Raw genomic sequence first — 56,984 nt, forward strand, 5'->3', positions numbered from 1 at the left:
TCTTCTGCACCTTCAGCTTGTCCGCGACATAGTCCACCGACACAGTATCGCCAGCGGCAAGCGCATCGCTGATCAGCAGGTCCGCAATGGCATCTTGCACCTTGCGCTGCACCAGCCGGCGCAGCGGGCGGGCGCCGAACTCGGGATCGTAGCCTTCGCCAGCCAGCCACTGCACGGCAGCGTCGCTCACCTCCAGCTTCAGCTCTTGGTCTGCCAGCCGCGCCTCGGTCTCGGCGATGACCAGCTTGACGATCTGGCCGATTTCCGATGGCGAGAGCTTGGAGAACAGCAGCACCTCGTCCAGGCGGTTCAGGAACTCCGGACGCATGAACTCGCGCACCTTGCCCATGACCTTGGCGCGGATCTCGCCGGCTTCGCTGGCCGCATTCGCGGAAGTGAAGCCGAAGTTCCCGGCCTTGTTGGCCAGGTACTCGCCGCCGAGGTTGCTGGTCATGAGGATCAGCGTGTTGGAGAAATCGACGGTGCGGCCGGCCGAATCGGTCAACCGGCCGTCATCGAGCACCTGCAGCAGCACATTGAACACGTCCGGGTGGGCCTTCTCGATTTCATCGAGCAGGACGACCGAGTACGGGTTGCGGCGGATCTTCTCGGTGAGCTGGCCGGGCTCGTCGTGGCCAACGTAGCCCGGAGGCGCACCGATCAGGCGTGCCACGGTGTGCTTCTCCCCGTATTCGCTCATGTCGATGCGCACCAGCGAATCAGCCGAGCCGAACAGGTTTGCGGCCAGGGCCTTGGCCAGCTCGGTCTTGCCGACACCGGTTGGACCCAGGAACAGGAACGAGCCGATCGGGCGGCCAGCCGGGGACATTCCGGTGCGGTTTCGGCGAACGGCGCGAGCCACCGCGGCGACGGCATCGTGCTGGCCGATGACCGAAGCATGCAGCGAATCTTCCAGCGATGCCAGCCGCGCCTTGTCGTCGCCCGAGATGCGCGAGGTCGGAATGCCGGTGGAGCGGGAGATCACTTGCGAAATCTGCATTTCGTCCACCACGCGGGTCACTTCGGCATCGCCGGATTCCTCGGCGGCCTTGATCCGCGCGGTCATTTCCGCGATGTGGTCGCGCCATGCGCCAGCTTCCTCGAAACGCTCCTCGCCGATGGCGCGCGACTTCTCGCGTTCGGCATCCACCAATTCGGCGCGCAAGGACTGAACGTCCTCGGCATCTCCCGCGGCGATGGAGCGGCGGGCGCCGGCGATGTCGATCAGGTCGATGGCCTTGTCCGGAAGCTGCCGGTCGCTCAGGTAGCGGGCAGAGAGCGTCACTGCGGCCTTGAGCGCTTCGGGGGTGTACTGCACCTGGTGGTGCTCCTCGTAGGATTCGCGCAGCCCTTCCAAGATGGCCAACGCGGTTTCCTCCGAGGGCTCGGCGACAGTGACCTTGCCGAAGCGCCGTGCCAGCGCGCTGTCCCTCTCCACCTTGCGGAACTCATCCAGCGTGGTGGCGCCGATCATGTGCAGCTCGCCACGCGCCAAGCGCGGCTTGAGGATATTCGCGGCATCCATGTTTCCGGACTCGCCGGAACCAGCACCGACCAGCAGGTGCATCTCATCGATGAAGAGCAGCACCTGGCCTTCGGCAGCGGCTACCTCGTCAAGCAGGCCGGTCAGCCGCTGTTCGAAATCGCCGCGGTAGCGGGTGCCGGCGAGCATGCCCGGAAGGTCCACCGAGATCAAGGCCGCATTGCGCAGCTGCGCTGGAACCTCGTCGTCGATGATGGCTCGGGCCAGGCCTTCGGCAATGGCGGTCTTGCCCACGCCGGCCTCGCCGATCAGCACTGGGTTGTTCTTGGTGCGGCGGGCCAGGATCTCAACCACCTGGTCCAGTTCCTCTTTGCGGCCGATCACCGGATCGATCTGGCCGTCTGCTGCCAGCAAGGTCAGATCGGTTCCGTAGCGTTCGAGCATGGACACGTCGGACTCGGCATCGTTCTGGTTCTGGGCATCATTGCTGCCCCGCTGGGCCTGCTCCATGGCAGCTTGCTGCAGCGACTGTCCGGTGACGCCATGCTGGGCCAAGAGCTGGCTGACAGGTGATTCCGGATTGAAGACGAAGGCCAGGAAAAGGTGATCCGGGTCGATGTAGGTCGAGCCGTAGTTGCGGGCAACCTGATAGGCGTCAAAGAGGCTGCGCTGGGCTGCCGACGAGAGGCGGGACGGCTTCTCGTCCCGCTCCTGTGCCTTGGGCATGCGTGCGATGGCGTCGGCACTCAAAGCCTCGATGTCGATTCCCATGGCGGTAAGGTGCTCGCCAACTGGTTCGGTGCGCAGCAGAGCCATCAGCAGATGCAGCGAATCGATCTCGTCATGACCGTGCTCTTGGGAAATCGCCGCCGCGGTGGCTACCGCTTCGTGGGTACGGGCAGAAAGCAGACGCGTGATGTCGATGGGCCGCGCAGCTTGAGCTCGCGACGACAGGAACCGAGAGAGGAATTCCTCAAACGAGCCATCTGATGGTGCGCCGAAGAATGCTGGCAAGTGAGCCTCCTAATAGAAACTTGAGCGGTCTATGCTCATGTTCAACGTATATGGCGCGCAAATATTCCCGAACCAAGCGGGAGAGGTGTCAAAGAGGTTGAATTCACACAAATGGCAGGCAGTCAGCGGCTAGTCCTTCGGGATTTCGATGAGTCCCATGCGGGCGGCGGCAACCAACGCCTGGACCCTGTCGCGAACATCCAGCTTAACGAAAATCTTGGCCATGTGGGTTTTAACCGTTGTCTCGGAAATAGCCAGAGTTCTTGAAATCTCGGTGTTGTTTAGCCCCCGGGCCAGCAGCTTTAGAATTTCGAATTCCCGATTGGTGATTCCCAGATCATAGGCAAGATCTTGAATGTCTTGGGAATTGTCGCGGTAAGCCTCGCGAACGGCAGAAACGAGATCGGAAGAAACCGACGGGGAAATGGCTGCCGTTCCTTGATGAACGGCATGAACCGCGCGGATAATTTCATCCGGCTCAGAATCCTTGACCAAGTATCCACTGGCCCCAGCGCTCAGAACAGGAACCAGATATTCATCGGAGGAAAAGGCGGTAATAGCAAGCACTGATGGGCTGTCTTCGACGGATTTGATAGCTTTAGTAGCACTAACTCCATCCATAATTGGCATCTGCAAATCCATGAGCACAACGTCTACTTGATGGTCCTTGCAATACTCGACGGCGGCCCGCCCATTCTCAACAGAATTAACCGTTACAATTCCGCTATCTGTTGCTAGGATTGTGCCCAACGCATGCCGAATTAGAGGTTCATCATCGACGATTAGGACCTTTATTTGTTCCATCTGATTCCTTTGATTCGATGCCGAGGGCCTCAAGATGGCCTGTTCACCTGAAAGTATATAAGTTGACCTGATGTGGAGTTTGTTATGAAGGGTTTGAAAATGCTGGCCGTAGCAGCATTAGTACTGGCACCATTGACTGCCGTGGCAGCTCCAGCATCTGCCGCGACCTCGCCAAACGTCAGCAGCGGCAGCGTTGCGACTCCTGCTGGTTTTGGTTCCGCCTTTTCCGAGTGGTTCTGCAACCGCTACGGCATCGGTTGCCCATAACGCGTTGCATTTGACTTGATCATCTGAGCCGGGAATTATTCGGCATATGAATGGACGACTCAAAGACACCCTGACCAAGCTCTTCGCTGGTCGGGGTGTCATTGTTTGGATGGGAATTGCGGTTCTGATCGCAGTTTCCAGTAGCGAGTTCGTGACTCTGCTGGAAGACGGATTTAGCGGTTCGTCAGATGTATCGGTTCGAGGCGCCTTGCTCGGTCTGGGGCTTTGCGTAATTCTTGCACTTGGTCTTCGATGGGTTGCGGTCTCTGTCGGGTTGTTTGTGGCCGTTGCCTATTTCTTCCTCACCGACAGCGGCATGTTTTTCTGGACCTTCGTTTCCTTCATGATTTTCTCGGCCCTGGCTGCGACGGCCAAATCAATGAGTGTTAGGGCTTTGTATCTGACTTTGTCCGCGGCCTGGATGGTGCAGTTCGGTATCCAAGCAGGGGATGATGCGGTCTTGCTCGTTGGGCTCGCCCCGTTGACGGCGATGGCGTTTTTCCTGACCCGAAGCATATACATGCTGCGCGAGAAGAACGCTGTTGCGCTTCGGCAAATGCAAACTGTCGAAGAGCAGACTCGTCTTGCTGTCGACCGGGAGAGAAAGAACATCGCCCGGGACCTGCACGATATTGTCGCCCATGACATAACGGTTGTGGCCATGCAGTCGAAGGCCGCGAAATTCGCCAACGATGGGCAGAAGGCTCTTGAAGCGCTCGATATCATCGCCAAGCTGAGTACGGAAACCTTGCATGACTTGCGCCTGATGCTCAATGTCCTGAGGGCCGACGGAACCATGGCTGATCCTTTGTCCCGCAGCAATGACAAGCCGGCCGCTACAACTGTGTATGCGCTTCAGGGCGCCGAACTTTTTGTCCAGAGGCTAAAGGATGCAAATTTCAAGGTGAGCTCCACCACGGATGAGAAAATTTCCGAATTGCCCCGTTCTGCCCAGACTGCGATTTACCGCGTCATGCAAGAAGGTACAACGAATGTGATTAAGCACGGCGCTATAGGCGGGAAGTGCACTTTCAACCTCACGGTCGCCGGAGCTGAAGCTGTTCTGGAAATTACTAATCAGATTGAGAATTCAGGCAAAAAGTCGACTGGGCTGCCGGAGGGCGGGACTGGGCTGATTGGCATGGGTGACAGGATGCGGACATTCGGTGGAAAGTTTGCAACCAGTTCCGAAAACGGCGTTTGGGCGCTGCGCGCAAGTATCCCATTCTGACTCCTGCCCTCCTACTAAAGTATGATTTCGGAATTTTGCAGGACGCGATAAGTTAGACATGTATCGGTGAAGACCGATCACCGAGAAGGTACTCGGTGGTGTTTTGCGAGTGGCATCACTGAGGATCCAAGGGTGATTAAAAGGTACGTTGCATTGCGTAAACGGACTGATCTTTCATCGGCGCTGTGCCCCCATCGCACGCCGCTGTCTGTCAGTGATGCAACGTACCTTTTATAACTTAACTCCAGCCCACAGTTCTGTGCGCTGACTCACATCTTGGCTTGGAATTGGCTTGAACGACGTGGCGTTGTGCCTAGGGAGAGAACTTCCCGTCTTGAAAGCGAGTCCGCATGAGCGTCCAGGCAGAAACCAACCTTTATGAATCAATGGCAATCGGCCAGGCAGCCGCAGATCAGCTGTTCTTCGAAGCCCGCAGCGCCAATTCGTTCAGCGATGAACCGGTGACCGACGACGTGCTGGACGCAATCTATGAGGCCATGAAAATGGGGCCGACGATGATGAACAACCAACCGTTGCGCATCACCTGGATCAAGAGCCCAGAAGCGCGTCAGGCAGTAGCGAGCACCATGCCCGGAAGCAATGCCGCGAAGGCGCTTTCGGCACCTGCCTTGGCTGTTCTATCGTTCGATACCGAGTGGCACGAGGAATTCGCGAATTTCTTCCCCCATGCTCCGGAACGCAAGGAGATGTTCCAGGACGTTGGAGTCCGCACCGCAGTGGGTAGCAATAATGCGTGGCTGCAGGCTGGCTACTTCATCATGGCTGTCCGCGCAGTTGGTCTGGCAGCTGGCCCGATGGGTGGCTTTGACAGCAACGCGGTAGATGCCGCGATTAACGCAGACAACAACCACAAGTCCTTCCTGGTCGTCAATGTTGGCAAGCCGGGCGAGAACCCATGGTTTGATCGCCTGCCACGGCACGATGCCGAGTTGGCGACGCGCAGCATCTGATCGATGATTCAACGACGAAGGTGCGGGAACTTGATCGTTCCCGCGCCTTCGTCGTTTTTGGAGCCCTAAGCCTGAGGATCTGCTGCTTCTTCGGCGCCCTTCAAGACGTGATCCGAAACCTTGGCCAGAGCGCGTTCCAGCGAAGAACGCAAGACAACGGGAACCGTGATCTCGTCGTTGATCTCCACAAGGCCTTCGCGTTCGAAAACCCGCAGCAGCGACTCGACCTGGGGGACTACCTCTTCGAGACTGGCAATCAGGTGATGCTGCTCGGCGGGCAGGTCTTCTTTGGTTGGAACCTGCAACGCAAACTCGGCACGCGGCGGGGTTGATGACGCGGCATTGCTCAGCACGCCGGCTACCATCTCGGCGATCTGCACCTTGCCCGGCTCCTCCAAGGTGTTGATCAGGATATGCGAATAGAGAACCTCGGCAATCAACTCCTTGACCAGGCGTGCGCCTTGCCCGCTGGATGCCAGCAGCGCATCGCTGAGCGACTCCGTGGGGGTCGCGTTTGGTGCCTCGTAGCGCAGCATGGCCGTGCCGATCAAGGCATCCCAATATGCCGACAGGCGTGGAATTTCGGCCAGCGACGAAACAACCGTGCCGTCTTCCGGCTCCCACTGGGAATCCTCTGGAATGCCGGCTGACTCATCTACCTTGACGAATAAGCCTAGTGCGCCGGCTGCATCCTGCAGCGTCTCGCCGGTGAGCACTCCAGCAGGGGTCGTTGGCTTGCCTTCGCCGACCCAGTCGATCAATTCGCGAGCCGCGAAAACGAAAGGCATCGCTTCGAGGCTGCCGTTGGCCTCGTCATCTTCGAGGTACGGGGCTACGATCGGAGAATCCCCGGCCATGCGGGAAAGGAATTCGAAGGTCTGCTTGAAATCATCCACGCTTCCGCCGAAATTAGCCGTCGTGCCCAGGAAGGTCAGATAATGCTTGAGGATCGCGGCGCTGGCTTCCGAAACTTCCTTGCCCAGCGACGTCAGGTGGCCGAGCTGCTCGCCCAGAATCGTTGGATCAAGAGTTTTGACGTCAACGCTCTTGCGCAGCTGGGCGTGAACGGTCAGCAGGGTGGTCAGGCCTTCCAATGCTGCACGGGTCTCGCTGGCTGATTGGCCCTCTTCATGGAAGTGGCGGAAGAGCGAGGACTTGAATGGCTGAAGGGCTTGGCGCACTTCCGACTCGAAAGGCACGTTGCTGGCGCCGGTACGCCGGGCTGGGTGGCCCTGGGCAGGCTTCTTCTTTGCTGGTTTACGTGAGGCCATAAGTGTGGTGCGGTTCCTTAGAAATGGCTGATCGGCAGGGTTGGTCATTCGCTTGCCTCCAGTCTACGCAGGACGTGATTCGACAGAAGTTCCAGATGGGCATTGGTGACGCGGTCAATGGGGAAAGTTGTTATTCGCGGCCAAGACTTTGTTGGAAGTTCGGTATAGGCCGCAATTTTCCGCAAAAAGAGCGAACTTGGCGCCACTGTGGTGACGCTCACCGTGGAATCGTCAGCACGCGTTGATTTTCCCTGGGGATCGCGCGACAGTGAACACATGCGGGCTCGTGTGGAGAGCCCGCCGAAATGCTAGGAGAGTGGATCGTGGCTGGAGGAAACGTGCCAGATCATGTAGTTGTTGTGGGCGCCGGCTTTGTTGGACTGTCGACCGCGTGGTATCTGCAGGAAGCGGGCATTAAAGTCACCGTTGTGGACCGTGGCGGCGTCGCATCCGGATCCTCTTGGGGCAATGCCGGCTGGCTGACCCCGGCCCTGACCCTGCCTATCGCCGAGCCGTCGATTTTCAAGAACGGCCTGAAGATGATGCTTGACCCTGCATCGCCGCTCTACATCCCGTTGAAAGCCGACGCCAAACTGCTGCGCTTCCTCATCGGCTTCGCATGGCACTCGACCCCGAAGAAGTGGGAAGAAGCCATGCGGGTCTTCTCGGAAATCGGCGCAACCGGTCTGGATGCCTTTGACGAAATCGCGCAGTCGACCACAGCAGGACCTGGCGTGCAGGAGCTGACCAAGCCTGCTGAACCATTCTTGACCGGTTTCACCTCGCTCAGCGACCGTGATGCGCTGCTGCACGAATTCGAAATGATCGAGAAGACCGGCGGCGATGTCGAGTACGAATTGCTCACCGGCGATGAGCTGCGCGGCATTGAACCGACCCTGTCCAATAAAGTCGCTGCCGGTGTGGCCATCAAGAACCAGCGCTACATCAACCCGCCGAAGTTCATGGATTCGCTGGCCGAGTCCGTGATTGCCCGCGGAGGCGACATCATTGGCGCGTTCAATGTCACTGATGTGCGCGACAACGGCGGCTCGGTCACCGTCATCGGTTCCGAAGGCCGTGCAATCACCGCGGATCACGTGGTGCTGGCAACCGGCGCGTGGATGACCGACATGGCCAGCAAGTTCGGCGTGAACGTCGTGGTCCAGGCGGGCCGCGGCTACTCGTTCACCGTTGAGCCAGAGGACATGCCAACGCATCCGATCTACTTCCCGGCCCAGCGCGTTGCCTGCACCCCGCTGGGCGATCGCTTCCGCATCGCCGGAACCATGGAGTTCCGCGACGCCAACCACAAGCTGGAGCCGAAGCGCATCGAGGCCATCGTTGCCGCGGCGACCCCGGTCTACAAGGGCATCAACTGGGAGAACCGCAAGGAGGAATGGGTGGGCGGACGCCCATGCACCGCCGACGGCCTGCCGTTGATCGGCCAGACCGCATCTTCGCGGGTTTCGGTCGGTGGCGGCCACGGCATGTGGGGCGTTGCCCTCGGCCCGCTGACTGGCAAGATCCTGGCCGCCCAGATTGCCGGCCAGCAGGTTCCCGGCATTGCCCGGCACTTCAACCCATTGCGCAAGGGTTTCTAGGCGTTTCGGTCCACACCCGGAACGAAATAAGGGAACCGGCTTGCGGTGCATCGTTCAGATGCGCCGCAAGCCGGTTTGCTTTTATTGCTGTCCTTATTGCCCTTTACGGATGTCGGACTGACGTCCCGGCAAGGATCGCGCGGTAGCCCTCTGCATATCCCGGATACTGCAGTTCAAGCCCGCTGGCGAGCAGCCTGGCATTATCGAGCCTGCGGTCGGCGGCCCTTCGAACCGGGGCCTGTCCCGCCTTTTCCGGCTCCGGAAGACCAAGTTCCTTGGCCAAGAACTGGTAGACCTCGCCCAACTGGGCGGGGGCACTGTCGCTGGCCAGATAGAGCCCGGCAGCATGCTCGCCCAGCCCCGCGACGTGGACAATCGCCGCTGCCAGATCATCGCGGTGGATGCGGTTGGTCCAGTGGGACTGCGTCGGAAGTTGGGCGGTGTCGGCGCGGACCTGGTCGATCAGCCGCGTGCGGCCCGGACCGTAGATCCCGGAGGCCCGCAGGATGGTGACCGGCAGGCCGCTTCCGGCGAGCGCTTCCTCGGTTTGCGCAAGAACCTTCGCGGTGGGGGTGGCTGGTGCCAGGGGTGCTGATTCGTCGACGAGTTCTCCGTTGCCGCCGCCCATGACCGCGGTGGAGGAGATATAGATCAGCCGGCGAAGAGCGGGGCATTGGGTTTCCAGCCGGGAAACCAGTTCCTGGGCGACCTGCAGATAGCTGCGCGTGTAGCCCTCGGCATCGCGGGTTGCCGGTACGGGGGTGAGCACGGCGATCTCGGTGCCGGGATCAATGCTTGGCCACTGGGACGCATCGAGCAGATCTACGCTGTGTCCGTCGAATCCGGCGGGCAGCTTGCTGCTGTTGCGTCGCCAAGCGGTGATGCGATGGCCCGCCTGCTGGAAGCGCAGTCCGGCCTCTGTGGCGACATCTCCGCAACTGACAAGTAAAACTTTCACGAGACTCCTTGGGTGAGAGATGTCCTTGGAGGCGGATCCTCCTACCCATAGGATAGAACCTCCAGATCCATGCGGCATGTGCGAAGGGGCGGGGTGCAGGTGCGGTCGTCAGTGCGTTGCGTCCTGTTCTGCGTGATTGCGCTGCTATCCATGCTTGGTGAGGGGATGGCGCTCTTTGCCTTGACCCTTGAATCCGCGGACCAGCTGGGGTCATGGGGCGTGACAGCATTATTTTTGATTGGCCTGGTTCCGCCGATCCTTGCTGCTCCGGCCATTGGGCGTTGGGTTGACGGTGCTGCCCTGTTCCGGGTGTGGATCCTGAACCTCTGCGTGCATATCGGGATTTTTGCGGTGATGGCTATTTTCGCCAATATTCTCCTGAGCCTTGCCTTGATGTCGGTGGCCAGTGTTTGCGCGGTGATCAACGGTGCGGTTGTCTTCAAGATCATTCCGCGCATCCGCGGTGGCTTCAGCCTTGCCCGTGCCAGCAGCTTCCTTGTCGTGGCTACCTCCCTGGCCGGGATTATTGCGCCGGCAATCGCTTCGATCGCCTTCGCGAGGGCAGGGATCGGTGCGGTGCTGTGGTGTGCGACGGCGGGATTCCTGGGATTGGCAATGGCGGCCGTGGTCCTGTCGCGCTCGCTGGCAGCCAGAGGGCATGAGGTTCAGGCAGGTTCTGAGCCCGCTCCCAATGCCAGGATTACTGGTGGCGGTGCCGCGCTGGTACGCCATCCGCGACTGCGGATCCTGCTGCTGCCAGTAGCGGCGATCGTCCTGTTTACCGCAGCAGAAGGGGTTGCGGGGGTGTTCTACCTGCGCGAGATCACCGATAGCGACACGGGATATGCGGTGTTGCTCGGTGCATGGTCCGTCGGCGCGGTGCTCGGTTCCCTGTTGGGAGGCAATCGGTGCTTCGGTGCCAGAAGTTCCCTGCCGATTTTGCTCGGTGGCGGGCTGGTGGGTGCAGCGATCCTCATCGAAGGGCTCTGGGCCAACGCGGTCGGCTTGGCGATGGTGTTCCTGGCCGGCGGTCTGGGCAACGGACTGCACAACACCGGTGTGCGCACTGCCATCTACGAGCATGTGCCGGAAAGCCGCCATGGCGCTGCCTGGGCCCAGCTGCGGATGCTCATCAACATCATGGTTGCCCTGGGCTACCTGATCGGCACCCCGGGACTGCTCGTGGGCCCCGCCCGCACGATCATCGTGATCTCTGGTGCCGCGACGTTGCTGGTGATCGTCCTGTCCGTGGTGCTCCTGGGTGGCTCGGCGCAGGCCGGCGTTCATGGGCAGCGCGCGGTGGCCGAGTCCGAGGGGTAAGCGCTCGCCGGAAGCGTGAAGCTGATTAACGCGCTACAATTCTAGTATTCGAATATTTGTACTAGAAAGTGGTGGGGTGTGGCTGAAGAGCAGGAGCTGATGCCTCCGGGAGCATCCCAAGGGCCGGTGCAAGCGGTTTCGGCGATGGGGTTCCCTTCGCCAGCGCGCGATTACTTCGACGGCGGACTGGACCTGAACCGGTTGCTGGTCCGCGACCGGGTCTCCACCTTCATCATGCGCGTTTCGGGCCACGCGATGCAGTCAGCCGGGATCTTCGACGGCGATGAGGTGATTGTGGACCGTTCGCTTGCTGTGCGCCACGGTTCGGTAGTCATCGTCAACCTGAACGGGCAGATGCTGGTGCGCCGTTGGCAGATCGACGGCCAGCAGGTCGGTTTGCTCAGCGATGAATCGCCCCTGCCGGTCATCCTGGCCGAAGGCGATGAAGTCAGCGTCTTCGGCGTCATCACCAGGTGCTTGCATCATGTCCGCTGATCACGTCTCCCTGGTGGACGTCAATAATTTCTACGTCTCCTGCGAGCGGGCCTTCGACTACTCGCTGCGCAATCGCCCGGTAGTGGTGCTGTCGAACAACGACGGCTGCGTGGTGGCGCGCTCGCAGGAAGCCAAGGACCTGGGCATTCCCACCGGCGAGCCGTTCTTCAAGGTCCAGCGCTACATGGACTCTCACAACCTCGCGGTGCGGTCGAGCAACTATGAGCTGTACGGGGACATGTCCGCCCGGGTCATGGAACTGCTCGGGCGCTTCGGGACCTGGCATGAGGTGTATTCCATCGATGAATCGTTCGTCGGGCTGGAAGGCAACCTGGAGCAGGTGCGCAGCACCGCCGCCCAGATCCGTGCCGCCATCGACAAGACGATTGGCGTGCCGGTCTGCGTGGGCGTATCTTCCACCAAGACCCTGGCGAAGCTGGCCAACCACATCGCCAAGCACAATCCGGGACTTGGCGGCGTTTGCGTCCAGCAGCTCATGGACCCCGAGGTTTTGGGCAGCATCATGAACCGGGTCCCGGTGACCGACGTCTGGGGCGTAGGCCGCAAAACCGGTGCCAAGCTTGCGGCCATGGGCATTGAAACCATCGCTGACCTCCAAGCGGCTGACCCATTGGCGATCCGCAAGAAATTTTCGGTTGTCCTGCAGCGCACGGTATTCGAGCTCAATGGGCAACGCTGCATCGGTCCGGTGGAAGAACGCGCGGACCGCGGCCAAGTCATGTTCACACGCTCCTTCTCCACGCCGGTGCGCACCTATGAGGCGATGGAGGAAGTCATGTCCATCTATGCGCAGAAGGCCGCCAGCCGATTGGCGAGCGAAGGCCGCTACGCTTCACTGCTCACCGTCACCGCAGGCACCAGCCGCTTCGCGCGCGGAGAGGCGTCATTCCCCAGTGCCCAGGTGCGCCTGCCACGGCCGACCCGGGATCCGATCCTGCTCAGCAAGCTGGCCATCGCCGCGATGCGGGATCTGATGCAACCGGGAATGGACTACGTCCGCGGGGGAGTGATCCTCTCCGGGCTCAGCGACACCCCCGGCGAGCAGCAACTGGATCTCTTTGGCCAGAATGTGGACCCAGCTGCGCAGGAGCAAGAAAATGTCTCCTCGGTAGTCCAGGACATTTCGCTTCGATTCGGCGCCAAGTCCATCGGCCTGGGCCATGCCGGTCTGGCCAGGAGCCCCGAATGGTCAATGAAACGCGAGCATATTTCCCAGCGCTACACCACCGACTGGGACGAGTTGCTGGTGGTGCGCGCCTGAAGCCTGCCCACGACAAATGTTGATGGTTCTCCGGGAACTTCGCAGTTTCCGGTGGGAAGATGAATTCATGATGACCCGTGCCAAGCAGATCATGTCAGCCGGAATCCTGATGACAGCAATGCTCGCCAGCTGCAGTGCGCCGAATGCCGGAGAACCAGCTCCAAGCACGTCCGCACCCAGCGCCAGCAGCCCGAGCGGCACGAGTGCTCCCGCGCAATCGTCCACACCAAGCCCGTCCCGATCTGCTGGCGTTGATGAGAGTTCAACCGCTAGCCAGAGCAAGGAGCTTTCGCTGCGCCAGCAAGCCGAAGAATTGGTTGACGAGTTGAGCGCCAGCGAACAGGCAGCGAGCCTGGTGATGGCGGGTGTTCCGGCAACCGGCGCATCCGCCGCGGAAATTTCCGCGATGAAGAAGCAGGGGATTTCCAATGTCTTCCTGCGCGGGCGTTCCCAGCTGGCGGTCAAGCAGACTGCTGCCCAGGTCCAAAAAATTACCCAGGACCTGGACTCCAATATTCCCGGGCAGCTGCCGGTCTGGGTGGCCACCGATCAGGAGGGAGGCTTTGTCCGGGTGCTCCAGGGTGACGGTTTTGCCGAACTGCCCACGGCGTTGAAGCAGGGCCAGTGGTCCACCTCAAAGCTGGAAAGCGAAGTGGGCACTGCCGGAAAGCAGCTGGCTGAAGCTGGCATCAACGTGAATCTGGCTCCGGTGGCTGACGTTGTTCCATCCAGCATCGGCACCAGCAACGCACCCATCGGCTACTTCGGCCGCGAGTACGCCCATGACGCCGCCGGTGTTTCCAAAGCCGTCGCAACGGTCAATGAAGCGCTGCACGCTCAAGGAGTGCAACCGGTGGTCAAGCACTTCCCAGGATTAGGCAGGGTTGCAGAGAACACCGATACCAATACCGGGGTGACCGATACGAAGATCGATGCCGGCTCCAGCGATCTGCAGCCTTTTGAGCAGGCTATCGAGCAGGGCAAGTCCTGGGTCATGGTGTCCAATGCCCGCTATGCCCGTCTCGATGCGAAGAATGATGCTCCGTTCTCCTCGAAGATCATCAGGGAGTTGCTGCGTGAGCAGATGGGGTACGAGGGAATCGTGATTTCCGATGATCTCTGCGAAGCCAAGCAGGTCGGCCACGTGCCGGTGGGCGAGCGTGCCGTGAAATTCATTGCCGCTGGCGGAACGGTTCCGTTATGCGTGAATTCGGCTCCGGCCATCACCATGGCGAAGGCGCTGGCTGCCGAGGCGAAATCCGACAGCAAATTCGCGGGCAAGGTCAGGGAAGCGGCGGTGCTGGTCCTGGAAGAGAAGCTGCGCGGCCAGTAGGCCGCAGGGCTGGATCTTAAAAGTGATAGGCCCGGGGCTCTTCCTTACTCGCTAGGAAGCGCCCCGGGCCTGGTTTTGGGAGACGTTAGGCCTACTTCTTGCCCTTCGTCTTTCCGCCAGTCACGTCCAGTACCTGGGCGCGGTCGCCGCTGCCGTTGTGCAGGTGCAGCAGCAGCGCCTTCGATGCCTTGGAGCTGTCAGCGACAGTTACCGGGATGCTGGTTCCGGACAGATCGGTGAACAGGGTGCCTTCTGCACCGAAATCAACCTGTGGCGTCGCCACGTTGAAATCGATCCAGTCAGTCTGGTCAACCGGGATCATCGCACCGTTCTCATCGGTGTTGTACCAGGAGTAGCCCAGAACACGGTAGGAGATCTCTGCCGAATCCTCGTCGAGTCCCAGTGCCGACAGGGAGACCGGGAAGATCGCCGCGTTGGTGTCGAAGGTGTTGGTATCGACATCGCCCAGCACGCCGTTCAGCGGCTGCAGATCAACCTGTTCGCCGGTGGCGAGGTTGAAGGTTGCCACCAGGTCCAGATCAACTTCATCGAATGCCGCATTGAAGGACACGAAGTCGGCTTCGCCGTCGCCATTGGTGTCGATCTCGACATCCAGCTCGGTGCCGCCGGCCAGGTGGGCCCAGTTTTCCCAGGTGGAGATGCCGATATTCAGCAGTCCGTCAGCGATGCCGGTGCGGCCTGCGGTGCTCGAAGCGCCAACGTGCTGCAGGTCCATCGAGCGGGCAGCTGGGATGCTGTCCAGCGAGTCATCGCCGCGTTCGCTCGAAGCGCCGAGTTCGAAAGCGCCAAGCAGCGAGGTGACCGAGGTAGCGCCCTCGCCGGCGGTGATGTCCTTGCCCTTCAGGCTCAGGCTGGTGGTATCCGCGCCCTTCTTCAGCTTCTTGAGCTTGCCTTCCATGTCAGCAGCCAGCTTTGGTGCTGCCTGGACTGGAATGCGCAGGGTTGGAGCATCGCTGGCAGTCAGCTCGACACGGCCGGTTGCATCGGCAACCCAAGCACGGGCCAAACCGGACTGGCTGGTATCCATGGTCGGATCGATGGTCTTGGCCCACTGCTTCGGGTCAACCTTCAGGGTGACATTCAGCTTCGCGCTGCCGCCGGCTGGCACGGTGACGCTATTGCGATCCAGGGTGAAGGTTGCACCCGGGATCTCGGTAGCTGCCACGTAGTTGGCATCGTAGGTCTGTGCCTTGCCGCTGGTGTTCTCGATGGTGATTTCCCGCTTCGCGGTGAACGGCTTCTTGCCGTCCAGTTCCATGACGCCGAAGACCACGCTGGTCAGGTCCGCTGCTTCGGAATCGTAGGCGAAGGCAGGAGTCTGCAGTGCCGCATCGGCCATGACGCGACCGGAACCGACACGGTTAGGACCGTAGGCGTCGCCGTCGGCGTCCTTGATGTCGGTGGCCGCGGTGTTCATGATGATGCTCTTGGCTTCGTACGGGGTGTAGTCGGTGCCTTCCAGCACCAGTGCGGCGATGCCGGCGACCAGCGGGGTCGCCATAGAGGTACCGGTCATCACGGCAGTGCCGGTACCGGTGCCGACGCCAACCGAGCCGATCTGGGTGCCTGGGGCAGCCACATCCGGCTTGACCACGCCGTTGGAACCGTGGACGCCGCGGGAGGAGGAGGAATTCAGCGTGTCGCCAACGCCGGACTCGCTGGAGGAACCGCCAACGAATTCAGGGGACAGGGTCACCTTCAGCGTGCCCGCTTCAGCTGCTGGGCGCAGCCGATTCGACTCGTCCAAGGTGAACTGCGCACCCGGGATGGTCGCGTTGCCGGCGATGCCCGCATCGAACAGGTTGCTTTCTGCATCCAAGAGGACGCCGGTGGCACCGGCGGCTTCAGCGTTGTTGAAGCGGACGCCGGAACCGCAAGGGAACTCGCCGCCTTCGCTCCACTGCAGCCAAACCCACTTGCCTTCCAGCGAACCCTCTTCGAACGCCTCGCAACCGAATGCGTTATCGGCCGGAGCCATCACAGCTTCTCCGGACAGGGCAGCCGGATCAGCATTGGTGTAGTTGAAGTTTGCCGAGTACTGGCCCGAGGCCGAGCCGGCAACATCTTCTGGAGCGTCCACCTGGATCTTGTCCAGGGTGACGTGCGAGCCGACGGAGTTGGCGACGGTCAGCGAGGAACGGGAGTTGCCCGGGGAGCCGCCCACGTCGGTGACATCGCCGGCGTTGCCGGAAGCGACAACCGAGAGGATGCCGGCTGCGCTCAGGGCGTCGACAATGTCGTTTTCAGGGTCATTGGCCGGGGAATGATCCGACCCGAGGGACATGTTGACCACGTCGGCGCGGTCGGAGAAGTCGCCGTCGCCATTCGGGTCGAGTACGTAGTCCAGCGCCTGCCCGACGACGGCGGAGGAGCCGCCGCAACCGAAGACGCGGATGCCGATGAGCTGTGCGTCAGGAGCCGAGCCAGGGCCGACCTTCATCTCTGCCAGTGCGTCGGCGTCCAGCGAGGAGTAGTCCCCGGTGAAGGTCGAGCCATCGGCGTTGACGCCGTAGCCTGCGGTGGTGCCGGCAACGTGGGAGCCGTGCCCGGCGGCCTGGCAGTCAAGCGGGTTCGGGTCGGGATGGGGGATTGGCTGGTAGGTGGGGTCGTCGGAGTTGGCGTTGTAGTCGTCGCCTACCAGGTCCCAACCGCCAATGAACTTGTCGGGGTCGATCAGGCCGGAGTCTGCGCTGGGCAGCTCTTCAGAGGCCTGGGCTTCCTTGTAGGCCTCCAGGGTGCCCGGGCCGCCGAAGCTGGCGTGGGTGTAGTCCACGCCGGTGTCCAGCACGGCCACCTTGACGCCTTCGCCGGTCTTGTCCAGGGCCTTCCAGGATTCCAGGGCTCCGGTGTCAACTACCGAGCTGCGGTTTGAAGGCTTCTTGGGAACGATGGAGCTGATCTTGGCAACGTCGCTGCGCTCGGCCAGCTTGCGCAGGTCTGCGGCATCGCCGGTCAGGGCGACACCCTGCAGTGCGTTATGCGTGGTGTAGATGACCTTCGAATTGGACTCGGCGGCCAGCTTCTTGCCCTTGGCCTTGACCTCCTTGTCCATCTTCTTGACCTTGGCGGCATCCTTCTTCTTGCCGGACTTCTTCACCGTCTCGAAAGCGCCATCGCCCTGGAGCTGAACGTAAACCGACACCTCGCCAGTAGCTTTGGCAAGCGGTCCGGAGACTTTCAAATTGGAGAGCGCTGATGAATTGGTGATTGGCAGGGAAGCGGCGTTTTCGCCGTCGCCTGGTTGGGGGATTCCTGCTGCGCTTGCCGGTCCTGAGAGGGTAACGGCCAATGCAAGTGCAGTGGCTGATCCCAAAATCAGGCGCGGCACTCTCTGCGTGCGGCGAGTGACCATGATTCTCCTAGCTGGGCTGGATAGCGGTACTGCTCCCGTCATGGGCGGGCGACATTAAAGCAGTGCGAGCCTTGATGATCGTCCGGGGTAAACGTCCGCTAGTGCGTATACCCCTAGCTGGAATCTTAGGTGACCCAGCTCATATATCAAGGGGTTATTGAATAGTGACCTTTGGTCGGATATCGGGCTGGCTTGGGAATTTCATAATGAAATCCGCGAACCACTGCGACAAACCCGCCCAGCGAGGCCTGATGAGCGCGCTAATCCTTGAGAAAATTTTAGACGCTTTGTTACTCATCAGTTCACTACCTGCTGGGCGGGTTGAGCCGGAATCGGCTTGGCTCCTCCTGCCTTCTAGAGGCGGTTCAGGAAGCTATGCACGCGTTCGTCGAGCAGCTGGATTCGCTCGGCAACGACGACCATCGGATCCGGATAGATCGGATTCTTCGGAGGCGGAATCCGAACGTTGCGGGAGCACTCGAAGTTCAGGCAGATCAAGGTCCCCAAGGTGTTGCCGTCGCGCCCGGCCTGGCCTGCGCGCTTGGTCGTCCACATGCCTACTGTGCAGGGGATATTCACATCGCGGCACATCTCGCACATAGTGGCGTTATTCGGCTTGCGGCCACCGTCGGTGGGGCGCAGCAGGATGCCGCGGGTCCTTCCCGTTCCATCGGTGTGGAGCAGGTAGCCGCGCTGCATCATTTTCGGGTCGCGCCAGCCCAGGTAATCGAGCGAATCCCAATCGAGGGAGTCGAAGTTTTCGGGCAGGGTCAATTTCTTCGCTTCTTGGCGGCTGGCGTTGATGAAGGAAGAGCGGATGGTTTTTTCGGTCAATGGCTGCATGGGAAATCCTCAAATGGTCCGCGGGCACTTTACCGGCGTGCGGAGTCTCTAATCGTCAAAGGTTTTGAGGTCTGCGAGGCATCGAGAAATTGGGGCGCTAGAACAACGCCCAAGGCAGGTGCCCTAAGCGGAAAATGCGTTGACAACCCCGTTCGATGCGCAGACGAACGGGCAGAGCGTCAAAGTGGCTTGCATAGCCGACCGCCCCTTCCTGTGGTTCTCCACGCATTGATTCCGAGCACTTCCGAAATAACGATAGCAAGTGCGGTTGGCTTAGGCCAATGACTGCGATCACGCTTAAAGCAATTTGCTGGCCACCGCCGTGAACGGCAGTGGCCAGCAACAAGTCCAGCGCCTGGGGCCTAGCGGCGGCCGCCCTGCCACAGTGCGTCAAACGGGGTCTTGGCGGACACGCGGTTGCGGATGCCTTCGGTGACAAACGCCTTGGCGGTGCGGGCAGCCTCCAGCGGGGTCGCGCCCTTGGCCAGCTCGGCGGTGACGGCTGCGGCCAGCGAGCAGCCCGCGCCGGAGACCGCGACTTCGCCGATCTTCTTCTCGCGCAATACCTCAAGGGTGCTGCCGTCGTAGAACACGTCCACGGCGTCTTCGCCGGCGATGCGGACCCCGCCCTTGGCCAGGACCGCTGCACCGGAGACCTCGTGGATCTTCTTGGCGGCTTCGACCAGGTCATCTTCGGTGGTGATCTTGATGCCCGAGAGCTGCTCGGCCTCGAAGTGGTTCGGGGTGACAAACGTAGCCAGCGGCAGCAGGGTGGACTTGAGTGCTTCGTCGGTGTCCAGGGCGTGGCCTGGTTCCTGGCCCTTGCAGATCAGCACCGGATCCAGCAGCACGTTGTCCCAGTCCTGGGACTTCAGCGCAGTGGCGACGGTGTTGATGGTTGCCGGCGAGCCCATCATGCCCAGCTTGACCGTGCCGAGCTTGCCCTCGTAGCACGCCTGGATGGCTTCGAGCTGATCGGCGATGACCTGCTGGTCAACTGGAACGAAGCGGTGGTTCCAGGATTCCTTCGGGTCGAAGGAGACGATGCAGGTCAAGGCCACGATGCCGTAGGTTCCCAGTTCCTGGAAGGTCTTCAGGTCGGCCTGGGCGCCAGCGCCGCCAGTGGCTTCGGAACCAGCGATGGTCAGGGTCATTGCCGGAGAGGCGGTGTTTGTATTAGTCATAGTCTCAATTGCGGGTAGTGCGGGTAGGGAATGGGTTTAGTCGTGCTGCCAGAAGCTGAGCATTGTTGCCTTGGACCAGCCTTCTGGAAGCTGCTGGGCATGTTCTGCGGTGGCTACCAGCAGCAGCCAGGGCAGTCCGTGGCCGAACGCGGCCCCAGCGAAGTTTGCCAGCACTGCACGGCGGGCCGTATCGGGATCTGCAGGGGAGAAAAGGTCCGGGTCGGTGAGCAGGCCGTAGTTCTCGCCGTAGCGCATGCGTCCTCGGGCTACCGGGCGGTCGAAGTCGGTCACCTCGACGACGTCATAGTTGTCCATGGGAGCTTCGAAAATCCCGGATGTGTCGGCGAGCTTGACTACCTGCTCGACATCGTCAGGCTTGCCGGCCAGCAGGTGCATGGTCGTGCTTTGCTGCCAGCCTGCCTTGGCGAGTTCTGCAGCGGTGCTGTCGTTGGGCGGGCCCAAGAGGATCAAGCGCTGCGCATCCTTTGGCACTGTCCAGGAAGCATCAGGCCAGTAGCGGAGGATTTCCACGTCCTCACCGTCCTGGTTGACCGAGCGAATCTCATGCTGGTTCGGGAAAGAAGCAATGCGATCACGCAGCGTGGCGTAGTCGTGGGTCCAGCTTGGCAGTGCTCGTGCCATTGCGCTCATAGTGCTGCGCTCTCCTTTGGTTCGCTAGGGATCACCTATTGGCATCTTTGACTTTACGCCTTAACCCGCGGTGATACGGAACTCTGTGTCTGGGTGTTTGCCAGCTAGCGCGATGCGCAGCATTTCAGGAGGCCTTGGGCCTTCGCAGCTGGGCAGGTTTCGCCTCGGCTGCATCGGCGGGTTCTGCTGGTCCGGGATCCATCAGTGCGAGGACATCTTCAAAGAGCGAGCGCACCACGGGCAAACGGCAGAGCACCGCAAACTTCGCGGCAATCGGTGCCATATTCTTCATCAGCAGCCTGGAGCGGCGCTGCTGCGGCGACTGGTCGAAGGCCCACGCGGAGAAGATCTGGCGGGAGACGAGCAGCAGGAACTTCGGCAGATCCCGTCGGATGCCCATTGGCGGCAATGGGCGGGATCCGGCAACGACCTTCTCCCAGAGCTCCAACTCGATGCGCGAGATCTCGTCGTTGCCCACGTCGCGCGAGAGCATCAAGCGCAGGAATGCCGGCCCGAAATCGTGATAACGGGCCAACGCTTCGACGCCCGAATCGAGCACGGCGCGGATATTGGCTTCGAGCGTGTTGCCCTCATTGAGCATTCCCGAGCATTGCTCATACTGCTCCCTGCGCAGGTTGAGCAGCAACTGGGCAACGATGTCCTCTTTGGACTTGAAGTAGTAGTAGGCATGCGACAGGGAGACTCCTGCGTTCGCGGCAATGGCACGCATGCTCGAGGCCTTATACCCATCCTTGGCAAAGCACTCCAAAGCAGTCGCCAAGAGCTTGGCTTGGGTCTGCTGACCTTTTTCGGTGCGGGGTTGCGTTGTCATGGGGCCTTTGAACGGAAAGCGGGTGGCTTCGATTCTAGCAAGTATTTGAACGCGTTCAAAAAAGGAAAAATTTAACGCTCGAGTACGGGAGGGCGGTTACAGCTCTATTTGTTTCCTCGAATTCATAGTCCGAAGAATGGCTAGTGAGATATGAATTTCAGAAAATCCTGATTCTCGAAACATGGTTGGCGGGCAACAGGTGAGAACTTGGCCCCAGCTATGCGTGGGATACTTGTTGCGTAAGTGCTAATACAGCGGGACAGCGCGTAGGCATGCAACCCCACCCTGTTGATTCATGGGTTGGGCTGTGCCATGTGAGCGGTGTTCTGGCGAACCACTTTGACAAGGAAAATTTCATGGGCGATTCCACCGCCGGCAACAATTTGATTCGAACCAAGAACGCGGTATTCGCTTCTTCGGGTTCCCCCTACTTCTCCACGGTGCTCACGTTGATGGGTGCCGTCGTGATTCTTTCGAACATCGGCGCCTCCAAAGGCGTCAGCTTCGGACCGCTCATCACCGATGGCGGCTTCTTCCTCTTCCCTCTGGCCTATATCCTGGGCGACGTCATTTCGGAAGTGTATGGATTGAAGGCAGCCCGCCGTTCGATCCTCGTGACGTTCATCTTGGCCTTCTTCGCGGTGTTCTGCTTCTGGATCATGATCCAGCTGCCGGCAGCCGATTTCTACGACGGGCAGGAAGCGCTTGAACGCACCCTGGGCCCGATCTGGCAGATCGTCGTCGCCTCGGCCTGCGGCTTCCTTGTGGGCCAGTTCGCCAATTCATGGGTGCTGGTCAAGCTCAAGGAACGCTCCGGCGAGCGTGGACTGATTCTCCGATTGATCGGTTCCAGCGGTGTTGGAGAATTCCTGGATACCCTGATCTTCTGCGCCATTGCCGCGCCGGTGATCGGCATCGCCGATGTACCGAGCTTCATCAATTATGTGGTGGTGGGCTTCATCTACAAGACCGCAGTGGAAATCCTGTTCGTTCCGGTGACCTCAATGGTCATCAAATGGTTCAAGAAGCGCGAACCCGGCTACAGCCAAGCGGCTGTCGAAAGCTGATCATCCTGTGGGCATCATCCGTGAGGGCGATGCCCACAGCTGTATCCGGACATTAGAGTCGAGGATATGCAGACAGGTCAAGACGGCACATTCCAGCTGGAAACCAGAGGCCTGGCTATCGGCTATCCCGGCCGGGTAATCTGCGGGCCAATCAACCTGAGGCTGTCTCCGGGCGCTGGCGTGGGAATTATCGGAGCCAATGGCAGCGGAAAGTCGACACTGATCCGCACAATCCTGGGGCATCTCATTCCACTTGAAGGCAGCATCTCGTTCCAAGGCCTTCCCGTGGATGAAAGCTCGGCGCATTTTCGCCGTACCGTCGCCGTCCAGATCACCGATGGCGCATTCTTCGACGAACTTACGGTGCGCGAGCATCTGGAATTGGTCGCTCGCGGGCACGGGCTTCAGGACTGGGGCCAGGCTGTCCAAGCGGAACTCGACTTCTTCGAAATCACTGCCGTTGCCGATCATCTGCCCGGCGAGCTGTCGTCCGGCCAGCGTCGCAAGCTGCTGCTGGCCGCGGCCCTGATCCGGCCGGCAGAATTGCTGATTCTCGACGAACCGGAGCAGCGCCTGGACCTGCGCATCAGGCACAAGCTCTACCATCGGCTCGCCGGGTTGCGTGGCGGCGGAACAGCGCTGCTGGCGGTGACCCACGATCCGCTCATGCTGCGAAGCTGCATGGACCAGACGCTGCTGCTGGACGCCGACGAGGGCGAGCTGCTTGATCCGCACCGAGGGGCGCAGTGGCTTGAACGCTAGTCCAGCCGCCAGCCAAAGCGGTGCCTTCGATCCGCGCGAACTGCTCCGTCGAGCCAGGAAGCGCAGGAACTTCGCCGAGAAATTCGACAGCTTTTCCGATGCCTATGTCTGGGTGCTGGCCGCGCTGATTGCGTTGGCCTACCTCTTCAGTGCGCTCTTCGGCATGCTGTTCGTGCTCCTGGGCGAAGGCGTAGCCCACCAAGAGCTGCCCAGCGCCGTTTGGCGCATGCAGGATCTGTCCTTCGCGCTTTTGGTGCTGTCAGCTTTGGCAATCTTCAGGCTCATGATTTATCTGGGACCGTGCGGGCTCAGCGCGGCCAAGGCCGACTGGTGGCTGCCGCTGCCGGTCAAGCTCTGGGCAATCCGCCGACCAGCGTGGCGCAATGCAATGCTCACTGGGCTCTTCGCAAGCAGCTTCGCAGGCGTGCTGTGGCTGATAGTGATGCTGGGGCTGGCCGGATCGCTCCCGCTGCCAGTCGCCGTCCTGGGGCTCGCCTGCTTTGCGGCGGCCGGGGCAGGGCTTGCCAACGCAGCCACGGCGATCCAGGGGATGAACCGGCAAGCTGCTGCACGACGGATCTGCGATGGGGTGGGCCTCGGACTGCTCACCGCAGTGGCGATGTTGTGGTGGCTCCTGCTGTTCCAGATTCCCTGGGCGCAGGATCTGGTTGGCGCAGTGGCTGCCGCCACCTTGGATCCGGCCGTGTGGCTGTTCACCTTGCTTGTCGTCCTGGCACTGGGCGCGGCGAGCACCTACTGGGCGTATCGCCATGTCGAACGGATTCCGGGCCCGGCCTTGCGCTTGGCCGGAGAGCACCAGCAACTGGCCATGGGGACGTTGATGCAGGGCGACTCGCGGGGCATCACAGCTCCGGCGCAGTCCGCCATCAGCCGCAGGCGGACCCTGGGCAGCAAGCTCACCGCCGCATTGCCCGTGGCCTGGCGCATCCTCTGCCTGCGTTTGCTGCGGACAGGCCGCTGGTTTCCGGTAGCAGGATTCCTGCTCCTTGCTTTTTCGCTGGCCTCCACTGTCCAGCGGATTGCCAATCCGCTGAGTGCAGCGGCTTTCTACCTGGTGCTCTGCCTGATTCTGGTCTTCAGCATTTCCACGACCATTGCGCCGTTGGTCTCCCGGCAACAGCTAACCCAGTCACTTGGGATATCGGAAGCGGCTCTGGTGCGGTCCGCAACGGTGTACGCGATGCTCTTCTCGGCCATCAGCCTGCTGCTGTTGACCGGCGGGCTGGGACTGCTTGGCATGATCCAGCTGGAGCGCATCTGGCTCTGGAATGCAGCAATCGTGGTTGCCGCGTTGGGATGCGCTGCTGCCAGCATTGCGCATGCAAGGAGAGCAGAACGCGATTGGTCCGCCGTACTCGGGGGAGCGACCAATGACGCGGCCATGGCCGCACACCTCTTCATGGAAACCGCCACCTTCATTCGGGCGGCCGCCACGTTCTCGCCAATCTTCTGCCTGGTGCTCAGCCCGGCTGCTCCCATTCCTCCATTGCTATGGGTTGCCGCGATGCTCTTTGGCTCAAATGCGCTGCTACACATTGCGGGCAGGAAGCTGGAGGCGTAACTAGTCTTGTAATGTGAACGATCTGATTTCCATCTATAACCCCGATGAGCTTTCCATAGATTTGCTCTACTCAATACTTGAACTGCGGGCCGAGGTCTTCATTGTCGAGCAGCGCTCGTGCTATCCGGACATTGACGGCCGCGATCTGGATGCCGGCACGGTGCACCTGGTGGCTGCCGAGGATGGAAAAGTGCTGAGCACGATTCGAATCATGGACATCGACAGCGGCACTCCGCGCATTGGACGCGTTGCGACAGCAGCGGAAGCCCGAGGCCGCGGCATTGCCGGGGAACTCATGCAACGTGCCGTGGAGCTGTGCGCCCCGGACGCGCAGATCCAGCTCAGCGCCCAGACCCAGCTGGAGGGCTGGTATGGCAAGTTCGGCTTCCAGCGTTCCGGCGAAGACTATGACGACGACGGGATCATGCATTTGCCGATGATGCGCGCAGGACAGGGCATTCCAGCCTAGAAAAGACCAAGGCATCGGTTCGCCACGCAGTGCGTGGCGAACCGATGCCTCGGCTGTTCTTGCAATCCTTGCCTACTGGGTAACTGGCTGGCCCTGCGGATCAGGCTTGCCAGCGTAGTAGCTGGAGAGCACCTTTTCCTTCAGCTCGAAGAACGTGCCGTCTTCGATGGCCTGGCGCGCGGACTCCACCAGCGAAACAGTGAACTGCTCATTGTGGATGGAAATCAACGTGTGGCTGAGCAGTTCCTTGGCCTTGTACAGGTGGTGGATGTAGGCACGCGTGAAGTTCTTGCAGGCGTAGCACTCGCAGCCTTCCACCAGTGGGGTGAAGTCGCGCTTGTAGCGTGCACCTGAAAGGTTGAAGCGGCCCCAGGGGGTATAGAACGCCGAGTTGCGGGCCACGCGGGTGGGCGAGACGCAGTCAAAGGTGTCAGCGCCGTTCTCAATGGCGGTGAAGATGTCATCCGGCTCGGAAATGCCCAGCAGGTGGCGTGGCTTGTTCTCGGGCAGTTCTTCGGCGCACCAGCCGACGATGGTTCCCAGGTTCTCCTTTTCCAAGGCGCCGCCGATGCCGAAGCCGTCGAAGGCCATGGCTCCCAGATCCTGGCAGGCCTTGCGGCGCAGGTCTTCGTACTGGGCGCCCTGGATGACTCCGAACAGCGCCTGGTAATCCTTGCCCGCCCGGGAATCTGTCAGGGCGAAGTGCTCGGCAATGCAGCGCTCGGCCCAGCGCCGGGTGCGCTCCAGGGACTCGACCTGGTAGCCGCGGGAATTCTGCAGGGTGGTCAGCTCGTCGAAGGCGAACATGATGTCCGCGCCGATCTGGTGCTGCACGCCCATGGAGATCTCAGGGGAGAAGCGGTGCTTGGTGCCGTCGAGGTGGGACTTGAACCAGACGCCGTCCTCATCCACATTGGCCAGGCGTTCCTTGCCCGGAGCCACAGCATCATCCGGACCCGACTGGTCGACTGACTTCATGTCGATGACCTTCTTGAAGCCCGAACCCAGGCTCATGACCTGGAATCCGCCCGAATCGGTGAAGGTTGGACCTTCCCAGCCCATGAACTTGCCCAGGCCGCCGGCCTCATCGAGGATGTCCGCCCCCGGCTGCAGGTACAGGTGGTAGGCATTGGACAGCACTGCCTGCGCGCCAAGCTCCTCGACCTGAACGGGGGTGACCGCCTTGACGGTGGCTTTGGTGCCTACGGCAATGAACGCTGGCGTCTTGATTTCGCCGTGCGGGGTACGGATCACGCCGGTACGCCCGAGCATCGGGGAACCGTCTTCAGCGGTCAGCCGGGTTCCGACTTCAAAGCCGAATTCGTTCTGGCGGGCATGCGGGGCACTGGGGTCAAAGTTCTTTTCGGGCACGTAACAAGTTTGCCGTATTAATCGCGCGGTGAGGAAAACGACAGGGTCAATGTGCGCCAAAACCTAACGTGTCACAAGGCAAAGCGCGAATAATGGGGCATACGTGTTGTGTCCAACGCGACGGAAGGAAGATGTGGCCCTGCAGAATCTGAAGGAGTCCGCCAAGACGCTGGTGACGCTGGGGCCTGCCCGCAAAGACCACTGGATCGGCTTGCGCACTGGCGTAGGTGTTTTTGCGCCACTGCTTGCCCTTTTCGCGATTGACCGGCTGGACCTGGTGGTCTTTGCCGTTTTCGGTGCCTTCACCGGCGTGTATGGGCGCGTGGATGGCTACTGGAACCGCTTGCGGATGCAGGTCCGTTCCGGTGCCTTGTTCTTCGCGGTGATTGCCTTGGCGCTGGCCGCTTCCCACTGGTGGATCGACCATTCGGACCCCGGGATCAAGCAGTGGCAAGTCGTTGGCGCGACGACCCTCGTTGCCGGTGCCTGTTCGGTGCTGGTCGGTTTCATGCGGTTGCGGCCTGGCGGTTCGCTGTTCCACATCTTCGCCTTTGCGGCGATTGCCTCGATTCCTGGGCCCGTGCCCTTTGGCGAGGCCCTGCTCGTGGCGGGCTTGACGATCTTGCTGTCGATAGCCATCGGCGCTGCCGGGGCGCTCGGGCAGTGGACCAGCCTGTGGAAGCGCACCCCGTTGCCGCCGCTGTCGGATAACGTCCGCAAAGCCATCTGGTGGGAAGGGCTGTTCTATATCCTGACGGCCGGCGTCGCCGGTGCCCTGGCCAATACCTTGGGCAACAACCTGGAAGCCGGGCACAACTACTGGGCTATGGTGGCGGCGGTGGTTCCCCTGGTTGGGCACACCACTAGCCTGCGCATCCGGCGCGGCATGCACCGTATGCTCGGCACCTTGGTGGGGGTGATCCTGATGGCGATCTTGATCTTCCTGAATCCGCAGGTGTGGATCCTGCTTGCCTTCATCGGCTTCTGCCAGTTCATGGCCGAGCTGCTGGTCATGCGCAACTACTTCTTGGCGCAGGTCTTCATTACCCCGATGGCACTGGTAGGCGTCTCGCTGGCCACAGGCCTGAGCGGCTCGGTGATGTACGACCGCGTGGTCGAAACACTGATCGGCTGCATCGTGGGCATGCTCGGCGTGCTCTTGGGAAGCTGGGTCGGATCGATCGTCAAGCGTCGTCAGGGAATCATCCCCAAGGGCGGAAAGCAGAACTAGATATTCACTCCGACGTGGGCTAATGCCTGACGGAGAATGTTTTCACGGCCGCCCGCGAACTCGCCCTGGATATCCGAGCTGAGCGCTTCGGTTGGCGAAAGCCAGGTCAGTTCCAAGGCGTCGGAGCGCGGGCTGGTCTCGCCGCGGACCGGCACGATGTAGCACATGGACACTGCGTGCTGGCGATCATCGGTCAGGCCGGTTTCGCTCGGTGCCGGGAAGTACTCGGCAACGGTGAAGGGCACCGGTGATGCCGGAAGCTGCGGCAGCACCATGGTGCCCAGATCCTTTTCGATGTGGCGGATCAACGCTGCGCGAATGGTCTCGCGGTACATCACCCGGCCCGAAACGAAGGTGCGCAGCATGCGGCCGTCGTCATCGCCGGTCAGCAGCAGGCCCACCTCGTTGACGTAGCCCAGCGGATCCAGGCGCACGGGAATGGCCTCGACATAGAGCATCGGCAGGCGCTGGCGTGCCTCGTAGAGGTCTTCTTCGGAGAGCCATCCAGGGTATGGGTCAGGAGTGCGCACATTCATGGTTCTATCTTGGTACACAAACCCCCGACATTCCATGAAGCTGGATCTGTGTTGCCGAACTCACTGATGCAGATTTCCCGCAACCCTAGTGCGCCGCAATCCCAGGCGATAAAATCGGTAGAGCTATTTGAATTTCTAGCCCGGCGAACAGCTGCAGGCATCAAATGGCATTTCCTTTTTCCGAATCCTCGTGGAAGCAGATTCCTGCCGTGACGAACGCTCCAGAACGACTGAGCAAACAGAATTTCACCACGATTGCGGTGCTGATTGTTTCCAGCTTCGTGGTCATCCTGAACGAAACCATCATGAATGTGGCCCTGCCTGTGCTGATGGTTGAATTCAATGTCACCGCTGACGCAATTCAGTGGCTGTCAACCATCTTCATGCTGACCATGGCCGTGGTCATTCCAATGACCGGCTTCTTGCTGCAGCGGATGAGCATACGTAATGTCTTCGTCTTGGCTATGGGCCTGTTCACACTCGGCACCCTGCTGGCTGCCGCTGCCCCGGGCCTGGGCATCCTGCTGCTGGCCCGCGTCATCCAGGCCAGCGGTACCGCCATCATGATGCCGCTGCTGATGACCACCATTTTGCATCTGGTCCCGGCCGAGCGCCGTGGCGTGCTGATGGGCAACGTCTCCATCGTGATCTCCGTAGCTCCGGCCATCGGCCCGACGCTCTCCGGCCTGATCCTGCAGTTCCTCTCGTGGCGGTTCATGTTCATCGTGATCATCCCGATCGCCGTAGCGGCACTGCTGATTGGTACTCCGCGACTTTCCAAGGACGTCGACGGTGCCTCGACTCCGCTGTCCGTTCCTTCCTTGATCCTGGCGATCCCGGGATTCGGCGGACTGGTCTACGGACTGAGCGGCCTCTCGGCAGGGGTCACCCCGCTGAACCTGGGCATCCTGGTCGGAGCGGTCCTGTGCCTGGTCGCCTTCGTCTTCCTGCAGCTGAACCTGCAGAAGGAGGACAAGGCGCTGCTGGATTTGCGTCCGCTGAATTACAAGGATTTCACCCTTTCGCTGGTGCTGATGATGTTCTCGATGATTTCGCTGTTCGGCGTGATTATCCTGCTGCCGATGTTCTTCACCAGCGTGCTGGGCATTGAGACCCTGACCACCGGCCTGATCATGCTTCCGGGCGGCCTGCTGATGGGCATCCTGGCACCGATGGTCGGCAAGCTCTACGACAAGGTCGGCGCCCGTCCGCTGATCGTTCCCGGCGCCGTGGTGCTGCTGGTATCCCTGCTTGGGTACGCCATGATCCTGAACGCGAATACCCCGATTTGGCTGCTGGTTGTCATGCACCTGGTGATGAGCTTGGGCCTGGCCTTCATCTTCACCCCGGCGTTCACCACTGCGCTGAACCCGTTGCCGCACAGCCTGCACTCGCATGGTTCGGCCCTGCTGTCCACCTTGCAGCAGTTGGCTGGCGCCATGGGCACCGCGCTGCTCGTTGGCGTTGTCGCCGCGGCCACCGCCTCGAAGATCGCGGACGGCGTCGACCCGCTAACCGCTTCGGTTGAAGGCTTCCAGCCTGGCTTCCTGGTTGGTGCCGCTTGCAGCGTGGGCATCGTGGTCATCGGCTTCCTGCTCGGCGGGAAGAACAAGTCCGTTGCCGCTGAAGCCGAACCTGCAAAGGTTCCGAGCCACTAGGCATCAGAAGCGTGCGAGAGCCGCTGGATCCCATCAAGGGATCCAGCGGTTTTTCCATGCCTGCTGGCAAGCTTCTTCGCCTGGACGCAACTGGCCAGTAATGTAGATCACAGGTTCACTGTCTACGAAGGAGCAAGCATGCAGTTGCAGGATTCAGTCGCACTCGTCACCGGAGGCCTGTCGGGATTGGGGCGCGCCACGGCGCACATGCTGGCCGACCGGGCCAAGCACGTGGTGGTGCTCGACCTGCCGCGCGAGGATGGCGATGAAATCGCGGCTGAGATCGGGACGAATGTCCGTTTCGTGCCGGCCGATGTCACCGACGCGCAGCAGGTGGCCACCGGCATCGAACGTGCCAAGGAACTGGGCACCCTGCGCGTGCTGGTCAATTGCGCCGGCGTTGCGACACCTGGCAAGGTGCTGGGCCGTGACGGGGTGCTGCCGCTGGAACGCTTCGCCAAGGTGCTGGACATCAATGTCAACGGCACCTTCAACGTGATCCGCCTGGCCGCAGAAGCGATGGCGCATAGCGAAGCGCTAAACGACGAGCAGGGAACCACCGAACGCGGCGTCATCATCAACACCGCTTCGGTGGCCGCCTTTGACGGCCAGATCGGACAGCCCGCCTACGCGGCATCCAAGGGAGCCGTGGCCGCGATGACCCTTCCCCTGGCTCGCGAGCTGGCGAGCCACCAGATCCGCGTCATGACCATCGCCCCGGGCATTTTCCATACGCCGATGATGGCAGGATTGCCGCAGGCAGCCCAGGACTCGCTCGGTGCCCAGGTGCCGCATCCATCGCGCCTGGGACGTCCGGAAGAATACGCGGCCTTGGTGGAGCATATCGTGGCCAATCCGATGCTCAACGGCGAAACCATTCGCCTTGATGGCGCCATCCGCATGGCACCGCGTTAAGCATTTGTGGCGGGCGTGGCAGAACCTAGAATTCTACGGTTTTGCCGCGCTGCGCACGGTGCTCGGCATGGCTGATTTGGAACCGGCGGTTCTCGGCCATCAGGAACACCAGCAGGGCCATGAAGATCCAGATCGCGCAGACCCACAGCGGCGCTGAATCATTGAGCCAGCCCTGGATGGCGGCAGCAATCATGCAGATTCCGTAGCCGCTGGCCAGGGCATGGCGGCCGCGCTCTGAATGGGCGAAAGCGCCGGCGGCCACCGAGATTCCGGCCGTTATCAGGGCGGCCTGGATTCCGTGCTCGCCGTCATGCCATCCGACCGCGGCAAACCACAGCTGCAGGGCGTAAACCGTGCTCGCACCTGCAAAGAAGCTGATCGGGGCGTCGGTGGCCCAACGCTCTAAGCGGTTGCGCGCAGTATTCTTGTTCAGCTGCAGTACTCCGTACAGGGAGAGCAGCGAAGCGATGGTCGCTAGGATGGCAGCGCCGACGGGCATGAAGCCGGACGCCAGGGTGACGGCGCACGCCATCAACGCTGTTGCCGGGATCGAGTAGATGGAAATGATCCGCTGGCGCCGGGCCGACAGCTGGTCGCTGCGCAGCGAGAACGCTGCGCTGAGGACCAGCGCGATGGCAAGTGCCGGCCACAGCACCGAGTGCACCAGGCTGGTATCCAGCAAGCTGGCTTGGGCTCGTCCATGCAATCCGGAAGACAACGCCAACGTGGTCAGCAACAGCAGCAGGCCCGAAGCGCCCAGCAGATATCCGCGTATCTTGTCGAAGGGCTCCACCACAGGGTTGGGGCGATGATCCGGTGGTGCATAGGGCAACTCGAAGGAGGTCCGTTCGCTGGCCGATGCCATGGCGGAACGGGCCGAGGCCACGAGGGAATCAAGTTGCGGGGTCGACTCGTGTTCGGCCATCTTGCCTTCATCCTTATGTGTCACGGGCTATTGGGCACCAGCTTAGGTCAATTCCTCCCACATGAGAAGGGGTTATTGAGCTGAAGGGGCTTCCGTCAGCCGTTGTTCACTGCTGAAGCTGCGTTCGGCGCCGGTCAATGGATCGGTGAAGGAAATCGTGTGCGCCAGCAGCTGCAGTGGGCGCCGGTAGTCATCAGGAGCCAGATCCCACAGCCGTGGATAGAACGCATCATTGATGATGCCCAGACCCAGGGAAGCCAAGTGGATCCGCAGCTGATGGGTCTTGCCTGAATGCGGTTCCAGATCCATCAAGGCAACCTCGGCCCCGGAATGGAAACCATGGCTGGTTCCAATGGTCTCGACGTTGATCAGGGTCTGCGCGTTCGGCTCGCCTTCTTCCACAATTGAACGCAGCTGGCCCTTGACCTTGGACATCCGGTTCTCGAAGACAAGCGGCATGCGCTGCAGCAGATCACGCAGTTCTGTTTCGGTTTTGACCTGCGAATGCCCGCCGTTGGGTTGCAGCACCCGTCCGGTTTCCAGGCCATCACCGGGTTGCAGGGCGACGACCGCCTTGTAGCGCTTGGCAATCTCCCGGCGCTCGAAAAGCATCTGGTAGGCGCCCCGGGTCTGCGGATTCACCGCGAAAAGGATGACGCCGGCGGTGGCGCGGTCCAGCCGGTGCATCGGCACCAGGTCGTCGATGCCGGTCTGGTTGCGCAAGCGCACCAGCGCGGATTCCTGGATGAAGCGTCCACCGGGTGTGGTGGGGAGGAAGTGCGGCTTGTCCACGACCAGCAGGTGCTCGTCCTGGTGCAGGATTCTGGTCTCGAATGGGATCGGGGTTTCTTCCGGCAAGGAGCGGTAGTACCAAATGAATTCATGCTCGCCCAGGGGAGTCTGGCGGGTGAGCGGAGTGCCGCCCAGGCCAACGATCTGCTGCTCATCGAAGCGGCGCAGAATGCCCTCGGGATCGACATGGCCAAAGCGTTCGAGCAGATAATCGGCGACAGTTGCCCATGAACCGGTCCGCGGGAGTCGAAGCCGAGTTGCATTGACGCCGTTGCGAACGGGAAGCGGGGATTCCATAGCCATATCGGCTATTCTCCCATCTTTGCCGGGAGCACGCTGATCCGCGGCCTCAGCTGCGCGGTGCCGGCTGGCAGGACGGGCAAACGTAGCAGTCGCGTTCCAGCCCTGCGTCGTCGGCGGCGATCTTCAATACCTGGATTGTGGTGCCGCAGCGAGGGCAGGGCTTGCCGGCACGCCCATACACCCAATAGGGTTCGCGGGTGCGCGCCAGGCCGGTGGTGACCCGGCGCGGACGGTCCTTGTTGACCTCCAGCAGGCGCCGGGACATCTCGATGGCCCTTTCCAGGCCCACTACCTGCCCCACCGGCGTCAGCGGATGCAGCCGGGTGAGGAACAGGACCTCGCTGCGGTAGATGTTGCCGACTCCGGCCATCAGCCGCTGATCCAGCAGCGCCTCGCCGATCCCGCGCTGCGGCTGGGCGCGGAAGTTCGCCGCCGCCTGCTGCGCATCCCAATCCGCGCCGAGCAGGTCCGGACCCAGATGGCCTACCAGTTTCTGCTCATCGGCCGTGGGCACGAGCTTGACCTGGGCGATGTCGAAGCCGACCGCGGTGATCTCGGCGAAGTGCAGCACCACCCGGGCGGTGTGCGCGGCGCGCTTGAAGCGTTCGCCAGCGCCGTAGAGATCCCAGCGGCCCTCCATCAGCAGGTGCGAATGCAGGGTCAGGGGAGGATGGTTGAAGGCAGGGTCTGGGTCCGTGGGCGGATGCAGGCGCACCAGCAGGTGCTTGCCGCGCGGGACCACTTCGGACACCATGTACCCGGCCAGGTCCACGGTGGACAGCGACGGAACCCGGAAGTCCGAGCGAACGATGGTTTTTCCGGCCAGCGCGCGATGCAGCCGCGCGGTGGCCCGGTAAACGGAATCTCCTTCTGGCATGCGTCCTCCCTCGAATCGATCCAGGAACCCATCGTACGGTGCAGCCGTAACGAAGCGCAGTTCGTCGCGGCCGTGGCCTACGCTGGGCGCATGACAGTGCAGCAAAAGAGCAGATCGATCCAACCGAACCGACCATCTATGCCGAGAATCTGGCAGTCGGGGACATAGTCGATTTGGGCTCGTGCAAGATGACCGAAGAGGATCTGCACGAGTTCGCCATGCAGTGGGATCCGCAGCGGTTCCACACCGACGAGGAATTTGCGCAGCAGGGTCACTTCGGCGGCATCATCGCCAGCGGCATCCACTCGTTGGCGATCCTTCCAGCGCCTTGCCGTGCTGGGAGCCTACCGGCACTGGTGGGTAGTGGCCGGCAGGGCGATGGAGAACATCCAGTTCCATGCTCCGGTGCGGCCCGGCATGGAACTGCACGGGCAGATGGAAATCACTGATATCCAGTTCAAGCGCGAGGACCGCGCCCTGGTCACGCTTCAGGGCACGCTCAGCTGCGACGGGCAGGTGCTCTTCGAGATCACCAATACCGCCTGGATCTGGGGCAGGGCGCGCAAGTAGTTCCCGCGGCTGCTCCCGCTGCGGCCTAGCGCCGGAAGCGGATCCCCTGCGGGGTGGAATAGAATCCGGCCGCCAGCAGCGCGTGGGCGAGGGGGTGCTCAAGGACCGGGTCGCCGTTGACCGTGGCGATGGCCAGCTTGTCCACCGTCGCGGTGCGCAGCACTGCCACCAAGTTACCTGCCAGCAGCCGCCATGCCTCATCGCTTGGCTCGCCGAAAGCGAGCACGGTGCGCCCGCCGCGTTCCAGGTAGAGCGCCAGTTCTCCGTCCAGCAGACCCACGATCGCCCCGGCCTTGCGCCCCGGGCGATGCCCGGTCTGCGTGGCCGGCCACGGCAGGGCCGCGCCGTAGGGGTTGGCCGGGTCGGTTGAGGCGAGCACCACAGCCTGCGGCTGGCGCTGCGGGTCATCGGGCAGGGTGAAGGTGCGTAGCCGGTCGATGGTGTTGGCGGTGGAGAACTGCGCGGCACCGAGCTTCTCGATGAAGTAGCCGCGGCGGGCATGGCCCGCTTCTTCCAGCTTGGACAGCACCCGGTAGAGCTGGCCGAATCCGCCGGGCACGGATTCGGCGGCCACCGAACCGCGGGTAAGCACCCCGTAGCGTTCAAGCATGATTTCCGCGGTGGCATGCGCTGCGATGGTCGGGTCCAGTGACGGGGCGGGCAGCAGCGACCAGCGGGCCGAACCGCGGGTGTTGCGTGCCAGCGGTCCGGCCGCCTGTTCCCGGGCCAGCCGGGTAAGCCCGGAGAGCCGGTTCAGCCGGGCGGCACGGGCGCGCGGTGCCGGCTTGGCGATCTTGTGCGCGGTGGTGCCTCCGGCCAGGTAGCCGCGTACCGGGGCGAGGGTATCGGGGGAGATGAACCCCGCCCAGAACAGCTGCCAGCAGGCCTCGGTGAGCTCCTGCTCGGTGGGCGGCAGCCCTTCGTCCGGGTGTAGCCGGGCGGCGAGTTCCTGCACGAAATAGGCGCCGGTGGCGTCGAAGGAATCGAGCATCCGGCGGGCCAGCGAATCCAGCTGGGACGTGTCAGGGGCAGGCAGGCTCAGCGAGGCGAACTCGGCGGTGTGCAGCGAAAGCCAGCCGTCCTTGCCGCCGGCGGCTCCGGCACCGCAGATCAGCACGTCGCCGCTGCTGGTCAGCTCGTCAAGCCACGACGCCTGGTAGCCGTGCAGCCTGGCGGGCAGGATGAACGACTCCAGCGCCGAGGCGGGAACTTCAACCCCCGCCAGCTGGGTGAGCACCTCGTAGAGCCCGTCGCTGCCTTCCAGCCGGGAGCCCACCTGCTGCCAGGCGGGCAGGAACCGTCCGAAGGCGGGCTGGTCCACCGGCTCCACCTCGGCGCGCAGCGCGGCCAGCGAACGGGTGCGGATGGTGCGCAGCACCGAGACCTCGCAGTATTCATCGCCACTGATTCCAAACGGGATCAGCTCCACCGGACGGAACGCGCCCAGCGACAGGCGGCCGGCGGCCACCAGCTGGTCGAGCACCGGGCGCAGCACCGCGACGCCCAGGCCGAGTGCGGCGGACAGCTCAGAGAGCGTGAACGGGGCGTGGGTGCGGGCGAAGCGGGACACCAGGTCCTCAATTGGCTGGGCCGCCGGTTCGAGGAAGGCGGTGGGGATGCCGGTGGGCAGCGGGGTACCCAGGGCATCGCGCAGCTTGCCCGCGTCCTCGATGGCCGCATAGGCCAGTTGCCCGGCGACCCGCAGGGTGAAGGCGCGGCGGGTGGCCACGAGGGATTCGGCATGGGCCCGGGCGGTCTCGGCATCAAGGGCTTCCTGCTCATCGTCCGGGGAGCGCAGGCGCTGCGCCAATTGCTCTGCACTCAGCGGGCCGAGCAGGCGCAGCAGGTCGGCGGCGCCTTCCATCCCGGATAGCCGGCGGTTGGGCGCCAGGTGCTGCAGCTGCTGTTCGAGGGCGGCGATGACCTGCGGGTCGAGGATTTCGCGCACGTCGTTGCGTCCCAGCAGCTCGCCGAGCAGCACCGGGTCCAGGCTCAGCGCGGCGGCCCGGCGTTCGGCCAGCGGGGCGTCGGTCTCATAGAGGAACTGGGCCACGTAGCCGAAGAGCAACGATTGGGCGAAGGGCGAGGGAAGCTCGGTGGTGACTTCCACCAGCCGGATGGCGCGGGAAGAGACCTGTCCCAGGATCTCGGTCAGGGCCGGCAGGTCGTAGACGTCGTTCAGGCACTCGCGTACGGTCTCCAGGATGATCGGGAAATCCGGGTAGTTGCGGGCCACGTCCAGCAGCTGGCTGGCCCGCTGGCGCTGCTGCCACAGCGGGGTGCGCTTGGTCGGGTTGATCCGGGGCAGCAGCAGGGCGCGGGCCGCGCATTCGCGGAATCGCGCGGCGAACAGCGCCGAGTTGGCCACCTGGCTGGTGACCACATCCACGATCTCATCGGCCTCGAAGGCGAAGAGCTCGGCACCCGGCGGCTCATCATCCATGGCCGGGATGCGCAGCACGATACCGTCATCCGCGGCCATCGCAGAGGCGTCCAGGCCCCAGCGTTCGCGCACGCGCGCCCCGATGGCCAGCGCCCACGGGGCGTGCACCGCCAGGCCGAAGGGCGAATGCAGGATGACCCGCCAGTCGCCCAGCTCATCGTGGAAGCGTTCCACTACGAAGGTCTGGTGGTTGGGCACCTGCCCGGTGGCCTGTCGCTGCTCGCCCAGGTAGTTCAGCAGGTTCTCGGCCGCGAAGGGATCCAGCCCGTGCTCGCGCAGCGCGGCGGCGGATTCGCTGCGCTCGCCGGCCAGCAGCCCGGTAGTGAATTCGCCCAGCGCCGCTCCGAGTTCCACCGGGCGGCCCAGACCGTCGCCGTGCCAGAAGGGCAGCTTGCCGGGCTGGCCGAAGGCCGGGGTGACCAGCACCCTGTCGTGGGTGATGTCCTCGATGCGCCAGCTGGTGGCGCCCAGCGCGAACACGTCGCCCACGCGGGACTCGTAGACCATTTCCTCGTCGAGCTCGCCCACCCGCTTGGGGGCCTTGTCATCCTCGGATCCCGCAAGGAAGACGCCGAACAGTCCGCGGTCCGGGATGGTGCCACCGGAAATCACCGCGAGGCGCTGGGCGCCGGGGCGGGCGCTGAGCACTCCGGCATCGCGGTCCCAGATCAGCCGCGGCTTGAGGGTGGCGAACTCGTCCGACGGGTATTTGCCCGCCATCATGTCCAAGGTCGCCAGGTACACGCTGCGCGGCAGCTGCTGGTAGGGCGCGGCCCTGCGCACGGTGTCGTACCAGGCTTCGACCTCAAGGTCCTCCATGGCCACCGCGGCCAGGGTCTGCTGGGCGAGGACGTCGAGCGGGTTGGCCGGGATGACCATTTTCTCGATCTTGCCTTCGCGCATGCGGGTGACCACCAGTGCGGTAGAGAGCAGGTCCGCGCGGTGCTTGGGGAAGAAGATGCCCTGGGAGACCGAGCCGACCTGATGACCGGCACGGCCCACGCGCTGCAGCCCGGAAGAGACCGAATTGGGTGATTCGACCTGGATCACCAGATCCACCAGGCCCATGTCGATGCCCAGTTCCAGCGAGCTGGTGGCCACCACGGCGCGCAGCTTGCCCAGCTTCAGGTCTTCTTCGATTTGGGCGCGGGCATCCTTGGAGACCGAGCCGTGGTGGGCCCGGGCCAGCAGGGGTGCCTCTGGGTTAGAGGCGGCGGTGGACCCGGCCTGGGCCATCAGCACTGCCGGGGTGGACGTGGAAGTATCCGCGGTGCTGAACCCCTCGCGTTCGGCATAGATCTCGTTCAGCCGCCCGGTCAGGCGTTCGGCCAAACGCCGGGAGTTGGCGAAGATGATCGTGGAGCGGTTCTCCAGCACCAGATCCACCAGCTGGTTTTCAACGTGCGGCCAGATGCTGGCCGAGGCCGCCGGTGAGGAACCGGGTCCCAGGTCGTGGGCGCCGGCCGCCGACGGCAAGTCGGTCATGTCCTCGACCGGGACCCGCACCGCGAGCTCCCACTTCTTGGTGGATTTCGGGCGCACAATATTTACTAGTGCCGAGCCTGCCAGGAACCGGGCGACTTCTTCGGGCGGTTCCACCGTGGCCGAGAGCCCGATGCGCTGGGCCGGGGCAGCAAGCATCGCGTCGAGCCGCTCCAGGGACAGGGCCAGGTGGGTGCCGCGCTTGGTATTGGCGATGGCGTGGACCTCGTCGATGATGACGGTATGCACCTGGTCCAAGGTTTTGCGGGCCTGGCTGGTGAGCATCAGGTACAGCGACTCGGGCGTGGTGATCAGGATGTCGGGTGGGTCCTTGAGCAGTTTGCGCCGGTCATTGGCCGGGGTGTCTCCGGAACGTACGCCCACGGTGACCGATGGCTGGGAGAGCCCCATTTCGTGTGCGGTGGAGCGGATGCCGGCCAGCGGGGAGCGCAGGTTGCGCTCCACGTCCACGCCCAGGGCTTTCAGCGGGGAGATATAGAGGACTTTGGTTCCGGTGCCTGCCGGGTGGTCCGCATCGGATTCCATTCCGGGCAGCGCTGGCGCGTCGAGTTCCGCATGATGCAGCCGGTCCAGGGCCCAGAGGAACGCGGCCAGGGTCTTGCCTGACCCGGTGGGGGCGATGACCAGGGTGTGCTTCCCGTCGGAGATGGATTCCCAGGCGCCGCTCTGCGCCGCTGTGGGCGCTGAGAACACGTCGGTGAACCACTTGCGGGTGGCCACACCAAACCGGGAAAGCACATCACTCATGGAATCGATACTACGTTCTGGACTCGACAGTTCGGGAACAGGAACCGCCCAAACTGAAGCGGTGGCCAAGTAGAACCCTGCTCAGGCATTCACATGAATCCGCCATGCCAATGGTTGTTGGAATAAGCGTTGGCATGAGTAATGCTTGCCATCGATTAGCGAAGCCAAAGCTATGTTGCGGGGTGCTGTGGTGCCGTTTCACATGCTCAGCTCGCGAGAATTCTTATCCTTCGGTAATTTCACGAAGGGCGGCGACGTGGCCAACGTATGCTCTGCGGCCTGCCTTCGTCTGCGAAACGCGCACGTGGCTGCGGCCCAGCTTGGTGAACCGCTCGATGCCGACATATTCGGCATCGGCGAGCTGCTTGAGGTGCTTGCTCAGAACCGAGTCGGCGATATCGAGGAGACCGCGAAGGTGTGCGAATTCAGCCCACTGAACCGGAGCCAGGCTGGCACAGATGCGCAGCCGCAATGGAGCGTGGATTAATTCGTCGAACCGGGCGTCGCTAGACGACTTGGTCATTGCCGTCCTCCAGGCGCGCCATGTTGTAGGCAGCTTGCATCTTGGCCACCAAGAACATGCAGGTTATAAAGGTGACAAGAATCTTCGCCACAACTTCCTCTACCTGTGCCGCTTCCCAAAACCTCAGGCAATTGACCAGCAGGATGCCGAGGAAGAAATATCCTGCATAGGCGCCCGCCAGCAGGCTCGGGGTATCGGCCAATGTCCGTGGCTTTGCGCGACGGCGCCGGGCCAGCACGTACCAAAGGATCAACGGTATATACAGCAGTGCTGTCCAAAAAGCCTGGGGCGGGTAAGCCTGGAACAACGTGAGGACTACGGCCGAGACTGCGACCAAGGTGGTGGTGAAGCCGCGAGGACTCCCGGAAGTCTGGACCATCTGCTGTGAGTCCTGCTCGGCAGATTGCAGCAGCTTGGCCGCGTGCTGTCCGTCCATGAAATCGCCTGATGAAGCCATGAATTACTCACTTTCCGTCACGGAAAGTCTCGTCTTTCCATGTCAGAAAATCAAGGGATTGGCTTAAATGTGGTGGTACTTGCCGCCGGCCAGGATGTCCTGCGCCCGGTAGAGCTGCTCGGTGAGGATCAAGCGCACCAGCTGGTGCGGAAAGACCAGCTTGGACAGCGACCAGATGAAGTTGGCGCGGGCATGCACAGTGGGGTCCACGCCGTAGGCGCCGCCGATGATGATCACCACATTGCGCGAGGAATCGATCGGTGTGCGCAGGGTGTCGGCCAGCGCGGGGGAGTCCACGTTCTTCCCTCGTTCATCGAGCAGCACGACGAAGTCGCGGTCATCGATCTTGGCTAGGATGCGTCCGGATTCCTCGCTGCGGGCAGCGTCGTTCTCGCGCGAGGAGTGGCTCAGCAGCTGCCAGGAAAGGTCGAAGGGCTTCTTCAGCCGCTTCTCGTAGCGGGAAATTCCCTCGTCCACCCAGGATTCGTGTTTCTTGCCAACTGCCAGGACCTTGATCGTCATGCTTCCATTGTTCCGCATCCAGCGGGTTCAGCGCTTCGCTTCCACCCCGATACGATGGAAGCCATGAGATCCTCTTGGTATTTCCGGCACGGCCAGCGTCCTGGCGGCGCACAGGTGCTGTGGATCATTTTCGGGCTGGTCGTCGCCATGTTCTACTTCACCCGCAGGGTGCTGGTGTCCCTGCATGCGGGCGGATGGGCCAAGGACCTGGACGCCCCGGCATACCAATTGGCGCTGGAGCACCAGTCGCCGTTCCTGTTCGCGGTCTCCGACTTCCTGTACTTCTGGGGATCCACCCCGGGAATGACCATGATCATGCTGGTGATCACCGGGCTGCTGTGCTGGAAAACGCGCAGCGCGTGGCCGCTGGCGGCCGTCGCGTTCACGGCATTGGTCTCGGTGCTGCTGACTGTTATTCTCAAGGCCAACCTCCAGGTGCCGCGTCCCCAGGGCATCCCCGGGGGACCTGCGCCGCCCGAAACCTTTTCATTCCCCAGCGGGCACACGCTGAACTCGGCGGCGCTGATCGGTATCGCCAGCTACCTGGCGATCATTTACGGGCTGCGCCGCTACGCGTACCTGATCGCCATCATCGCGGCGCTATTCGTGCTGGCGATGGGCGCCTCGCGCATCTACATCGGGCACCATTGGGTTTCGGATGTGCTGGTGGGCCTGCTGATCGGAGCCGCCTGGGCCGCCGTGGTGGCAATCCTGCACTACTTCTTCGTGCCGCGGCCCGCAGCTTCTAGGCCAGCACGCGGATCGGCGCGCCGCTAGCCCACGCGCGGAGATCTTCCACCGCATCGCGGTAGAACATCTCGAACTGCTCGATGGTCACGTAGCCGATATGCGGGGTGGCAATCACGCCCCTGGTGTTCGCCAGCCGGTCCTGGGCCGGCAGCGGTTCCACATCGAAGACATCCACCGCGGCCAGGTGCAACCGCCGGCTTTCCAGCGCGTCGATGAGCGCGTCGGTCTGCACGATCCGGCTGCGCGAGGTGTTGACCAGGATGGAATCGGGCCGCATCCAAGCCAGCTGCTTGGGCCCGATGACCCCGGTGCTGCGTTCGGAGAGCTTCAGGTGCACGGTCACGATGTCGCTGGTGGAAAACAGTTCGGCCTCCGAGACCAGCTCCACGCCCGCTTCGGCTGCTCGCTCTTCGGTGAGGTTCTGGCTGTAGGCGATGACCCGCATGCCGAAGGCCAGGCCAACTTTCGCCACCCTCGACCCCAGATTTCCCAGGCCGTAGACGCCCAGGGTCTTGCCGGACAGGCCCATCCCCAACGTGGTCTGCCAGCCCGAGTCGGCCGCCAGCGGGCGGTCCGCGGAAAACAGTTCCACATCCAGTCGGCGCACGGCGGAAAGAATCAGCGCCCAGGTGTGCTCAGCGGCATCGGTGGCCACATAGCCGGTGTGGCTGACCACGATGCCCCGGTCCTGTGCTGCCTGCAGGTCGATGGATCCGTTGCGGCGACCGGTGGTGACCAGCAGCTTCAGGTTGGGCAAAGCGTTGAGCCGGGCGGCCGGAAAGGGCGTGCGCTCGCGCATGGCGACAATGGCGTCGAAGGGCAGCAATGCCTCGATGACAGTGTGGTCCTCATGGCCCAGGTGCTCGGTGAAGACGGTGATCTCGGCGTCCAATTCGGCGGCGAGGCCATCGAAATCGGCCAGCGAGCGGGCCACGTTGTGGTAATCATCAAGGATTGCAATGCGCATGGCTTCATCCTAGGCATCTGCGGCCGCTGCTGTCCTGTCACTGGCGTAACAAAAAGCTGGTGCCTGCATCATGCAGGCACCAGCTCAAAGCGGCGATGCTACTGGAGAACCGTGAAGTCCAGCTGCTCGGTGTAGGAACGCCCATGCACGTCGGTGGCCGTAACCGTCGCGGTGTGCGCGCCAACCGGGAGGTCATCGGGCAGTTCCAGGCGCCACAGGTGGCTGGTCTTCTCGGCGAAGCCGCCGCCGTGGACGAACTGCTCGGCGATGGCAGTCGGATCCGAGTACTCGGCGCCGGTCAGCGGGCGCTCGCCAGCCATCTGCTGGGTCCGCTCGGCGGATACAGGGTCCTGGCCGTCAATGGATACCTCGACGGTTGAACCGGTGCTGCCCATCCAGAAGTTCGCGGTCAGCCAGGTGTCCTGGGCCAATCCCTGCCGGCTCACTGCCAGCGGGTCGGCCAGGGGCTGGACGGTGCCGCGTTCCTTGTCCAGATTCTCTTCGTACCACTGCCGGTACTCAGGGGTATTCAGGCCTAGCGACATCTGCTTGCTGGGATCCTGGCCGGTGGCGGTGAAGCGCTCCACGACGTCGGTGTTCTTGATGTCCAAGGTGAGCACGCCCGGCGGGGTGCCGTCGCGCTGGATGGAGGTCGGGTAGCCGTTCTCGGAGACCCGGCCGTCATACCATTGCCCGGAAATTGCCGGGACCGTCAGGTGGGTGAAGGGCAAGCCTGCTTCGCCGACCTCATCGCGCCAGCCGTCCATCAGGTCCCCGGTGCGCAGGTTCTCCGACATATGGGTGTGCCCGCCCAGGGAAACGGCTTCGCGTCCCTCAAGCAGCTCGTAGATCTCCTTGACCTGCTTGGTGGAATGCTCGTCGCTGTAGAAGAACTCGAGCATCGGGCTGTGCCCGGCCAGCACGATGGCCTTGTTCTTGGGAACCTTGGCCAGGTCCTCGCGCAGCCACTGCAGCTGGCGCTGGCCCAAATCATAGGTGTAGTCGCTCTTCTTAGCTGGAACCGCAGTGGGGTAATCGATGGTGCTCAGTGCGATGACGTGCGTTTTGCCGGTGTCGTAGGAGTAGTATTCCGGGCCGAACTGGGCGCGGAAGGAATCGAACTCATGCTGCCCGTCCAGCGAATCGTAGTCGATGTCGTGGTTGCCCGGCAGGAAGCGGGCCGGGCCGTTGAGCATGGAAGAAAGCTCGCGGGTCTGGTGGAAGAAGGTCAGGTCATCGCCCACGAGGTCGCCGATGAACAAGACGCCGCACCCGGTGTAGTCGGTGCGGGCCGCCAGATCGGCGAAGGCGCCGTCCCTGGCGTATTCGACTTCCTGCTGGGTGTAGGTCTGCACGTCCGCGCCGATGACGCAGCTCTGCTCCGGCGATTGGGTGGCGCTGCTGCGCACCAGCGGGAAGTTGACCGCCTCGGGCAGCGGGCCGGTCGGGGCGATGCCGTCGTACTTCAATTCCGGGGAGCCTCCGGGCAGGTGATTGTAGAAGAACTGGGCGACGTTGTCCTCGTCAACCGGTACCTGGAAGCCGCGCGGCTGGGTGACGAATGCGGTCATGTTGTTGTAGGCCGGCAGTTCGTAGCGGCCCTGTTCGTCGGTGGACACAACGTCGCGGCCGTTGGACACCGTGACGTTCGGCAGGCCGGGTTCACCGGCATCCTGCTTGGAGTTCTTGTTGCGGTCCTCGAAGACCACGCCGTCCAGCGTCTGTTGATCGGCGGCGTTGCCGCTATTTTTAGCAGGGATGACCTCGACGGACCCGCGGTAGGCCGAGGAGCTCCAATCCGCGGTGGTCTTGGCGGCAGGCGCCGCTTCGACTTCTGGGCTGGCGCTGATCAAAGCGGTGGAAGCGGCAATGGCAACCAGGCTTCCGGCGGTCAGATGCAGTGGGGTGAGATGATTGGTTTTGCCGGGTCGAGCGAAGAATTTCACGTACGTTCCTCCGGGTGGGGGGCAATCTGCCGGCCCGTTGGCCAGCCGTATCCCACGGTGCCAAGGACAGGTGAATTGCAACCCATGCCCAGGTATTGTCGATTCATCGATCCCGTAAATAGTTATCGACTGTCTTGGCAGGATTTAGGTATCTCCAGCTAATGAAATGAAGTGGTGGCGATGGAACTGGTGCAGGCGCTGATGGCAGGCGCGCGGGGACGCAGGTTGCTGTGGGAATTCGCAATTGCCAGCGAAGAGCAGCTGCAACCGGAATTCGCGGAGCATCCACTGCGGGCGGCGATGTTCTATGCCGCGCATCGGGTCGCGGTCGAACGTGGCGAGAGCGTTGGCCTGTTTGGCATGGACGAGTCAGGCGTGCCCGATATCAGTGTCGAGGAGATTGCACGGCTCCTTGATGTCGCCAGCCTGGTGACGCCCACTGCGGCGCTCCTGCAACACGCGCTAGTTCGTTCGGTGGACTACGCGCGCTATTGGCAGGAACCGGATGGGGAAGACACCCTGCTGGCGTTGCCGGCTTTCGCCGCGCCTCTTGAGCGGGTCGCCCGGCATCTGGCGGACAGCGGGCTCGCGGACTGGTGGATGGATCCCGTGGATCTGCGCAACCAGTTCAAGGTGGAGTTCGACCAGCATGATCCCGTGGGTAAGTCGCAAGCTCCCGATGACGATGCCCTTGGCATTTTGCAGGACTGGAGAGGCGCGGTTCTCGCGACGGAAGCCCGCGATGCCGCGGAACTGCATAACAGCCAGCTGGGCAGCTTCAGTGGCGAATGGTGGTCCAAGCCCAGCAGCCGCCTGCCCGCCAGCACCGGTATCTTCCCTGGCGGCGAGCCTGTGGGCCTGAGCTGCGTGGAAGACGGTTTCGGGTGGGAGCAGGCCAGCGTCAGGCACGCTAGTGTGCCTCCCGCAGCGAACGTGCTGGAGATCGCCACGGCGGAGGACTGGATCCGTCTCTGCCGCGAACACGGCCTCGAGGTGTCCGCGCAGAAGCGCCACGACTGGTATCTGGCTACTGGGCGCGACGGCGCATGGATGATCCCTGATTGGCTGGCAGTGGCGCGCGACTATGACGGGGTGCATCTGGGCATTGGTGCTTATCTGGCGCTCGCCGGACAATGCCTGGAGATCGATGAGAAGTACGCCAGCGTGATTGCCGGGTGGGATCCGGACCAGACGTTCTGGTTCACCGGTGAGCTTCGCTGCTACGGGCCAGCGCAGGAATGGATTTGCCTGGACGCCAGCAACGAGGAAGCACGGTGGGTGCCTGCTGGCAATGTTCCAAGTTCATGAGCTGTCACGGGCGCAGTGGCCAGCCCCGGTTTCTGGTGCAATGGGTTTCATGAGTGAAGCGAAAAACGATGAACTGGCCGCCGCAACCGAGATCATCTTGCAATTGCGCTGGTCGGATCAGGATGCCCTGGGCCATGTGAACAATGCGCGCATCGTGACCTTGATGGAAGAAGCGCGCATCCGCTGGACGCGCGAAGACGGAACCACAGGCCGTTTCGAATTCGGCACAGTAGTGGCATCCATCCAGATCGACTACCTGCGCCCGCTGTACTACCAGCCCGAGATGCTCATCCGCATGGGCATCAGCCGGCTGGGCAACAAGTCATTCACCGTGCGCGGCATCGGCTACCAGGATGGGCAGCCGGTATTCGACTCGACCACGGTCATGGTTCCGCTGGCAGCCGATGGCGTTTCGTCCCGCCCATTGAACGAGCTGGAGCGCAGCTGGCTCAGCGAATCGCTGATCCCGGCACACGGCTAGCCTCTCGGCGCCGCGCCCGGGCTCTTGAGGCGCGCCTCCAGATCGCGCAGCTTCGCTTCGGATTCCGAGCCCGGCTCCGTGGTGTAGATGAACAGGGTCTGGTCAGTTGCCCCGGTCACGTCCAGCGCCTCGTAGTTGACCTCCAGATAACCCACGTCGGGGTGGGTGAACCTCTTGATCCCATCCCGCCGCTCCACCACCCGGTGGTCTGCCCACCAGGTACGGAATTCTTCGCTGTTCATGGACAGCTCTCCGACGAGCTGCGCGAGCAGCGGATCGTGCGGATGGCGCCCGGCATCCAGGCGCAAGGTGCCGACCATCGACGCGGAGACCTGTTCCCAGTCGGCATAGCGCTGCCTGGCTTCGGGGTCGAGGAAGGCCCAGCGGATCAGGCTGCGGTGGCGCACCGGTTTGGCGAGGAAATCGGTGAGCAGGCTGGCGGCCAGCGGATTCATGCCCAGCACCTCGGTGCGCCGGCCGCGGATGAAGGCCGGATGGGCGGTGAAGGAATCCAGCAGCTTATGCAGGGATGGGCGCACCCGCTGGACGCTGCTCGACGGGCTGTTGCGCCCGGAGCCGGAGACCGAGCGGGCCAGATTGAATAAGTGCCCGGTCGCCGCCTCATCCAGTTGCAGGGCCCTGGCCAACGCTCCGAGCACGGATTCGGAGGGGCGCTTGTGCCGGCCCTGTTCCAGCCGGGTGTATTAGTCGGTGCTCACCCCGGACAGGACCGCGACCTCTTCGCGGCGCAGCCCGGGCACGCGGCGCCGGGGACCGCCATCGCCTGCCGGACTGACCAGAGCCCGCCGGGCCTTGAGGAACTCGCCGAGCTCGGTATTGGAATTCATCGGTGCTGTCCTTTCATCCGCGGGCCGCATTGCCCCGGTCTCATCCTAGTTCTGCCTGCGGTGCTGGTCCGAGGCCAGAACTATCCTAGGACTGGCATACCCCGGATCAACGCGCCACTTCCCACGGCACCCTAAGCGCTGCATTGGTGATGGACTATTAGTGCCACTGCCACCGTCATCCAGGAGCGCGCATGCCCAAGCCATCCAGCAACCTGACTACCCGCGAATCGACCCCAGCAACCGCGCGACCCGCTGCTGGAACGGCCCGCGACGCGTCCTGCCGGGATCCGCGCGCTGCTGCGCGATCTGGGCGGAGCCTATGCCAGCAATGGAGTGATCGGCCTGGTCTTCTCCGCTTCGGGCCCCATCGCGGTCACCCTTGCCGTGGGGGCCGCCGGCGGATTGTCCCAGGCCGAGATGGCTTCCTGGGTCTGCGGGATCTTCCTTTCAGCCGGGTTGGCGACCATCGTGATGTCGCTGCTGTACCGCCAGCCGCTCGGATTCGCCTGGTCCATCCCCGGCACGGTGCTGCTGGGCCCTTCGCTGCAGCACCTGTCCTTCCCGGAAGTGGTCGGGGCGTTCTTCGTCTCGGGGGTGCTGGCCCTGGCACTGGGAGCCACCGGGGTAGTACGCCGGATCATGGCGGCCATCCCGATGCCGATTGTGATGGCCATGGTGGCGGCGGTCTTCCTGCGCTTTGGCACCGACATCGTCTCATCCACCCAAGCCAACCCGGTGGTGGCCGCTCCCATGGTGCTGGTCTTCGTGCTGCTTTCCGCGGTGCCTGCGCTGGGCCGAAAACTGCCCCCGGTGCTGGGCACGCTGATCGCCGGCGTCATTGCCGTGGCAGCCAGTCGGCAGTTCGCGCTGGACGCTGCGGGCGGGCCAATACTTGCCACCCCGGTGTTCACCGCACCGGAATTCACCTGGGCCGCGCAGCTTGAACTGGTGGTGCCGCTGGCCATCACCGTGCTGATCGTGCAGAACGGCCAGGGCGTTGCGGTGCTGCGTGCCGCCGAGCACCAGCCTCCGGTCAATGCCTCCGCGCTGGCTTCCGGCGGTTTCTCGATCCTCAACGCCTGCCTCGGCGCGGTGTCAGCCTGCGTCACCGGGCCGACCAACGCGCTGCTCACCTCATCGGGGGAGAAGCACCGCCACTACACGTCGGCGGTGGTCTATGGATTCATTGTCCTTGGTCTTCGCACTGCTGGCCCCGACGCTGACCCGATTCATGCTGGCCACCCCCGAGGCGTTCGTGCTGGCCTTGGGAGGGATCGCCATGCTCAAGGCCCTGCAACAGGCATTCGTGACCGCCTTCGCCACGAAGTTCACCTTTGGCGCGCTGGTGACATTTGTCGTGACAATTTCCGGCCTGGACCTGTTCAACATCCATGCGGCGTTCTGGGGGATCCTCTTCGGCTATGCCGCCTCCCGGCTCATGGAGCGCGGCGACCATGCCTCCGCGGCCGGGCAATAGCGCGGAGCTCCTGTCGTTCCGGGACCACGCCGGTTCGTGATGGTCGCGCCAGCTGGCTAAGCTGGCGATAGCTGGCATCAAAGAATTCGGACAGGACGGTCATGGCCGCGGGCAGCATGTATCGGGTGGGAGTAATGGGCTATGGCGCCATCGGCTCCGTGGTGGCGGATCAATTGGCTGCCGGGAGCGTGGCGGGCGCCCAGCTTGAAGGGGTGATCCTGCGCCGGCATCAGCCGGGGCTGGAACATGAACAGTTGAATCTCCAGCAGGCGCTGGAGCGCTGCGACCTGGTGGTCGAATGCGCGGGCCAGCACGCTGTGCGGGAGCATGCGGTGCGCATCCTGGAGGCAGGGGTCGACCTCCTGGCCAGTTCCATGGGAGCGCTGGCCGACCCGGATCTTGCCGCATCAGTGCAAGCTGCCGGGCCAGGCCGGCTGATCAGCACCGCCGGGGCCATTGGCGGATTGGACCTGTTTGGTGCGGCGGCACGAATGGGCGGCATCGAGCAGGTGCTGGTTACGACGCGCAAGCTGCCGGCCACCTTGGTGCAGCCGTGGATGGATGCGCGGCGGCGCCGCGAACTGGAGCAGGCCAGCGGCCCGGTAGAGGTATTCAACGGTCCGGCTGCGGTGGCGGCCCGCGACTTCCAGAAGTCGCTGAATGTCGCCGCGGCAGTGGCCTTGACAGTGGGGGATTGGGACGCGGTGCAGGTCAGGCTGCTCGCCGATCCGGCGGCAGAGCTGACCGAGCACCTCATCGAAGCGCACGGGCCAGCCGGCGAGTACAGCTTCTCGGTCAGGAATTACCCATCGCCGCGCAACCCGCGCACCAGCGGCATCGTCCCGTGGGCCTTGCTGCACTCGATCCAGCAGGCCGCGGATGCGCGGCGCTAGCGGCTAGTTGCCTTCGGCCGCCGCGTACTCGTCCAGCACCTTCTTGCCGATCTTGAACGCCACATTCGCTGCCGGAACGGAGCAGTAGATGGCGCACTGCAAGAAGACTTCCTTGATCTCTTCCGGGGTCATGCCGTTGCGCAGGGCGGCGTGCACATGCATTTCCAGCTCTTCCCAGTATCCGCCGGCAATCATTGCGGTCAGCGTGATGGCGCTGCGAGTGGTGCGTGGCAGGCCTTCGCGGGTCCAGATGGTGCCCCAGGCGTAGCGGGTGATCATTTCCTGGAACTCGTCGGTGAACTCGTTCGAGTTCTTGGTGGAACGATCCACGTGCTCATTGCCCAGGACCTGGCGGCGCACCGCCATGCCGGCATCATAGGTGTCGCCGGGAAGGCGCGATGATTCAGCCATTGTCTGCTAATCCTCTCTGCTTAGTTGGACAGGAAGAACCCGGACAGCAAGGCCGCAGTTTCTTCCGGTGCCTCGGCCGGGGCCAGATGGGCTGCCGAATCAATGATCGCCATGGTTCCGTGCGGTGCATGCTCGGCAACGAATTCCGCGTCGGCCGGAGGGCAGACCTGGTCCTGCGCGCCGTTGATCGCGATGATCGGGTCGCTGGTGGAGGCCAGCTGCTCGCGCACGTCGAAGCCTGCCAGGGCGCCGCAGACGTGGGCGTAGGCGAAACGGTCGGCGTCCTGCAGGCTGTGCAGCAGCTCGGTGCTGATCACCGGCTGCTTCTCGATGAAACCGGGCGCGAACCAGCGTTCGGCGGAACCGGCGACCATGGTCGGGGTACCCGCCTTGGCGACCAGCTCGGCACGGTCGGTCCACGCTTCCGGGGTGCCGATCTTCGCCGCCGAGCATATGGAGGACAACCCGTTGAAGAAGCCTGGGTGGTCTACCGCCAGCTGCAGTGCGGTGGCCCCGCCAACCGAGACTCCCGCGTAGTACAGCTTGGACCCCTCGGCGATGACGCCGTCGGCACGCAGTGCCTGGACAACCTCGGTGACACCGGTGGCCAGTTCGGCCAGCGTGAATTCCTCGGTGGATGGCTTGCTTTCGCCATGCCCCGGGAGATCCCAGGCGATGACCTGGAAGTGCTCCTTGAGGTACGGCAAGGCCGGTGCCCACAGCGGCAGGGCGGCGGTGCCCAGCGAAGGGCCGGCAATGAGGGTGGGAAGTTCCTTGCTGGTATGCAGCAAGGAAGGGGTTAGTTGCGGGACTGCCATAGTTCCTTCCGTGCCGAGTAATCGGCGAGTACGGTATCGGTGAAGCGATCCGCGGCACCGAGGTAGCCGGCTGGATCAAGTAATTCGTCGAGGTCCTTGTCGCCCAGATCATGGGTGGGGACTTCCAGGCGCAGCAGCTCGCGCAGGGATACCTCCTCGTCGAGGCTGCGGCGCACCAGCGTCTGGATGGCAGGTTTTCCGCCAACCACCAGCGGTGACAGGACGGCCGCGAGGCGCTCGGAGAGCACGGCATCGCCGCCCAGGGCAAGGTTGCGTTCGATGGCTGCAAGGTTCACGCTCAGGCCATTGGCCAGGAATGCGGCGTGGAAGGCGGCACCGGAAGCCAGCCGGGCCAGTTCGCGCAGTGCGCTCCATTCGGCATGCCAGCCGCCATCGGGGCGTTCATCCACTGCGGTGCCGGCGGCAGTGAAGAGGGTGGAGAGCAGGCCGGGGGCGCTGAATGCCGCATTGCGCAGCAGCACCGAGCGCACCGGATTCTGCTTTTGCGGCATGGCAGAGGAGCCGCCCTTGCCAGCCTCGCGCGGTTCGGACAACTCGCCGATTTCCGGGCGGGAGGCGGTGAGCACATCCGCGCCGAAGGTCCCCAGCGCGGCAATGGCCGAACCCAGCGCGGAGCCTAGCTGGAGAATCGGCATGCGGTTGGTGTGCCAAGGCGTTCCCGGATCCGCCAGGCCCAGCAGGCCTGCCAGCTGCGAGGCCAGCGACTTGCTCGTGGCTGTTGTTTCCGCATGGCTGGAGAGCAGCTGCTCCAAGGATGCGAGCGTTCCCACCGCTCCGCCCCACTGCAGGCGCAGCTGCCCGGCCGCGGCATCCAGCTGCCGTTCGGCATCCAGCACGGCAGATAACCAGCTGGCCGCCTTCCAGCCCAGGGTAGTGGGCAGGGCATGCTGGGTCAGCGAACGGGCAATGCACACGGTGGACCGGTGCTCGCGCGCCAGATCCGCCAACCCGCCGGCGGTGCTGCGCAGATCGGCCAGCGTGAGCGTGATCGTCTTGGACAGCACCAGCATCAGCGCGGTGTCGATGATGTCCTGGCTGGTCGCCCCGCGGTGCAAGGCGGTGCTGGCAGTTTTCGCCGCGCCATCATGCGTGAGCAACTCGCGCATCATGCCCAGCAGCGGGATCAGCGCATTGGCGCCATCCGGTGTCTTGGACGCCAGCAGCGCCAGGTCGTAGCGGTCCACGCTGGCCACCTCGCGCACCGCCTGCGCATCCTCCATGCTGCACAGGCCGGCATCCGCCTGGACCTGCACCCAGGCGGCTTCGGCATCCAGCATCCCCTGGACAAAAGCCGCGTCGCTGGCCAGCGCCGAGGCCGCGGTACCAGCCCAGGCAGGGGCCAGTACGCCGTAGTCTGCGCCTTCCATTCAGTCCCTCGATTCTTAGCTTTAAGCGTGCACGCCGTTCTTCTAGAACTCTAGTGCCCGGCAACGGGCGAAACCCCGCCGGGTGCTTCAACGCCCGTAACAGTACGGGCGCCGGGGCAGCCTGGCGGGGTGGCGCGATGGGTTCTAGCTTTCGCGCGGGTAGGAGAGGAACACCGTCTCGTTCTCGCCCTGCAACCGGATATCGAAGCGCAGCGAGCCGTCCTGTTCGCGGGTGGCGATCAGCGTGGAGCGTTCTGCTTCGCTCAGCGATGCCAGCAGCGGGTCATTGGCCAGCGCCTCGGTGTCCTCCGGCAGGTAGATGCGGGTGAACAGCCGGTTGAGCAGGCCGCGGGCGAAGACCGTGAGCATGATGAACGGCGCCTTGCCTGCTTCGGTGGGGCCAGGGTTCACCGTGGTGAAGGTGTAGTGCCCGACATTGTCCACGGCCACGCGGCCCCACCCGGTGAAGGTGTAGCCGTCGCGGACCAGCGAGCCGTCGCGCGAGACGACCTTGCCGTGCTCGTCGGCCTGCCAGATTTCCAGCAGCGCGTCCGGGATGACCTCGCCGTTGCCATCGGTGATGACCCCGTGCAGGCGCACCGAGTTCGGGTTGGCCTGGCTGGCCAGCTCGTTGTCCTTCTCGAAGGGCAATGCATAGCCGTAGAACGGGCCGATGGTCTGTCCCGGGGTCGGGACGAGTTTCAGTCCAGGTGCCTGTGCCATTTAGTGCTCTCCCTCTTCGTCTTCCATCCAGGTGCGGTTGCTGCCGGTGAGCACGATGTCCCAGTTGTAGCCGGTGGCCCATTCGTGGCTGGTCAGCGAATGGTCGTAGGTGGCGACCAGCCGGTCGCGCGCCTTCGCATCGGTGATCGACTGGTAGATCGGATCCAGCGAGAACAGCGGATCGCCCGGGAAGTACATCTGGGTGATCATGCGCTGGGTGAAGTCGGTGCCGAACAGCGAGAAGTGGATGTGCGCCGGGCGCCAGGCGTTGTGGTGGTTCTTCCACGGGTACGGCGCCGGCTTGATGGTGGTGAACGAGTATTCGCCGTTCGGTCCGGTGATCGCCCGGCCTACGCCGGTGAAGTTCGGGTCGATCGGGGCCGGGTGCTGGTCGCGCTTGTGGATGTAGCGTCCGGCGGCGTTGGCCTGCCAGATTTCCACCAGCTGCCCGGCCACCGGGCGGCCGTCGCCATCCAGCACGCGGCCTGCCACCACAATGCGCTCGCCGATCGGCTCGCCGTTGTGCTGGATGGTCAGATCCGATTCCAGTGCGTGCACGTCGCGCTGGCCGAAGGCCGGGGAGTGCAGCTCGATGGTTTCCGGATCCGCGTGATGCAGGTTCTTGGTCGGGTGGCGCAGCAGCGAGGAGCGGTAGGGGGCGAAATCGATGCGCGGCTGGGTTTCGGCCTTCTTGCCGGCCAGGACTTCCTGGCGGTAGGCCTCGTGGATGTCTGCGATTTCGCCGCTGATCTCATCCTGGCTGGCGGTGGTTGCCGCCGGGTCCAGCAGATGCGAGTTGGCGAAGGATTCGGCTTCGGTGCCGTCCTGGGGCGTGGTGCCGGTGCTCAATGCGGGCTCCTTTCAAGGATGCGGTGGTAAGTCAGGAAGTTCAGGCGTGGGGCCAGCCGGTGTAGGACTCGGCCAGATACTGCTGGCCGAACCGCGAGGAGGTGACGGTTTCCAGCTCGCCCAGGGCGCGCTTGGCCATGAACGGGTCGCCGCCTACCGGGGTGTGGAGCATGGAGGTCATCCAGTAGGAGAAGTTCTGCGCCTTCCACACCCGCTTCAGTGCCAGGTCGGAGTAGCCTTCCAGCAACTGGTCGCTGCCGGTGGAGAAGTAGGAATCCAGCGCTTCGAAGAGCACCTTCACATCGGCGAAGGCGAGGTTCAGGCCCTTGGCGCCGGTGGGCGGGACGGTGTGCCCCGCGTCGCCGATCAGGAACAGGCGCCCGTGGGAGAGCGGTTCGCGCACGAAGGAGCGGAAGCCCAGCACGGTCTTGTCGAAGATCGGCCCGGTCTTCAGCTGGAAGTTATCCGGCCCGTCCACGCGCTTTTGCAGTTCGGCCCAGATGCGGTCATCGCTCCAGGCGTTCACGTCTTCGTTCGGGTCGCACTGGAAGTACATGCGTTGCACGGTTTCGCTGCGCTGGGAGATCAGCGCGAAGCCATGCGGGGAGTTCGCGTAGATCAGCTCGGGGGCGGACTTCGGCGCTTCGGTGAGGATGCCGAACCAGGCAAAGGGGTAGGTGACCTTGAAGTCCTGCTTCACGGTCTCGGGCATCTGGCGGCGGGCGAAGGAGCGCGAGCCGTCGGCACCGACGATCACATCAGCGTGTACCTCGAACTCGGTGCCCTCGGCGTCGGTGAAGCGGAACTTCGGGGTGGTGGTCTCCATGTCCAGGATCTCGGTGACCTCGCAGGAGTAGCGCACGTCGCCCTGGTCGCGCTGGCGGGCCGCGGACAGGTCCACGAACACCTCGTTCTGCGCGTAGAGGGTGACGGTGGCGTCCACCAGGTCGCGGAAGTCCAGCGGGTGGGATTCGCCGTTGAAGCGCAGGTCGATGCCTGCGTGCTCGTCGCCTTCGGTGAGCACGCGGCCGTCGACGCCGGACTCGGTGAGCATCTGCACCGCCTGGGCTTCGAGGATTCCGGCGCGGTGGGTGTTGCGGATGGTTTCGTGGTCGCGCATTTCCACGACGATGTTATCGATGCCGGTCTTGGCCAGCAGATGCGAAAGCATGAGCCCGGCCGGACCGCCGCCGATGATGCCGACCTTGGTCTTGAGGATGCGTGGATTCTGGACCATGGGACCTTGCCTTGCTGTCGTCTGGGCCGTGAGCCGTGCGGCCGGCTGCGTTGCCGGGCCGGGTCAGCTGGCCGAGGGAAGTATTGGGGAACTTCCACAAGCATGCGACGCGGGTGACCTGGACGACAGCGACGTTCTCAATGAATGAGAATAATGGGCCGCATATCCATGCAGCGGCGGTCTCGCACGGCGGGCAGCTGTCCGTCCTGGCCTCGCCGCTAGCTGTCCCTGATATGCAGAGCGCGGGCAATGCCACGGGCCGCGGTGCGCAAGGCCAGAGCCGCTGGTTGCAAGGCTCCCGAGTCCCGGGGGACCACCACCGAAATGACAGCAACCTGGTATCCGGCTTCGTCGAGGATCGGGGCAGCCACACCAGTGGTTTCCGAGTCGATGAATCCGTCCAATGAGGCGAACCCGATGCGCCGGATTTCTGCTATTTCCGCGTGGAAATCAGGATGTGCCGCGGTCATCAGCTCGCGGTGGCGTTCAAGGAAACCGCGAATGATCTCGGGCCGGGAAAAAGCCAGGAGGGCCATGCCCATCGAAGTGCGGTGCACCGGCATGCGCCCTGCGACATTCGCCTGGTTCACCACGGAGCCGGGCCGGGAGAGCCGTTCGATGATCAGCACTTCGTCCTGGTGGAGAACGGATAACTGGGTGTTCTGCCCCAGCAGCTGGTTGATGTCCTCCATGAAGGGCAGCGCTGCGGTACGGAGATCGTAGGTGGCAGCACTTCGATTGGCCAGTTCCCACAGGCGCAACCCGAGGCGCACCTGGCCGGTATTGTCACGGGCCAGCAAGTCGTGGGAGACCAATTCATCCAGCAAGCGGTACATGGTGGCTTTGGGAATATCGGCCCGGCGGGACAGCGCGCTGACGGTCAGCTGCGGGTTGTGCGCGTCGAAGGCGTCAAGGATCCGCACCAGGCGGTCCAGCATCGAATCCCCGCTGGGCGAATTGGCCATGGCACTACTCTAGACCAGCAGGCCAGCGGTCTGGTGGCAGGCGAAAGAGAGCGATTCAACTCCCGGGATGCTAGACCCGCGAACCGCAACGTGCCTAGGCTGAGCACAGGTACACCGATGACCACGGCCTTGCGGAGGGGGCCACGCGCCCGCCGGGCGAGTGGCGCAGTATAGGCGGGCGAGGAGACCGGAGCCGTGATTGCACCTGGACTTCAGGGAGATCATGGTGGCAGAGCGCAGCGGTACGTCGCCGGATCCAGATGAGAAGCCGAATCTTACCGTTGGACGCAGCAAGTTCGGTGTCAGCAAGAAGCCGAGGAACCCCGAAGCCGAGGAATTCAGGGCGCCGATCACCAGTACTGAACTGAGCAAGAGGCTCGGGGAACTCATCGAGCACCCCGGTCCCAAGGTCAACTGGCGGGTGTTCGTGATTGCCGCCGCGGTCATTCTGGGATTCTCCCTGTGGGCGATGCTCGCCCCGGATGCCGCGGCCTCGGCGATGCGCTCGGCGGTATCGTGGATCTCCACGAACCTGGGCTGGTTCTACGTGCTGACGGTGACCGCGGTGGTGATGTTCTTCGCCGCCGGCGTGGGCATCGACATGCTCTTCTATTCGGTGACCGGGCCGATTACCCAGTACATCGCCCCTCCGGCGGCTGATCCCGAATCCGCCGCGGCCGCCCAGGACGCGGTGGTCTGGACGATGTTCCACTACGGCATCGCCGGCTGGTCCATGTACGCGCTGCTGGGCATGGCCATGGGCTACTTCGCCTACCGCTGGGGCATGCCGCTGTCCATCCGCGCGGCGCTCTACCCGCGGCTGGGCAAGCGCGTGCGCGGCGGCACCGGCGACGTGATCGACATCTTCGCCCTGGTGGGCACCGTCTTCGGCGTCGCGACCTCCATGGGCATCGGCATCGTGCTGCTGAATGTGGGCTTCTCGATGATCTTCGGGCTGCCCGAAGGGCTGGCCCTGCAGATCGCGCTGATCGGGGTGGCAGTGGTGCTGACCATCGCCGCCTGCACCTCCGGGGTGGACAAGGGCATCCGCATCATCTCCGAGCTGAACCTGTGGTCCGCGGCGGCCATGATGCTCTACATCCTGGTCACCGGCAAGACCTCCTTCCTGCTCAGCGCACTGGTGGAGAACATCGGCCGGTTCATCTTCACCCCGCCCGAACGCACCTTGCAGACCTTCGCCTACGAGGCCGACGGGCCCGACTGGATGGCCAGCTGGACGCTGTTCTTCTGGGCCTTCTGGCTGGCCTGGGGGCCGTTCGTCGGCATGTTCCTGGCGCGCATCTCGCGCGGGCGCACCCTGCGCGAATTCGTCATCGCGGCGATCACCGCCCCGGTGCTCTGCGACTTCTTCATCGTCTCGATCTTCGGCAACAGCGCGCTGAAGGTGGTCATGGACGGCAATACCGGCTTCGCCGAGCCGGAGCACGGATGGTATGCGCTGCTGGAAATGTTCCCTGGCGCCCCGTTCCTCATCGGCCTGGCCATCCTCTCCGGCCTGCTGTTCTACCTGACCAGCGCGAACTCCGGCGCGATGGTGATGTCCAACTTCTCCTCGACCATCCCGGACCCGTCGCAGGACGGGCCGAAGTGGCTGCGCATCTTCTGGGCTTTGGCCACCGCGATGCTGACCATTGCCATGCTGGTGGCCGGCGGGGTGACCACCATGGAGCACGCCACGCTGATCTTCGCGCTGCCGGTGACCATCATCGCCTACCTTGTGATGGCTTCCTTCTCCA

Annotated in this window: 52 protein-coding genes and 1 pseudogene (1 of these 53 cut by a window edge); 23 read left to right on the forward strand and 30 right to left on the reverse strand. The window is 63.1% G+C overall.

What is annotated here, in order from left to right; genetic code table 11:
• On the reverse strand, positions 1-2,497 hold a 2,497-nt coding region (locus EKH49_RS13875; protein WP_145964451.1), incomplete at its 3' end, for an ATP-dependent Clp protease ATP-binding subunit.
• A 129-nt stretch (positions 2,498-2,626) separates the two neighbouring features.
• On the reverse strand, positions 2,627-3,301 hold the full coding sequence (locus EKH49_RS13880; RefSeq protein WP_128471302.1) for a response regulator: 675 nt from the start codon (positions 3,299-3,301) through the stop codon (positions 2,627-2,629).
• 313 nt (positions 3,302-3,614) lie between these two features.
• On the opposite strand from EKH49_RS13880, the gene EKH49_RS13885 reads away from it, so the two are divergent.
• Together EKH49_RS13885 and EKH49_RS13890 are read left to right on the forward strand one after the other, a co-directional pair.
• Positions 3,615-4,799 carry a sensor histidine kinase gene (locus tag EKH49_RS13885; RefSeq protein ID WP_128471303.1) on the forward strand — a complete coding sequence of 395 codons (1,185 nt, stop codon included), beginning with the start codon at positions 3,615-3,617 and terminating at the stop codon, positions 4,797-4,799.
• A gap of 350 nt (positions 4,800-5,149) precedes the next feature.
• Positions 5,150-5,770: a malonic semialdehyde reductase gene (locus EKH49_RS13890; protein ID WP_128471304.1), complete on the forward strand. Its 621-nt coding sequence runs from the start codon at positions 5,150-5,152 to the stop codon at positions 5,768-5,770.
• A gap of 65 nt (positions 5,771-5,835) precedes the next feature.
• Here the strand turns inward: EKH49_RS13890 and EKH49_RS13895 are convergent, their stop codons facing one another.
• On the reverse strand, positions 5,836-7,041 hold the full coding sequence (locus EKH49_RS13895; RefSeq protein ID WP_128471305.1) for a hypothetical protein: 1,206 nt from the start codon (positions 7,039-7,041) through the stop codon (positions 5,836-5,838).
• A gap of 305 nt (positions 7,042-7,346) precedes the next feature.
• On the opposite strand from EKH49_RS13895, the gene EKH49_RS13900 reads away from it, so the two are divergent.
• Entirely contained in the window at positions 7,347-8,642 is a 1,296-nt protein-coding gene (locus EKH49_RS13900; RefSeq protein ID WP_128471306.1) for an NAD(P)/FAD-dependent oxidoreductase, read from the forward strand.
• A gap of 103 nt (positions 8,643-8,745) precedes the next feature.
• Here the strand turns inward: EKH49_RS13900 and EKH49_RS13905 are convergent, their stop codons facing one another.
• Entirely contained in the window at positions 8,746-9,600 is an 855-nt protein-coding gene (locus tag EKH49_RS13905) for an NAD-dependent epimerase/dehydratase family protein (RefSeq protein ID WP_161567529.1), read from the reverse strand.
• 111 nt (positions 9,601-9,711) lie between these two features.
• Between EKH49_RS13905 and EKH49_RS13910 the strand changes: the two genes are divergently transcribed.
• The 4 genes from EKH49_RS13910 (at position 9,712) to EKH49_RS13925 (ending at position 14,030) form a co-directional block, all read left to right on the forward strand.
• On the forward strand, positions 9,712-10,920 hold the full coding sequence (locus EKH49_RS13910; RefSeq protein ID WP_161567530.1) for an MFS transporter: 1,209 nt from the start codon (positions 9,712-9,714) through the stop codon (positions 10,918-10,920).
• A 78-nt stretch (positions 10,921-10,998) separates the two neighbouring features.
• Entirely contained in the window at positions 10,999-11,415 is a 417-nt protein-coding gene (locus EKH49_RS13915; RefSeq protein WP_128471309.1) for a LexA family protein, read from the forward strand.
• Positions 11,405-12,697 (forward strand): Y-family DNA polymerase, encoded by a 1,293-nt coding sequence (locus tag EKH49_RS13920; RefSeq protein WP_038992508.1) that lies wholly within the window; start codon positions 11,405-11,407, stop codon positions 12,695-12,697. The genes EKH49_RS13915 and EKH49_RS13920 overlap by 11 nt, the downstream gene beginning before the upstream one ends.
• Before the next feature lie 67 nt (positions 12,698-12,764).
• A complete protein-coding gene (locus EKH49_RS13925) occupies positions 12,765-14,030 on the forward strand; it encodes a glycoside hydrolase family 3 protein (protein WP_161567531.1) in 1,266 nt (421 codons plus the stop codon).
• Positions 14,031-14,121: 91 nt separating this feature from the next.
• Here the strand turns inward: EKH49_RS13925 and EKH49_RS13930 are convergent, their stop codons facing one another.
• The 5 genes from EKH49_RS13930 to EKH49_RS13950 form a co-directional block, all read right to left on the reverse strand.
• Positions 14,122-17,193, reverse strand: a complete 3,072-nt coding sequence (locus EKH49_RS13930; protein ID WP_236641170.1) for a S8 family serine peptidase — start codon at positions 17,191-17,193, stop codon at positions 14,122-14,124.
• A 564-nt stretch (positions 17,194-17,757) separates the two neighbouring features.
• On the reverse strand, positions 17,758-18,246 hold the full coding sequence (locus EKH49_RS13935; RefSeq protein ID WP_128471312.1) for an FBP domain-containing protein: 489 nt from the start codon (positions 18,244-18,246) through the stop codon (positions 17,758-17,760).
• 362 nt (positions 18,247-18,608) lie between these two features.
• Positions 18,609-19,430 carry a hydroxymethylpyrimidine/phosphomethylpyrimidine kinase gene (locus EKH49_RS13940; RefSeq protein WP_128471313.1) on the reverse strand — a complete coding sequence of 274 codons (822 nt, stop codon included), beginning with the start codon at positions 19,428-19,430 and terminating at the stop codon, positions 18,609-18,611.
• A gap of 36 nt (positions 19,431-19,466) precedes the next feature.
• Positions 19,467-20,081, reverse strand: a complete 615-nt coding sequence (locus EKH49_RS13945; RefSeq protein ID WP_128471314.1) for a hypothetical protein — start codon at positions 20,079-20,081, stop codon at positions 19,467-19,469.
• A gap of 124 nt (positions 20,082-20,205) precedes the next feature.
• A complete protein-coding gene (locus tag EKH49_RS13950) occupies positions 20,206-20,913 on the reverse strand; it encodes a TetR/AcrR family transcriptional regulator (protein WP_128471315.1) in 708 nt (235 codons plus the stop codon).
• Between the two features lie 356 nt (positions 20,914-21,269).
• Between EKH49_RS13950 and EKH49_RS13955 the strand changes: the two genes are divergently transcribed.
• The 4 genes from EKH49_RS13955 (at position 21,270) to EKH49_RS13970 (ending at position 24,793) form a co-directional block, all read left to right on the forward strand.
• Positions 21,270-21,980 carry a queuosine precursor transporter gene (locus EKH49_RS13955; protein WP_128471316.1) on the forward strand — a complete coding sequence of 237 codons (711 nt, stop codon included), beginning with the start codon at positions 21,270-21,272 and terminating at the stop codon, positions 21,978-21,980.
• Between the two features lie 66 nt (positions 21,981-22,046).
• Entirely contained in the window at positions 22,047-22,742 is a 696-nt protein-coding gene (locus EKH49_RS13960) for an ABC transporter ATP-binding protein (protein WP_128471317.1), read from the forward strand.
• Positions 22,732-24,324 (forward strand): hypothetical protein, encoded by a 1,593-nt coding sequence (locus EKH49_RS13965; RefSeq protein WP_128471318.1) that lies wholly within the window; start codon positions 22,732-22,734, stop codon positions 24,322-24,324. The genes EKH49_RS13960 and EKH49_RS13965 overlap by 11 nt, the downstream gene beginning before the upstream one ends.
• Before the next feature lie 13 nt (positions 24,325-24,337).
• Positions 24,338-24,793, forward strand: coding sequence for a GNAT family N-acetyltransferase (locus EKH49_RS13970; RefSeq protein WP_128471319.1), 456 nt, complete (start codon positions 24,338-24,340; stop codon positions 24,791-24,793).
• Between the two features lie 72 nt (positions 24,794-24,865).
• Here EKH49_RS13970 and tgt read toward each other — a convergent pair whose 3' ends face one another.
• Positions 24,866-26,164, reverse strand: coding sequence for a tRNA guanosine(34) transglycosylase Tgt (gene tgt / locus EKH49_RS13975; protein ID WP_128471320.1), 1,299 nt, complete (start codon positions 26,162-26,164; stop codon positions 24,866-24,868).
• Between the two features lie 133 nt (positions 26,165-26,297).
• Between tgt and EKH49_RS13980 the strand changes: the two genes are divergently transcribed.
• Positions 26,298-27,395: an FUSC family protein gene (locus EKH49_RS13980; RefSeq protein WP_128471321.1), complete on the forward strand. Its 1,098-nt coding sequence runs from the start codon at positions 26,298-26,300 to the stop codon at positions 27,393-27,395.
• Here EKH49_RS13980 and EKH49_RS13985 read toward each other — a convergent pair.
• Positions 27,392-27,931 (reverse strand): NUDIX hydrolase family protein, encoded by a 540-nt coding sequence (locus EKH49_RS13985; RefSeq protein WP_038992495.1) that lies wholly within the window; start codon positions 27,929-27,931, stop codon positions 27,392-27,394. The two genes, EKH49_RS13980 and EKH49_RS13985, sit on opposite strands and share 4 nt — an antisense overlap.
• A gap of 209 nt (positions 27,932-28,140) precedes the next feature.
• Between EKH49_RS13985 and EKH49_RS13990 the strand changes: the two genes are divergently transcribed.
• Together EKH49_RS13990 and EKH49_RS13995 are read left to right on the forward strand one after the other, a co-directional pair.
• The gene (locus EKH49_RS13990; protein ID WP_128471396.1) at positions 28,141-29,589 is read left to right on the forward strand and encodes an MDR family MFS transporter; all 1,449 of its coding nucleotides are present in this window, start codon (positions 28,141-28,143) and stop codon (positions 29,587-29,589) included.
• A 138-nt stretch (positions 29,590-29,727) separates the two neighbouring features.
• Positions 29,728-30,504 carry a 3-hydroxyacyl-CoA dehydrogenase gene (locus EKH49_RS13995; RefSeq protein ID WP_128471322.1) on the forward strand — a complete coding sequence of 259 codons (777 nt, stop codon included), beginning with the start codon at positions 29,728-29,730 and terminating at the stop codon, positions 30,502-30,504.
• Positions 30,505-30,529: 25 nt separating this feature from the next.
• Here the strand turns inward: EKH49_RS13995 and EKH49_RS14000 are convergent, their stop codons facing one another.
• From EKH49_RS14000 to EKH49_RS16930, 4 genes are all read right to left on the reverse strand, one after another.
• Positions 30,530-31,429: a hypothetical protein gene (locus EKH49_RS14000; RefSeq protein WP_128471323.1), complete on the reverse strand. Its 900-nt coding sequence runs from the start codon at positions 31,427-31,429 to the stop codon at positions 30,530-30,532.
• Positions 31,430-31,501: 72 nt separating this feature from the next.
• Positions 31,502-32,524: a pseudouridine synthase gene (locus tag EKH49_RS14005; protein WP_128471324.1), complete on the reverse strand. Its 1,023-nt coding sequence runs from the start codon at positions 32,522-32,524 to the stop codon at positions 31,502-31,504.
• Between the two features lie 46 nt (positions 32,525-32,570).
• On the reverse strand, positions 32,571-33,401 hold the full coding sequence (locus tag EKH49_RS14010; protein ID WP_128471325.1) for a DNA-formamidopyrimidine glycosylase family protein: 831 nt from the start codon (positions 33,399-33,401) through the stop codon (positions 32,571-32,573).
• A gap of 77 nt (positions 33,402-33,478) precedes the next feature.
• The gene (locus EKH49_RS16930) at positions 33,479-33,706 is read right to left on the reverse strand and encodes a hypothetical protein (RefSeq protein WP_236641171.1); all 228 of its coding nucleotides are present in this window, start codon (positions 33,704-33,706) and stop codon (positions 33,479-33,481) included.
• Here EKH49_RS16930 and EKH49_RS17195 point away from each other — a divergent pair.
• Positions 33,620-33,850 (forward strand): MaoC/PaaZ C-terminal domain-containing protein, encoded by a 231-nt coding sequence (locus EKH49_RS17195; RefSeq protein WP_442903512.1) that lies wholly within the window; start codon positions 33,620-33,622, stop codon positions 33,848-33,850. The genes EKH49_RS16930 and EKH49_RS17195 overlap by 87 nt on opposite strands.
• On the forward strand, positions 33,837-33,971 hold the full coding sequence (locus EKH49_RS17200; RefSeq protein WP_442903511.1) for a hypothetical protein: 135 nt from the start codon (positions 33,837-33,839) through the stop codon (positions 33,969-33,971). Before EKH49_RS17195 ends, EKH49_RS17200 begins: the two co-directional genes overlap by 14 nt.
• A gap of 25 nt (positions 33,972-33,996) precedes the next feature.
• Here the strand turns inward: EKH49_RS17200 and EKH49_RS14020 are convergent, their stop codons facing one another.
• The 4 genes from EKH49_RS14020 to EKH49_RS14035 all read right to left on the reverse strand — a co-directional run bounded on the left by EKH49_RS14020 (position 33,997) and on the right by EKH49_RS14035 (position 40,166).
• Positions 33,997-38,664 (reverse strand): ATP-dependent helicase, encoded by a 4,668-nt coding sequence (locus tag EKH49_RS14020; protein ID WP_128471326.1) that lies wholly within the window; start codon positions 38,662-38,664, stop codon positions 33,997-33,999.
• 223 nt (positions 38,665-38,887) lie between these two features.
• The gene (locus tag EKH49_RS14025; RefSeq protein ID WP_128471327.1) at positions 38,888-39,187 is read right to left on the reverse strand and encodes a transcriptional regulator; all 300 of its coding nucleotides are present in this window, start codon (positions 39,185-39,187) and stop codon (positions 38,888-38,890) included.
• Positions 39,171-39,623 (reverse strand): hypothetical protein, encoded by a 453-nt coding sequence (locus tag EKH49_RS14030; protein WP_128471328.1) that lies wholly within the window; start codon positions 39,621-39,623, stop codon positions 39,171-39,173. Before EKH49_RS14030 ends, EKH49_RS14025 begins: the two co-directional genes overlap by 17 nt.
• A gap of 84 nt (positions 39,624-39,707) precedes the next feature.
• Positions 39,708-40,166 carry a 23S rRNA (pseudouridine(1915)-N(3))-methyltransferase RlmH gene (locus EKH49_RS14035; protein ID WP_128471329.1) on the reverse strand — a complete coding sequence of 153 codons (459 nt, stop codon included), beginning with the start codon at positions 40,164-40,166 and terminating at the stop codon, positions 39,708-39,710.
• A gap of 63 nt (positions 40,167-40,229) precedes the next feature.
• Here EKH49_RS14035 and EKH49_RS14040 point away from each other — a divergent pair, with 63 nt between their 5' ends.
• On the forward strand, positions 40,230-40,943 hold the full coding sequence (locus EKH49_RS14040) for a phosphatase PAP2 family protein (RefSeq protein ID WP_161567532.1): 714 nt from the start codon (positions 40,230-40,232) through the stop codon (positions 40,941-40,943).
• On the opposite strand, the gene EKH49_RS14045 is transcribed toward EKH49_RS14040, so the two are convergent.
• Together EKH49_RS14045 and EKH49_RS14050 are read right to left on the reverse strand one after the other, a co-directional pair.
• Complete coding sequence (locus EKH49_RS14045; protein WP_128471331.1) at positions 40,912-41,883, reverse strand: D-2-hydroxyacid dehydrogenase family protein; 972 nt, start codon at positions 41,881-41,883, stop codon at positions 40,912-40,914. The genes EKH49_RS14040 and EKH49_RS14045 overlap by 32 nt on opposite strands.
• A 98-nt stretch (positions 41,884-41,981) precedes the next feature.
• Positions 41,982-43,829, reverse strand: coding sequence for a calcineurin-like phosphoesterase C-terminal domain-containing protein (locus tag EKH49_RS14050; RefSeq protein ID WP_128471332.1), 1,848 nt, complete (start codon positions 43,827-43,829; stop codon positions 41,982-41,984).
• A 174-nt stretch (positions 43,830-44,003) separates the two neighbouring features.
• Here EKH49_RS14050 and EKH49_RS14055 point away from each other — a divergent pair, with 174 nt between their 5' ends.
• Positions 44,004-45,137 (forward strand): hypothetical protein, encoded by a 1,134-nt coding sequence (locus tag EKH49_RS14055; protein WP_128471333.1) that lies wholly within the window; start codon positions 44,004-44,006, stop codon positions 45,135-45,137.
• 49 nt (positions 45,138-45,186) lie between these two features.
• The gene (locus EKH49_RS14060) at positions 45,187-45,618 is read left to right on the forward strand and encodes an acyl-CoA thioesterase (protein WP_128471334.1); all 432 of its coding nucleotides are present in this window, start codon (positions 45,187-45,189) and stop codon (positions 45,616-45,618) included.
• Here the strand turns inward: EKH49_RS14060 and EKH49_RS14065 are convergent.
• The gene (locus tag EKH49_RS14065) at positions 45,615-46,277 is read right to left on the reverse strand and encodes an MmyB family transcriptional regulator (protein WP_236641172.1); all 663 of its coding nucleotides are present in this window, start codon (positions 46,275-46,277) and stop codon (positions 45,615-45,617) included. The genes EKH49_RS14060 and EKH49_RS14065 overlap by 4 nt on opposite strands.
• Positions 46,278-46,322: 45 nt before the next feature.
• Positions 46,323-46,466, reverse strand: a complete 144-nt coding sequence (locus tag EKH49_RS16935; RefSeq protein WP_236641173.1) for a hypothetical protein — start codon at positions 46,464-46,466, stop codon at positions 46,323-46,325.
• A gap of 384 nt (positions 46,467-46,850) precedes the next feature.
• Here EKH49_RS16935 and EKH49_RS14070 point away from each other — a divergent pair.
• From EKH49_RS14070 to EKH49_RS14075, 3 genes and pseudogenes are all read left to right on the forward strand, one after another.
• Positions 46,851-47,585 (forward strand): annotated as a pseudogene (locus EKH49_RS14070) (benzoate/H(+) symporter BenE family transporter); the annotation flags it as partial.
• Positions 47,586-47,643: 58 nt separating this feature from the next.
• Positions 47,644-47,943, forward strand: coding sequence for a benzoate/H(+) symporter BenE family transporter (locus EKH49_RS17065; RefSeq protein WP_269088446.1), 300 nt, complete (start codon positions 47,644-47,646; stop codon positions 47,941-47,943).
• Positions 47,944-48,044: 101 nt separating this feature from the next.
• Entirely contained in the window at positions 48,045-48,836 is a 792-nt protein-coding gene (locus EKH49_RS14075; RefSeq protein ID WP_128471335.1) for an aspartate dehydrogenase domain-containing protein, read from the forward strand.
• 3 nt (positions 48,837-48,839) lie between these two features.
• Here EKH49_RS14075 and pcaC read toward each other — a convergent pair whose 3' ends face one another.
• From pcaC to EKH49_RS14110, 7 genes are all read right to left on the reverse strand, one after another.
• On the reverse strand, positions 48,840-49,247 hold the full coding sequence (pcaC, locus tag EKH49_RS14080; RefSeq protein WP_128471336.1) for a 4-carboxymuconolactone decarboxylase: 408 nt from the start codon (positions 49,245-49,247) through the stop codon (positions 48,840-48,842).
• A gap of 20 nt (positions 49,248-49,267) precedes the next feature.
• The gene (locus EKH49_RS14085; protein WP_201739620.1) at positions 49,268-50,065 is read right to left on the reverse strand and encodes an alpha/beta fold hydrolase; all 798 of its coding nucleotides are present in this window, start codon (positions 50,063-50,065) and stop codon (positions 49,268-49,270) included.
• Positions 50,047-51,453 carry a lyase family protein gene (locus tag EKH49_RS14090; protein WP_128471337.1) on the reverse strand — a complete coding sequence of 469 codons (1,407 nt, stop codon included), beginning with the start codon at positions 51,451-51,453 and terminating at the stop codon, positions 50,047-50,049. Before EKH49_RS14090 ends, EKH49_RS14085 begins: the two co-directional genes overlap by 19 nt.
• Positions 51,454-51,597: 144 nt before the next feature.
• Positions 51,598-52,176, reverse strand: a complete 579-nt coding sequence (gene pcaG / locus EKH49_RS14095) for a protocatechuate 3,4-dioxygenase subunit alpha (RefSeq protein ID WP_128471338.1) — start codon at positions 52,174-52,176, stop codon at positions 51,598-51,600.
• Complete coding sequence (gene pcaH / locus EKH49_RS14100) at positions 52,177-53,025, reverse strand: protocatechuate 3,4-dioxygenase subunit beta (RefSeq protein WP_128471339.1); 849 nt, start codon at positions 53,023-53,025, stop codon at positions 52,177-52,179.
• A gap of 40 nt (positions 53,026-53,065) precedes the next feature.
• Entirely contained in the window at positions 53,066-54,262 is a 1,197-nt protein-coding gene (locus tag EKH49_RS14105; protein ID WP_128471340.1) for a 4-hydroxybenzoate 3-monooxygenase, read from the reverse strand.
• A 218-nt stretch (positions 54,263-54,480) separates the two neighbouring features.
• The gene (locus EKH49_RS14110) at positions 54,481-55,227 is read right to left on the reverse strand and encodes an IclR family transcriptional regulator (RefSeq protein WP_128471341.1); all 747 of its coding nucleotides are present in this window, start codon (positions 55,225-55,227) and stop codon (positions 54,481-54,483) included.
• Between the two features lie 226 nt (positions 55,228-55,453).
• Between EKH49_RS14110 and EKH49_RS14115 the strand changes: the two genes are divergently transcribed.
• Positions 55,454-56,984, forward strand: partial view of a BCCT family transporter gene (locus tag EKH49_RS14115; protein WP_236641174.1) — the 5' portion only. The gene runs 596 nt beyond the window's last position; 1,531 of the gene's 2,127 nt are visible here — the first part of the coding sequence; its start codon is at positions 55,454-55,456; its stop codon lies beyond the right edge, outside the window.

This window comes from Glutamicibacter sp. HZAU (assembly GCF_004100365.1).
GTDB classification, from domain to species: domain Bacteria; phylum Actinomycetota; class Actinomycetes; order Actinomycetales; family Micrococcaceae; genus Glutamicibacter; species Glutamicibacter nicotianae.

Bases quoted from the DNA above. Each gene is read 5' to 3' on its own strand.
- EKH49_RS14035 (WP_128471329.1), bottom strand. From the start codon at position 40,166: ATGACGATCAAGGTCCTGGCAGTTGGCAAGAAACACGAATCCTGGGTG.
- EKH49_RS14005 (WP_128471324.1), bottom strand. From the start codon at position 32,524: ATGGCTATGGAATCCCCGCTTCCCGTTCGCAACGGCGTCAATGCAACT.
- EKH49_RS13900 (WP_128471306.1), top strand. From the start codon at position 7,347: ATGCTAGGAGAGTGGATCGTGGCTGGAGGAAACGTGCCAGATCATGTA.
- EKH49_RS14020 (WP_128471326.1), bottom strand. From the start codon at position 38,664: ATGAGTGATGTGCTTTCCCGGTTTGGTGTGGCCACCCGCAAGTGGTTC.
- EKH49_RS14025 (WP_128471327.1), bottom strand. From the start codon at position 39,187: ATGACCAAGTCGTCTAGCGACGCCCGGTTCGACGAATTAATCCACGCT.
- EKH49_RS14090 (WP_128471337.1), bottom strand. From the start codon at position 51,453: ATGGAAGGCGCAGACTACGGCGTACTGGCCCCTGCCTGGGCTGGTACC.
- EKH49_RS14000 (WP_128471323.1), bottom strand. From the start codon at position 31,429: ATGGCCGAACACGAGTCGACCCCGCAACTTGATTCCCTCGTGGCCTCG.
- EKH49_RS17195 (WP_442903512.1), top strand. From the start codon at position 33,620: ATGCAGTGGGATCCGCAGCGGTTCCACACCGACGAGGAATTTGCGCAG.
- EKH49_RS13940 (WP_128471313.1), bottom strand. From the start codon at position 19,430: ATGACTAATACAAACACCGCCTCTCCGGCAATGACCCTGACCATCGCT.
- EKH49_RS17200 (WP_442903511.1), top strand. From the start codon at position 33,837: ATGGAAATCACTGATATCCAGTTCAAGCGCGAGGACCGCGCCCTGGTC.
- EKH49_RS13950 (WP_128471315.1), bottom strand. From the start codon at position 20,913: ATGACAACGCAACCCCGCACCGAAAAAGGTCAGCAGACCCAAGCCAAG.
- EKH49_RS13895 (WP_128471305.1), bottom strand. From the start codon at position 7,041: ATGGCCTCACGTAAACCAGCAAAGAAGAAGCCTGCCCAGGGCCACCCA.
- EKH49_RS13920 (WP_038992508.1), top strand. From the start codon at position 11,405: ATGTCCGCTGATCACGTCTCCCTGGTGGACGTCAATAATTTCTACGTC.
- EKH49_RS13995 (WP_128471322.1), top strand. From the start codon at position 29,728: ATGCAGTTGCAGGATTCAGTCGCACTCGTCACCGGAGGCCTGTCGGGA.
- EKH49_RS13890 (WP_128471304.1), top strand. From the start codon at position 5,150: ATGAGCGTCCAGGCAGAAACCAACCTTTATGAATCAATGGCAATCGGC.
- EKH49_RS14075 (WP_128471335.1), top strand. From the start codon at position 48,045: ATGGCCGCGGGCAGCATGTATCGGGTGGGAGTAATGGGCTATGGCGCC.
- EKH49_RS13945 (WP_128471314.1), bottom strand. From the start codon at position 20,081: ATGAGCGCAATGGCACGAGCACTGCCAAGCTGGACCCACGACTACGCC.
- pcaC (WP_128471336.1), bottom strand. From the start codon at position 49,247: ATGGCTGAATCATCGCGCCTTCCCGGCGACACCTATGATGCCGGCATG.
- EKH49_RS14010 (WP_128471325.1), bottom strand. From the start codon at position 33,401: ATGCCAGAAGGAGATTCCGTTTACCGGGCCACCGCGCGGCTGCATCGC.
- EKH49_RS14110 (WP_128471341.1), bottom strand. From the start codon at position 55,227: ATGGCCAATTCGCCCAGCGGGGATTCGATGCTGGACCGCCTGGTGCGG.
- EKH49_RS13955 (WP_128471316.1), top strand. From the start codon at position 21,270: ATGGGCGATTCCACCGCCGGCAACAATTTGATTCGAACCAAGAACGCG.
- EKH49_RS14105 (WP_128471340.1), bottom strand. From the start codon at position 54,262: ATGGTCCAGAATCCACGCATCCTCAAGACCAAGGTCGGCATCATCGGC.
- EKH49_RS13885 (WP_128471303.1), top strand. From the start codon at position 3,615: ATGAATGGACGACTCAAAGACACCCTGACCAAGCTCTTCGCTGGTCGG.
- EKH49_RS14085 (WP_201739620.1), bottom strand. From the start codon at position 50,065: ATGGCAGTCCCGCAACTAACCCCTTCCTTGCTGCATACCAGCAAGGAA.
- EKH49_RS13880 (WP_128471302.1), bottom strand. From the start codon at position 3,301: ATGGAACAAATAAAGGTCCTAATCGTCGATGATGAACCTCTAATTCGG.
- EKH49_RS13935 (WP_128471312.1), bottom strand. From the start codon at position 18,246: ATGCAGCCATTGACCGAAAAAACCATCCGCTCTTCCTTCATCAACGCC.
- pcaG (WP_128471338.1), bottom strand. From the start codon at position 52,176: ATGGCACAGGCACCTGGACTGAAACTCGTCCCGACCCCGGGACAGACC.
- EKH49_RS17065 (WP_269088446.1), top strand. From the start codon at position 47,644: ATGGATTCATTGTCCTTGGTCTTCGCACTGCTGGCCCCGACGCTGACC.
- EKH49_RS14040 (WP_161567532.1), top strand. From the start codon at position 40,230: ATGAGATCCTCTTGGTATTTCCGGCACGGCCAGCGTCCTGGCGGCGCA.
- EKH49_RS14060 (WP_128471334.1), top strand. From the start codon at position 45,187: ATGAGTGAAGCGAAAAACGATGAACTGGCCGCCGCAACCGAGATCATC.
- EKH49_RS13985 (WP_038992495.1), bottom strand. From the start codon at position 27,931: ATGAATGTGCGCACTCCTGACCCATACCCTGGATGGCTCTCCGAAGAA.
- EKH49_RS14030 (WP_128471328.1), bottom strand. From the start codon at position 39,623: ATGGACGGACAGCACGCGGCCAAGCTGCTGCAATCTGCCGAGCAGGAC.
- EKH49_RS16935 (WP_236641173.1), bottom strand. From the start codon at position 46,466: ATGAATTCCAATACCGAGCTCGGCGAGTTCCTCAAGGCCCGGCGGGCT.
- EKH49_RS14045 (WP_128471331.1), bottom strand. From the start codon at position 41,883: ATGCGCATTGCAATCCTTGATGATTACCACAACGTGGCCCGCTCGCTG.
- EKH49_RS13960 (WP_128471317.1), top strand. From the start codon at position 22,047: ATGCAGACAGGTCAAGACGGCACATTCCAGCTGGAAACCAGAGGCCTG.
- EKH49_RS13925 (WP_161567531.1), top strand. From the start codon at position 12,765: ATGATGACCCGTGCCAAGCAGATCATGTCAGCCGGAATCCTGATGACA.